This is a genomic window from Desulfurella sp. (assembly GCF_049977265.1).
Taxonomy (GTDB): Bacteria; Campylobacterota_A; Desulfurellia; order Desulfurellales; family Desulfurellaceae; genus Desulfurella.
On sequence record NZ_JBMFGQ010000006.1, the window covers coordinates 1 to 56125 of the forward strand.

General features: G+C 31.4%; 65 protein-coding genes, 2 tRNA genes and 1 pseudogene. 29 read left to right on the forward strand and 39 right to left on the reverse strand.

From position 1 onward, the window contains the following. Together ACP5FO_RS02155 and ACP5FO_RS02160 are read left to right on the forward strand one after the other, a co-directional pair. A partial coding sequence (locus ACP5FO_RS02155) for a CBS domain-containing protein (RefSeq protein ID WP_428156953.1) occupies positions 1–399 on the forward strand: 399 nt, incomplete at its 5' end. Continuing rightward, a complete protein-coding gene (locus ACP5FO_RS02160) occupies positions 396–1370 on the forward strand; it encodes a 4Fe-4S binding protein (RefSeq protein ID WP_428110802.1) in 975 nt (324 codons plus the stop codon). The genes ACP5FO_RS02155 and ACP5FO_RS02160, both read left to right, overlap by 4 nt. Here the strand turns inward: ACP5FO_RS02160 and ACP5FO_RS02165 are convergent. Then, positions 1362–3395, reverse strand: coding sequence for a hypothetical protein (locus tag ACP5FO_RS02165; RefSeq protein WP_428156954.1), 2034 nt, complete (start codon positions 3393–3395; stop codon positions 1362–1364). The two genes, ACP5FO_RS02160 and ACP5FO_RS02165, sit on opposite strands and share 9 nt — an antisense overlap. A 58-nt stretch (positions 3396–3453) precedes the next feature. Between ACP5FO_RS02165 and ACP5FO_RS02170 the strand changes: the two genes are divergently transcribed. The 15 genes from ACP5FO_RS02170 to dxs are packed head-to-tail and all read left to right on the forward strand — an operon-like array spanning position 3454 to position 16583. Next, the gene (locus ACP5FO_RS02170; RefSeq protein WP_428110804.1) at positions 3454–4509 is read left to right on the forward strand and encodes a geranylgeranyl reductase family protein; all 1056 of its coding nucleotides are present in this window, start codon (positions 3454–3456) and stop codon (positions 4507–4509) included. Between the two features lie 60 nt (positions 4510–4569). After that, positions 4570–5004, forward strand: a complete 435-nt coding sequence (locus ACP5FO_RS02175) for a hypothetical protein (RefSeq protein ID WP_428156955.1) — start codon at positions 4570–4572, stop codon at positions 5002–5004. A gap of 3 nt (positions 5005–5007) precedes the next feature. Beyond that, the gene (locus tag ACP5FO_RS02180) at positions 5008–5556 is read left to right on the forward strand and encodes a hypothetical protein (protein ID WP_428156956.1); all 549 of its coding nucleotides are present in this window, start codon (positions 5008–5010) and stop codon (positions 5554–5556) included. Then, positions 5546–6100, forward strand: coding sequence for an ATP synthase F1 subunit delta (gene atpH / locus ACP5FO_RS02185; RefSeq protein WP_428156957.1), 555 nt, complete (start codon positions 5546–5548; stop codon positions 6098–6100). Before ACP5FO_RS02180 ends, atpH begins: the two co-directional genes overlap by 11 nt. Beyond that, complete coding sequence (gene atpA, locus ACP5FO_RS02190) at positions 6097–7605, forward strand: F0F1 ATP synthase subunit alpha (RefSeq protein WP_428156958.1); 1509 nt, start codon at positions 6097–6099, stop codon at positions 7603–7605. The genes atpH and atpA overlap by 4 nt, the downstream gene beginning before the upstream one ends. 9 nt (positions 7606–7614) lie before the next feature. Next, positions 7615–8484: an ATP synthase F1 subunit gamma gene (atpG, locus tag ACP5FO_RS02195; protein ID WP_428156959.1), complete on the forward strand. Its 870-nt coding sequence runs from the start codon at positions 7615–7617 to the stop codon at positions 8482–8484. 19 nt (positions 8485–8503) lie between these two features. Then, positions 8504–9910 (forward strand): F0F1 ATP synthase subunit beta, encoded by a 1407-nt coding sequence (atpD, locus tag ACP5FO_RS02200; protein ID WP_428156960.1) that lies wholly within the window; start codon positions 8504–8506, stop codon positions 9908–9910. A gap of 2 nt (positions 9911–9912) precedes the next feature. After that, positions 9913–10323 (forward strand): ATP synthase F1 subunit epsilon, encoded by a 411-nt coding sequence (gene atpC / locus ACP5FO_RS02205; RefSeq protein ID WP_428156961.1) that lies wholly within the window; start codon positions 9913–9915, stop codon positions 10321–10323. Next, entirely contained in the window at positions 10323–10892 is a 570-nt protein-coding gene (locus ACP5FO_RS02210) for a MotA/TolQ/ExbB proton channel family protein (RefSeq protein WP_428109645.1), read from the forward strand. Before atpC ends, ACP5FO_RS02210 begins: the two co-directional genes overlap by 1 nt. After that, complete coding sequence (locus ACP5FO_RS02215) at positions 10889–11287, forward strand: ExbD/TolR family protein (protein ID WP_428156962.1); 399 nt, start codon at positions 10889–10891, stop codon at positions 11285–11287. Before ACP5FO_RS02210 ends, ACP5FO_RS02215 begins: the two co-directional genes overlap by 4 nt. After that, positions 11288–12139 carry a TonB family protein gene (locus ACP5FO_RS02220; protein ID WP_428109659.1) on the forward strand — a complete coding sequence of 284 codons (852 nt, stop codon included), beginning with the start codon at positions 11288–11290 and terminating at the stop codon, positions 12137–12139. It begins immediately after the preceding gene. A gap of 15 nt (positions 12140–12154) precedes the next feature. Continuing rightward, positions 12155–13393, forward strand: coding sequence for a hypothetical protein (locus ACP5FO_RS02225; RefSeq protein WP_428109666.1), 1239 nt, complete (start codon positions 12155–12157; stop codon positions 13391–13393). A gap of 13 nt (positions 13394–13406) precedes the next feature. Beyond that, a complete protein-coding gene (locus ACP5FO_RS02230; protein WP_428109674.1) occupies positions 13407–13955 on the forward strand; it encodes an OmpA family protein in 549 nt (182 codons plus the stop codon). A gap of 16 nt (positions 13956–13971) precedes the next feature. Beyond that, positions 13972–14715, forward strand: a complete 744-nt coding sequence (gene ybgF, locus ACP5FO_RS02235) for a tol-pal system protein YbgF (RefSeq protein WP_428156963.1) — start codon at positions 13972–13974, stop codon at positions 14713–14715. After that, positions 14712–16583 carry a 1-deoxy-D-xylulose-5-phosphate synthase gene (dxs, locus tag ACP5FO_RS02240; protein ID WP_428109686.1) on the forward strand — a complete coding sequence of 624 codons (1872 nt, stop codon included), beginning with the start codon at positions 14712–14714 and terminating at the stop codon, positions 16581–16583. The genes ybgF and dxs overlap by 4 nt, the downstream gene beginning before the upstream one ends. Here dxs and ACP5FO_RS02245 read toward each other — a convergent pair. The 17 genes from ACP5FO_RS02245 to ACP5FO_RS02325 all read right to left on the reverse strand — a co-directional run bounded on the left by ACP5FO_RS02245 (position 16552) and on the right by ACP5FO_RS02325 (position 31097). After that, positions 16552–17235: a methyltransferase gene (locus ACP5FO_RS02245; protein ID WP_428109693.1), complete on the reverse strand. Its 684-nt coding sequence runs from the start codon at positions 17233–17235 to the stop codon at positions 16552–16554. The genes dxs and ACP5FO_RS02245 overlap by 32 nt on opposite strands. Then, on the reverse strand, positions 17205–18188 hold the full coding sequence (gene galE, locus ACP5FO_RS02250; protein WP_428109696.1) for a UDP-glucose 4-epimerase GalE: 984 nt from the start codon (positions 18186–18188) through the stop codon (positions 17205–17207). Before galE ends, ACP5FO_RS02245 begins: the two co-directional genes overlap by 31 nt. Positions 18189–18260: 72 nt before the next feature. Then, positions 18261–19172 carry a UDP-3-O-acyl-N-acetylglucosamine deacetylase gene (gene lpxC, locus ACP5FO_RS02255; protein WP_428109701.1) on the reverse strand — a complete coding sequence of 304 codons (912 nt, stop codon included), beginning with the start codon at positions 19170–19172 and terminating at the stop codon, positions 18261–18263. Next, positions 19150–20304, reverse strand: a complete 1155-nt coding sequence (gene carA / locus ACP5FO_RS02260) for a glutamine-hydrolyzing carbamoyl-phosphate synthase small subunit (protein WP_428109705.1) — start codon at positions 20302–20304, stop codon at positions 19150–19152. The genes lpxC and carA overlap by 23 nt, the downstream gene beginning before the upstream one ends. After that, a complete protein-coding gene (locus ACP5FO_RS02265; protein WP_428109708.1) occupies positions 20301–20576 on the reverse strand; it encodes a DUF507 family protein in 276 nt (91 codons plus the stop codon). The genes carA and ACP5FO_RS02265 overlap by 4 nt, the downstream gene beginning before the upstream one ends. Continuing rightward, positions 20573–20854, reverse strand: coding sequence for a DUF507 family protein (locus tag ACP5FO_RS02270; RefSeq protein WP_428109711.1), 282 nt, complete (start codon positions 20852–20854; stop codon positions 20573–20575). The genes ACP5FO_RS02265 and ACP5FO_RS02270 overlap by 4 nt, the downstream gene beginning before the upstream one ends. A gap of 83 nt (positions 20855–20937) precedes the next feature. Then, positions 20938–22065, reverse strand: coding sequence for a cell division protein FtsZ (gene ftsZ / locus ACP5FO_RS02275; RefSeq protein ID WP_428109715.1), 1128 nt, complete (start codon positions 22063–22065; stop codon positions 20938–20940). Beyond that, positions 22065–23303, reverse strand: a complete 1239-nt coding sequence (gene ftsA, locus ACP5FO_RS02280) for a cell division protein FtsA (RefSeq protein WP_428109718.1) — start codon at positions 23301–23303, stop codon at positions 22065–22067. The genes ftsZ and ftsA overlap by 1 nt, the downstream gene beginning before the upstream one ends. Further along, positions 23293–24093, reverse strand: a complete 801-nt coding sequence (locus ACP5FO_RS02285) for a cell division protein FtsQ/DivIB (RefSeq protein WP_428109726.1) — start codon at positions 24091–24093, stop codon at positions 23293–23295. Before ACP5FO_RS02285 ends, ftsA begins: the two co-directional genes overlap by 11 nt. Then, positions 24080–24976, reverse strand: a complete 897-nt coding sequence (locus tag ACP5FO_RS02290; RefSeq protein WP_428109732.1) for a D-alanine--D-alanine ligase family protein — start codon at positions 24974–24976, stop codon at positions 24080–24082. The genes ACP5FO_RS02285 and ACP5FO_RS02290 overlap by 14 nt, the downstream gene beginning before the upstream one ends. Then, a complete protein-coding gene (gene murB / locus ACP5FO_RS02295; RefSeq protein WP_428109740.1) occupies positions 24973–25782 on the reverse strand; it encodes a UDP-N-acetylmuramate dehydrogenase in 810 nt (269 codons plus the stop codon). Before murB ends, ACP5FO_RS02290 begins: the two co-directional genes overlap by 4 nt. Beyond that, positions 25769–27157, reverse strand: a complete 1389-nt coding sequence (murC, locus tag ACP5FO_RS02300) for a UDP-N-acetylmuramate--L-alanine ligase (RefSeq protein WP_428109783.1) — start codon at positions 27155–27157, stop codon at positions 25769–25771. Before murC ends, murB begins: the two co-directional genes overlap by 14 nt. Beyond that, entirely contained in the window at positions 27136–27774 is a 639-nt protein-coding gene (locus ACP5FO_RS02305) for a hypothetical protein (RefSeq protein ID WP_428109747.1), read from the reverse strand. The genes murC and ACP5FO_RS02305 overlap by 22 nt, the downstream gene beginning before the upstream one ends. Then, entirely contained in the window at positions 27764–28582 is an 819-nt protein-coding gene (gene lgt, locus ACP5FO_RS02310) for a prolipoprotein diacylglyceryl transferase (protein WP_428109754.1), read from the reverse strand. The genes ACP5FO_RS02305 and lgt overlap by 11 nt, the downstream gene beginning before the upstream one ends. After that, on the reverse strand, positions 28579–29280 hold the full coding sequence (locus tag ACP5FO_RS02315) for an SPOR domain-containing protein (RefSeq protein WP_428109760.1): 702 nt from the start codon (positions 29278–29280) through the stop codon (positions 28579–28581). Before ACP5FO_RS02315 ends, lgt begins: the two co-directional genes overlap by 4 nt. Positions 29281–29289: 9 nt before the next feature. Further along, positions 29290–30921: an arginine--tRNA ligase gene (argS, locus tag ACP5FO_RS02320; RefSeq protein WP_428109765.1), complete on the reverse strand. Its 1632-nt coding sequence runs from the start codon at positions 30919–30921 to the stop codon at positions 29290–29292. Beyond that, positions 30918–31097, reverse strand: coding sequence for a twin-arginine translocase TatA/TatE family subunit (locus tag ACP5FO_RS02325; RefSeq protein WP_428109771.1), 180 nt, complete (start codon positions 31095–31097; stop codon positions 30918–30920). Before ACP5FO_RS02325 ends, argS begins: the two co-directional genes overlap by 4 nt. A gap of 117 nt (positions 31098–31214) precedes the next feature. Here ACP5FO_RS02325 and ACP5FO_RS02330 point away from each other — a divergent pair. Both ACP5FO_RS02330 and ACP5FO_RS02335 read left to right on the forward strand, forming a co-directional pair. Further along, positions 31215–31292: transfer RNA gene (locus tag ACP5FO_RS02330), tRNA-Pro, on the forward strand. 6 nt (positions 31293–31298) lie between these two features. Then, positions 31299–31375, forward strand: a tRNA-Arg gene (locus tag ACP5FO_RS02335). Positions 31376–31439: 64 nt separating this feature from the next. Here ACP5FO_RS02335 and ACP5FO_RS02340 read toward each other — a convergent pair. The 15 genes from ACP5FO_RS02340 to wecB all read right to left on the reverse strand — a co-directional run bounded on the left by ACP5FO_RS02340 (position 31440) and on the right by wecB (position 45818). Further along, on the reverse strand, positions 31440–32195 hold the full coding sequence (locus ACP5FO_RS02340; RefSeq protein WP_428109775.1) for an NRDE family protein: 756 nt from the start codon (positions 32193–32195) through the stop codon (positions 31440–31442). Positions 32196–32207: 12 nt separating this feature from the next. Continuing rightward, complete coding sequence (locus ACP5FO_RS02345) at positions 32208–33407, reverse strand: class I SAM-dependent methyltransferase (protein ID WP_428156964.1); 1200 nt, start codon at positions 33405–33407, stop codon at positions 32208–32210. 231 nt (positions 33408–33638) lie between these two features. Next, positions 33639–34505, reverse strand: a complete 867-nt coding sequence (locus ACP5FO_RS02350; RefSeq protein WP_428109789.1) for a thiamine pyrophosphate-dependent enzyme — start codon at positions 34503–34505, stop codon at positions 33639–33641. Then, complete coding sequence (locus tag ACP5FO_RS02355; RefSeq protein WP_428156965.1) at positions 34502–36187, reverse strand: 2-oxoacid:acceptor oxidoreductase subunit alpha; 1686 nt, start codon at positions 36185–36187, stop codon at positions 34502–34504. The genes ACP5FO_RS02350 and ACP5FO_RS02355 overlap by 4 nt, the downstream gene beginning before the upstream one ends. A 2-nt stretch (positions 36188–36189) precedes the next feature. After that, positions 36190–36684 (reverse strand): ferritin family protein, encoded by a 495-nt coding sequence (locus tag ACP5FO_RS02360; RefSeq protein ID WP_428109795.1) that lies wholly within the window; start codon positions 36682–36684, stop codon positions 36190–36192. Continuing rightward, positions 36671–37141, reverse strand: coding sequence for a redoxin domain-containing protein (locus ACP5FO_RS02365; protein ID WP_428109798.1), 471 nt, complete (start codon positions 37139–37141; stop codon positions 36671–36673). The genes ACP5FO_RS02360 and ACP5FO_RS02365 overlap by 14 nt, the downstream gene beginning before the upstream one ends. Positions 37142–37161: 20 nt before the next feature. Next, the gene (locus tag ACP5FO_RS02370; RefSeq protein ID WP_428109802.1) at positions 37162–37641 is read right to left on the reverse strand and encodes a COG4315 family predicted lipoprotein; all 480 of its coding nucleotides are present in this window, start codon (positions 37639–37641) and stop codon (positions 37162–37164) included. An 18-nt stretch (positions 37642–37659) separates the two neighbouring features. After that, entirely contained in the window at positions 37660–37893 is a 234-nt protein-coding gene (locus ACP5FO_RS02375) for a ferritin family protein (protein WP_025391733.1), read from the reverse strand. Positions 37894–37916: 23 nt separating this feature from the next. Beyond that, on the reverse strand, positions 37917–38594 hold the full coding sequence (locus tag ACP5FO_RS02380) for a cytochrome b5 domain-containing protein (protein ID WP_428109808.1): 678 nt from the start codon (positions 38592–38594) through the stop codon (positions 37917–37919). Continuing rightward, entirely contained in the window at positions 38594–41350 is a 2757-nt protein-coding gene (gene acnA / locus ACP5FO_RS02385; RefSeq protein WP_428109812.1) for an aconitate hydratase AcnA, read from the reverse strand. The genes ACP5FO_RS02380 and acnA overlap by 1 nt, the downstream gene beginning before the upstream one ends. Positions 41351–41366: 16 nt before the next feature. Then, positions 41367–41930, reverse strand: coding sequence for a nitroreductase family protein (locus ACP5FO_RS02390; RefSeq protein ID WP_428109820.1), 564 nt, complete (start codon positions 41928–41930; stop codon positions 41367–41369). Further along, positions 41927–42247 (reverse strand): hypothetical protein, encoded by a 321-nt coding sequence (locus ACP5FO_RS02395; protein WP_428109825.1) that lies wholly within the window; start codon positions 42245–42247, stop codon positions 41927–41929. The genes ACP5FO_RS02390 and ACP5FO_RS02395 overlap by 4 nt, the downstream gene beginning before the upstream one ends. Before the next feature lie 137 nt (positions 42248–42384). After that, positions 42385–43557 carry a glycosyltransferase family 4 protein gene (locus ACP5FO_RS02400; RefSeq protein WP_428109830.1) on the reverse strand — a complete coding sequence of 391 codons (1173 nt, stop codon included), beginning with the start codon at positions 43555–43557 and terminating at the stop codon, positions 42385–42387. Next, entirely contained in the window at positions 43515–44642 is a 1128-nt protein-coding gene (locus ACP5FO_RS02405; protein ID WP_428109838.1) for a CDP-glycerol glycerophosphotransferase family protein, read from the reverse strand. Before ACP5FO_RS02405 ends, ACP5FO_RS02400 begins: the two co-directional genes overlap by 43 nt. A 75-nt stretch (positions 44643–44717) precedes the next feature. Then, a complete protein-coding gene (gene wecB, locus ACP5FO_RS02410; RefSeq protein WP_428109842.1) occupies positions 44718–45818 on the reverse strand; it encodes a non-hydrolyzing UDP-N-acetylglucosamine 2-epimerase in 1101 nt (366 codons plus the stop codon). An 85-nt stretch (positions 45819–45903) separates the two neighbouring features. On the opposite strand from wecB, the gene ACP5FO_RS02415 reads away from it, so the two are divergent. Next, positions 45904–46554 carry a 7-carboxy-7-deazaguanine synthase QueE gene (locus ACP5FO_RS02415; RefSeq protein WP_428156966.1) on the forward strand — a complete coding sequence of 217 codons (651 nt, stop codon included), beginning with the start codon at positions 45904–45906 and terminating at the stop codon, positions 46552–46554. Continuing rightward, positions 46555–47271: a 7-cyano-7-deazaguanine synthase QueC gene (gene queC, locus ACP5FO_RS02420; RefSeq protein ID WP_428109849.1), complete on the forward strand. Its 717-nt coding sequence runs from the start codon at positions 46555–46557 to the stop codon at positions 47269–47271. On the opposite strand, the gene lysS is transcribed toward queC, so the two are convergent. The 5 genes from lysS to ubiE form a co-directional block, all read right to left on the reverse strand. Beyond that, entirely contained in the window at positions 47237–48709 is a 1473-nt protein-coding gene (lysS, locus tag ACP5FO_RS02425) for a lysine--tRNA ligase (RefSeq protein ID WP_428109858.1), read from the reverse strand. The two genes, queC and lysS, sit on opposite strands and share 35 nt — an antisense overlap. After that, positions 48702–49782, reverse strand: a protein-coding gene (gene prfB / locus ACP5FO_RS02430) for a peptide chain release factor 2 (RefSeq protein WP_428109865.1) whose coding sequence is annotated in 2 segments (ribosomal slippage) — positions 48702–49730 and positions 49732–49782 — 1080 coding nt in all. Because the reading frame shifts where the segments join, the coding sequence is not laid out codon by codon here. The genes lysS and prfB overlap by 8 nt, the downstream gene beginning before the upstream one ends. Then, positions 49748–50125: a type II toxin-antitoxin system PemK/MazF family toxin gene (locus tag ACP5FO_RS02435; RefSeq protein ID WP_428109869.1), complete on the reverse strand. Its 378-nt coding sequence runs from the start codon at positions 50123–50125 to the stop codon at positions 49748–49750. Before ACP5FO_RS02435 ends, prfB begins: the two co-directional genes overlap by 35 nt. Beyond that, positions 50103–50309, reverse strand: coding sequence for a hypothetical protein (locus tag ACP5FO_RS02440; protein ID WP_428109874.1), 207 nt, complete (start codon positions 50307–50309; stop codon positions 50103–50105). Before ACP5FO_RS02440 ends, ACP5FO_RS02435 begins: the two co-directional genes overlap by 23 nt. 3 nt (positions 50310–50312) lie before the next feature. Continuing rightward, complete coding sequence (ubiE, locus tag ACP5FO_RS02445) at positions 50313–50984, reverse strand: bifunctional demethylmenaquinone methyltransferase/2-methoxy-6-polyprenyl-1,4-benzoquinol methylase UbiE (RefSeq protein WP_428109877.1); 672 nt, start codon at positions 50982–50984, stop codon at positions 50313–50315. Between the two features lie 111 nt (positions 50985–51095). Between ubiE and ACP5FO_RS02450 the strand changes: the two genes are divergently transcribed. The 8 genes from ACP5FO_RS02450 to ACP5FO_RS02485 are packed head-to-tail and all read left to right on the forward strand — an operon-like array spanning position 51096 to position 55934. Next, on the forward strand, positions 51096–52244 hold the full coding sequence (locus ACP5FO_RS02450; RefSeq protein ID WP_428109885.1) for a M24 family metallopeptidase: 1149 nt from the start codon (positions 51096–51098) through the stop codon (positions 52242–52244). Continuing rightward, positions 52241–52582, forward strand: a complete 342-nt coding sequence (locus ACP5FO_RS02455) for a DnaJ domain-containing protein (RefSeq protein WP_428109891.1) — start codon at positions 52241–52243, stop codon at positions 52580–52582. Before ACP5FO_RS02450 ends, ACP5FO_RS02455 begins: the two co-directional genes overlap by 4 nt. 13 nt (positions 52583–52595) lie before the next feature. After that, positions 52596–52904, forward strand: a complete 309-nt coding sequence (locus ACP5FO_RS02460; RefSeq protein WP_428109894.1) for an MTH1187 family thiamine-binding protein — start codon at positions 52596–52598, stop codon at positions 52902–52904. Continuing rightward, positions 52905–53240 carry a NifB/NifX family molybdenum-iron cluster-binding protein gene (locus ACP5FO_RS02465; RefSeq protein ID WP_428109898.1) on the forward strand — a complete coding sequence of 112 codons (336 nt, stop codon included), beginning with the start codon at positions 52905–52907 and terminating at the stop codon, positions 53238–53240. A gap of 12 nt (positions 53241–53252) precedes the next feature. Next, complete coding sequence (gene hpf / locus ACP5FO_RS02470) at positions 53253–53750, forward strand: ribosome hibernation-promoting factor, HPF/YfiA family (RefSeq protein ID WP_428109901.1); 498 nt, start codon at positions 53253–53255, stop codon at positions 53748–53750. Between the two features lies 1 nt (position 53751). Then, positions 53752–54210, forward strand: a complete 459-nt coding sequence (locus ACP5FO_RS02475) for a PTS sugar transporter subunit IIA (protein ID WP_428109904.1) — start codon at positions 53752–53754, stop codon at positions 54208–54210. Next, positions 54197–55066: an RNase adapter RapZ gene (gene rapZ, locus ACP5FO_RS02480; RefSeq protein WP_428109909.1), complete on the forward strand. Its 870-nt coding sequence runs from the start codon at positions 54197–54199 to the stop codon at positions 55064–55066. Before ACP5FO_RS02475 ends, rapZ begins: the two co-directional genes overlap by 14 nt. A gap of 4 nt (positions 55067–55070) precedes the next feature. Further along, positions 55071–55934 (forward strand): aspartate carbamoyltransferase catalytic subunit, encoded by an 864-nt coding sequence (locus ACP5FO_RS02485; RefSeq protein WP_428109912.1) that lies wholly within the window; start codon positions 55071–55073, stop codon positions 55932–55934. Here the strand turns inward: ACP5FO_RS02485 and ACP5FO_RS02490 are convergent. After that, a pseudogene (locus ACP5FO_RS02490) lies at positions 55931–56125 on the reverse strand (HD-GYP domain-containing protein); the annotation flags it as partial. The gene ACP5FO_RS02485 and the pseudogene ACP5FO_RS02490 overlap by 4 nt on opposite strands.

The following is a 56125-nucleotide window of genomic DNA, read 5'->3' on the forward strand; positions in this document are numbered from 1 at the left end:
AATATTCCTTTTTTAGAAAGATTAAAAATATCAGATATTGGAATATACAAAAAGATTTTTGTAAAACCAACAGATAGTATAGAAACAGCCAAAAATTTAATGATTAAAAATTTCTTTTTTTCTTTACCTGTTGTGGAAAATGATAAATTTTTAGGTACAGTGTATTTGTATGATATTATAAGTGAAAATAATGAATCTATAGATAAATTTGTAAAAATTGGAACAGCATCGGCTACAATTTCTACGACACTTGAAGATGCATGGAAACTTATGAGTGCAAATAAAACCACATGGCTACCTGTTGTTGAAGATTCTATGTTTCTTGGCATTGTTAGTTTTGCTGATATATCTGATATTTACAGCAAAAAGCTTAAGGAATTAAATTTGGATAACAAATGAACGATTTTGTTTTTACTGGTAAAATAAGCATTAATGCGTTGTGCTCTCACAATACTTACTCAAAAAGTACATGTAATGAATGCATAAAAGCATGTCCATTTGAAGCATTAGCCATTGATTTTGATAATAATATTGTGATTGGTGACTGTATTGGATGTGGCGTGTGTTATAGTGCCTGCGAAAACGATGCTATAGAATTAAACCGAAATTTGGATATCGATATTATAAAGAATGTTACAGAGCCTTCATTTGGCTGTATTTTTGCTAAAGGTGATAACAAAATATCATGTATTTCAAGGTTAGGTGAAAATTTGATTGTGTATTTTGTATTGAAATTTGGATATATTAATATTTTTAAAGGAAATTGCGAAAAGTGCAAATTTAAAATGTCACTTGAGGTTTTTGAAAAAAATTTAAAAAAAACACAGGAAATTTTAAAAGCACTTGATATAAGTTTTGATGCAGTAAAAATTGAGCAGTCCAGTCTGGATAAACCTTTTGAGCCAAATTTTGGTATTTCCAGAAGAGATGTTTTTAAAATTAAAGAAAGAGTACCTAAAAGAGACTTTTTGATTGAGCTTATTAAAGAAAATATAAAACAAAGTGCAGAATATATTGGCACAATAAGGCTTTCAATAAATGAGATTTGTGATTTTTGTTCAATTTGTGAGTCAGTTTGTCCAAAAGGTGCAATTATTATAGAAAAACGCGAAACTGCTGCTATTTACTTTAACCCATCGCTGTGCAGTGCTTGTAAAAATTGCATTGATGCATGTCCAAAAAATGCTATTACTGCAAAAAAAGCTTTTGTAGAAGATTTAATACCAAAAGCATTAAAGCTTTTTGAAAAACCTAAAAAAATTTGTTCTTGTGGCAATGTTTACTATACTGATGAAGAAATTTGCCCAGAGTGCGAGATAAAAAATAAAAAAAGACAGGAATTGCTAAGCTACATAAAGGATTTATTTTGATAATTGTTTGGGTTCTTTGTTTACTTTATATAAAACCATCGTAGGAAAATTATCAAAGACTAACTCAAAATACTCTGGATCATAGTTTCTTAAAATATACATTTGGTTAAACATTGAGTAAAATGGTTGTCTTTGCAGAATGTAAACATTTATTTTTGAGTTTTTAAGATAAACTACATCAATATACAAACTGCCACTATCAAGACTTTTAATAGTTAGTTTTTTGTCTTTATAAATGGCAAGCGTATTTATATTAAGTTTTAAAGATGGGGTTTTTAAGTACATTTTTTTTATATTTATTTCATTTAGTCCACAGAAAACTGTATCTTCTGATTTTTTTTTGCAATCTCCAAGTTGACCAATAGGCTCAAAAATACCTTTTTTCTTTTTAAAGTCCCATGTGCCAAAATAGTTTATCCAACCAAATTTGCCAATTTCATCACCAGTAAATGCAAAGTATGTAGGCCTTTTAAGTGGCGCGTTAAACTTTCCTTCAAATATTTTGTCTCTAATTTCCTGAGGTGTGTTTTTTTCTTTTAGTAATTTTTCTATGCCTGTATTGCCAATATTTGATATAGCACTTATTGTATTGTACGCAATTTCTGGGTTTGAATCAGAATAACTTGTAGCTATAAAGTAAGTTTTTGGGTATATCTGTGATTGCCCATCGTGAAAAGTGGCTCTATTTGCAAGAAATTCTATAGCAGTACCGTAATCCCACCATGTCCAGATTACAGACGACTTTGGCGTAATTTTATTCAAATTAACGAAATCTGCATAAAGCTGTGGAGTAATTTTAGGTTCTGCAATTACTATGTTTGGTGCAAGAGGAATTATTGTCAATACAATAGCCATAATACTTGCAACAACATTTTTTACATTATTGATTTTTTTTATATTCAATTTTACTAACATATCAAACAAATAACCAAACCCTAATCCTAAAAAAGGCGCAAGATACATAGCAAATCTTTCAGCACCTTTAAAAGACATCAAACCTATAAAAAATAATGGTAAAAAAACCATGAATTTTCTAAAATTCATTATTAAAAACAGTGCCAAACCAACAAGTGATGCCAAAAAAACTATAAAATTTCCACTTGTTAGCTGTGATAGATAATGTAAATTAACGCGTGCGGCTTCTGCGATAGATACAAATACATTTGGAAAAACGCCCATTGTAGGTTTAAAGAAATCAATCAAATAAACATTAATTAAAAAAATAGCATTGTGTATACCCATATATAGTATGATTGGGTTTGTGCTTATTAGAAAAAGAATAATTTCTTTCCAGCGTTTTTTATAAACATTTGGGTCAAATATATGAAAAAACTTATCAGTTTTTTGAGTAAAACCGAACGAGAGTATATACACAATGGCAAACGCTAATATTATACCTTCGTGCATATACCACCAGTAATAAAGTTGCGCAAAAATACCAGCTATAATTGCATAAAGGTAGCTTTTTTTAGGTTGCCTAAACTGGCTTAAATACAAAAAATATCCAATTGCCAGTGGAAAAAATAAATTCATACAATCTGGCCTTAGTCTTGCAATTAATGTTCGTGCTATATAAATTAAAGACAAAACACCTGTAATAGAAGAGCTGAAAGCTGCCAAAGGATAGCCCAAATCCATTAGATAAAAAACAAGCGGTATAACAAAAAGTACTGCAAGTATAGGTACCATATAAACAGACAAATTTTGAATTGAAACATGTAGTAATTTTGAAAGTTCAGCACTTAAAAAGCTTATCATAAAAATTACAGGCGGAAATGTAGCTATTTTATCTGGATAGAATCTTAGAGGATCTTGCTTTAACGGTTTATATAAGCCTTCATTAAAAGCTTTTGCATAGTAAGAATAGTAGAATGCATCGTATTCAGTATATAATGCATTCCCTTTGTAGTAGTATTTGGAAGGGTTCTGGTTCCAAACATACAAACTATAGAACCTGTATGCAAGACCAAGTGAAATGGCTATACATATTATTAAAAGCGAAATTAAAACTTTTTTTCTACTCAACTTAAACTTCCTAAAAAAACTTATTGCATTTTATATGATAATTGTATAAAAATCAATTATGTTTTATGATTGCGTGGTAGTTGGGGCAGGACCAGCTGGGTCGACTGCTGCTAAAATTTTATCCAGTTTTGGCTACAGGGTTCTGATAATTGATTCAAAGATTTTCCCGCGAGAAAAATTATGTGGTGGATGCGTATCGGCAAAAATAATTGATTATATACCCCAGATAAATAGTTTGGCAAAAGCCAGTACAAATAAAGCCATCTTAAGCTACAAAAAAACCGCTTGTTTGGAAATAGAATCGAAAGAGCCCTTTGCGTACTTTGTTGAAAGAAAGACTTTTGATAAATATTTGCTTGATAGTGCACTTGAAAAAGGTTGCTTTTTTAGAAACGAAAGATTATTATCTTTGAACTATAATGATTCTAGCATTGAAATTTATACTGACACTAATAAATATAAAGCAAAATACTTAATTGGGGCAGATGGAGCAAATTCAATAGTTAGAAAAATTTTACACATAAAGCCAAAATTTTTAGTAAAAACCCTACAGGTAGAAACAATTTATCACAATGATTCTAATGTCAATATTGACATAGGTTTTAAAGGATTAAATTATTACTGGAATTTTCCTCAAAATGGTGTTTGGGGTATTGCTTCAATAAAAAAAAATATTAATAAACTTTTTTTTAAGTACTATGGAAACGACATGCTTATCAATCCAAAAGGCTATTTTATTCCAATAGCTTTTTCCAAAAAAAATTTAGGTAAAAAAAATATACTGCTTGTTGGCGATGCTGCATGTTTGGCAGACCCTTTTAGTCTAGAAGGTATATACAATGCAATTTTTAGTGCACATCTGGCTGCTGCTTCTATTTTAAGTTATCCTAAAAACCCTTATCAGGCTTATAGCGCTTTAGCTGATAAAATTTTAGAAGAAAATAAATATAGCTACTTTATATCAAAAATTGTTTTAAATTTTCCATATTTCTCTTTTTTTCAATTGTCAAAGGGTAATGAAAATGCTTTAGCTGATTATTTGACTGGTAAAAAAAGCTCCAGAGAATTATTCTGGTTACTTTTAAAAAGCTTTTATAAAAAAACGATTAAATAACAATTGACTTTTTTTTTTAAATTTGGTAACCTATCGCAGATTTTCGGTAGGGAGGTGCGCGTGATAAGCGTTAATTTGGTTTGGCAGTTTATACTGGCTCAAATGTTTGGTTTTATCATTTTGTTGTTCATCTTAAACGCTCTTTTGTATAAGCCTGTGCTTGAAATTATACGAAAAAGACAGGATTTTGTCTCAAATCTTTTATCTGAGGCCCAAAAACTAAAAGAAAAAGAAAAGTTAAAACTTGAACAATACAATCAAGAAAAATTAAATGCCGAAGAAGAAGGCAAAAAGATTTTCAACGCTATGTTTAATGAAGCAAAAAAGATAAAAGAAGAAAAGCTTGCTCAAATTAATGAGCTTTTTAGAAAAGAGCAATCTGAGTTTTCCAACCAGGTGGAACAAGATATCCAAAAAGAAGCTTTGAATATTGAAATGATCACTAACCAAATATCAGGCCTTTTATTAAAAAATATTGTAAAGAGTGAGGGCTGATTTATGAAGTTTATTTATTCTTTGTTGATTTTAATTTTTGCCCCCACTTTAGCCTTTGCAAGTAGCTCTGAAGCTAGCGCACACATGCTTTGGCGTGTGGTGGACTTTGTAATTTTTGCTTCTCTAATAGTTTATTTTGTAAAAAAACCCATTGTAAATTATTTTAAAAATCGAAAAAAGCAGGTCTTTCAAGAGGTAGAAGATGCCAAGGCGGCAAATCAAGAAGCCAGGAATACGCTAGATGAAGTTCAAAAAAAACTATCTGCGCTCTCAAGCGAAATAGACAATATTATAAAGATTTACAGACAAATGGGTGAGAAGGAAAAAGAAGATTATGCTAACGCAGCAAAAGATTTAGAAGAAATCTTTAAAAAACGCCTTGAGCAAGAAAAAGCTATGATTCTAAATAAGGCCTACAAAAACTTTATTAACCAGATTATATCCAGAGCAATTTTAAAAGCAAAAGAACAGTTTTCATCTTTGAACGAGTCAGATTTAAGAAGCATCAACCAAAGGTACTTTGAGTCTTTAGGGGTTAAGTATGATAAATAAAGTTATTTCCTTGAGATACGCAAGGGCATTAGAAAAGGTTTGCAAAGATGAGTCTATAAGTATGGATTTAGCTTATGAGACCCTAAGTAATGTTTGTTTGATTCTAAAAGAAAACGAAAAATTATTCGAGCTTTTAAAGGTTTCCATCTACCCTTTAGAAAACAAACTAGACATACTAAGGAATATTTGTGATGGGGTGATTTATAACTTGCTTTCGTTTATGGCATTAAATGGCCGCATAGAATTTGTTTTTGATGTTCTTGATAGTTTTAGTGAAATTATGATGCAAAATCAAAACAAAGCCAAAGCCAGAGTAATTAGTGCACTTGAGCTTATAGAAAGCGAAAAGAGTACGTTATCTAATATCTTTTCCAGAATTGCGCTCAAGACATTAGAGTTTGAGTATATTATCGATAAAAACCTAATAGGCGGCATTGTAGTAGAAATTGAAGGCAAAGTCTATGATGGAAGCATAAAAACCTATCTTACAAATATAAGCAATAGACTAAATAATTTGAATATTTCTCAAGGAGGAAATGGATGAATATCAAACCTAGTGAAATTAGTGAAATAATCGCTAAAGAAATAGAACAAGCCAAAGATTTTGTTGAAGTTAGCGAAGTTGGTAAAGTATTAAGCGTTGGTGACGGTATCGCGCGTATATATGGTTTAAAAAATGTCATGGCCAACGAGCTTATAGAGTTCCAGAATGGCGTCGTTGGAATGGCACTAAATTTAGAAGAAGATAATGTAGGTGCTGTTATATTAGGTGAAGATACGGGAATCAAAGAAGGTGACTCGGTTAAGCGAACAGGTAAGATTACACAGGTACCAGTTGGCGAGGCGCTTGTAGGTAGGGTGGTAGATGCCTTAGGAAACCCTATAGACGGTATGGGGCCAATTAATACACAAAGCTATAGACGTATAGAAATTAAAGCCCCAGGTATCGTAAAAAGACAGCCTGTTAAAGAACCATTGCAAACAGGCATCAAAGCAATAGATACAATGATACCAATCGGTAGAGGTCAAAGGGAGCTTATAATAGGCGACAGGCAGGTAGGAAAAACCCAGATAGCCCTTGATACCATCGTTAACCAAAAAGGTGAAAATGTTCATTGCATATACGTAGCTATTGGACAGAAGCGCTCTACTATAGCTAGAATCAAAAAGCAATTAGAAGATTTAGGCGCTATGGAGTACACCACAATTGTGGCGGCAACTGCATCAGACCCAGCTCCACTTCAGTACCTGGCCCCATATGCGGGTGTTACAATGGGTGAGTATTTCAGGGATAATGGCCAACATGCATTGCTAATCTATGATGACTTAAGCAAGCATGCTCAGGCTTACAGGCAAATGTCTTTACTTCTTAGAAGACCACCGGGCAGGGAAGCATACCCAGGCGATGTATTTTACCTTCACTCAAGGCTGCTTGAGAGAGCTGCAAAATTATCAGATGAATTGGGCGGAGGCTCACTAACGGCGCTTCCAATAATTGAAACGCAGGCAGGCGATATTTCAGCTTACATTCCAACAAATGTTATATCTATTACAGACGGTCAGATATTCCTTGAAGCAGATTTATTTTACGCAGGTATTAGACCTGCTGTTAACGTAGGATTGTCTGTATCAAGGGTAGGTGGCTCAGCCCAGGTTAAAGCTATGAAACAGGTGGCTGGCATGCTTAGGTTATCTCTTGCACAATACAGAGAATTGGCTGCGTTTGCTCAATTTGGTAGCGACCTTGATAAAGTTACGCTCCAACAGCTTAACAGGGGATCAAAACTTGCCGAGGTACTAAAGCAGCCACCATTCGCCCCGCTGCCTGTGTATAAGCAGATCCTTATTGTGTATGCAGGAAATAATGGTTATCTGGATGATATGCCAAACAAAGCTTTAAAAAAATATGAAGAAGAAGTGTACAAATTTATGGAAACCAAATACCCAAACATATTTCAGGAAATAAAAGAAAAAAAAGTTATTGGCGACGAATTGAAGTCCAAAATAGATAAAGCCTTAGAAGAATTTAAAGCTATATTTAAGGCTTGAGGTTAGATTATGCCAAGTTCAAGGGATATAAAAAGAAAAATAAGCAGCATAGGTAAAACACAGCAAATAACCAAAGCTATGAAAATGGTGGCGGCCGCAAAACTCAGGAAAGTTCAGCAAACCGCTTTGCAGTTTAGGCCATACATGGAAAAATTCGAAGAAGTCATAAAATACCTCTCAGAATACACACCGCCGCAGGATAATAAATTTCTTTTCTTAAGAGATGTAAAAACTGCAGAAATTGTTGTGGTGGCATCAGATAAGGGTCTATGTGGTGGTTTTAACCACAACATTACAAAAGAAACCGAAGCTTTAGTAAAAAGTTTATCGAGCAAAAATATATCAGTGTCTATAACAGTAATAGGCAAAAAGATACACGATTACTTTCATTTTAAAGGCATTGAAATAAAACACTTCTATACTGGTATATTAAAAAATGAGGCAAAATTCAACGATGCAAAAAAAATAATGAGCATAGCCATTGAAGATTTTATAGATGAAAAGACAGATGAAGTCTATATTATATACAACAAATTTGTGAATATGCTTATTCAAAAACCAACAGTCAAAAAAGTTTTACCCATTAGCTTTGAAGAGGAAGACGGTTCAAAGCAAAAGTATGAGAAATTTACATTTGAGCCCTCAAAAGAAGCTGTTTTAGAAAAATTATTGTTAAAATACGTCCATATGTCGCTTTACGATAGTTTCCTGGAGTCACTGGCTGGTGAGTATGCAGCTAGAATGCTTGCTATGGAAGCAGCTACCAAGAATGCACAGGATATGATAAAAAAACTAACGCTTTTCTACAATAAAGCGCGCCAAGCGGCTATTACAAAAGAATTGATAGAAATTACAACAAGCATTGAGGCAATGAAATAAAAAAAAAGGAGTTAAAGGTATGAATAAAGGCAAAATTATTCAGGTTTTAGGTGCAGTAGTGGATGTTGAATTCAAAGAAGGGCAGGTACCTTCAATCTATAATGCATTAGTTGTAAAAAAAGAATACATCGAAAATGCTGCCTCTGATCTTATATTAGAAGTTGCTCAAGACTTAGGTGAAAACAGAGTTAGAACAATAGCTATGGATTCTACAGATGGTCTTGTTAGAGGAACAGAGGTTATTGATACAGAAAACTATATAGCAGCTCCGGTGGGCAAAGAAGTGCTTGGTAGAATCATTAATGTTGTTGGTGAGCCAGTAGATGAGCTTGGAGCCGTAGATGCAAAAGAGAAATGGCCTATCCATAGGGATTCACCACCGCTTGAAGAGCAGGCTACAACCAGCGAGATGTTTGAAACGGGTATCAAAGTCATAGATTTGTTATGCCCATACGCAAAAGGCGGCAAGACTGGTTTGTTCGGCGGAGCTGGCGTTGGCAAAACAGTTCTTATTATGGAGCTTATTAACAATGTTGCTATGCAGCATGGCGGTTATTCGGTGTTTTGCGGTGTTGGTGAGAGAACAAGGGAAGGAAACGATCTGTGGAATGAAATGAAAGAATCAGGTGTTTTAAAAAATGCCGCATTAGTTTATGGCCAGATGAACGAACCACCTGGCGCAAGAGCGCGTGTAGGTTTAACGGGACTTACAATAGCAGAGTATTTTAGAGATATAAGCAAACTTGATATACTTCTTTTTATAGACAACATATTCAGGTTTACACAAGCAGGTAGTGAAGTTTCTGCACTTTTGGGCAGAATACCTTCTGCCGTTGGTTATCAGCCGACACTTGGTACAGATATGGGCGAGCTTCAAGAACGCATTACTTCTACGAAAAATGGATCTATTACTTCTGTGCAAGCCGTATATGTGCCAGCAGATGACTTGACAGACCCAGCTCCTGCTACAACATTTTCTCACCTTGACGCTACAACAGTTCTTTCAAGGCGTCTTACCGAGCTTGGCATATATCCTGCAGTTGACCCGTTGGATTCTACATCCAGGATTCTTGACCCGTATGTTCTTGGTGAAGAGCATTATGCAGTAGCAAGAAACGTTCAGGAAATACTTCAAAGATACAAAGAATTACAGGATATTATAGCCATTCTTGGTATGGAAGAGTTATCAGAAGAGGATAAGCTTATAGTTACAAGGGCTAGAAAAATTCAAAGATTTTTATCTCAACCTTTCTTTGTTGCCGAACAATTTACTGGCATGAAAGGCAAGTATGTCAAGATACAAGATACAATAAGGAGTTTTAAAGGTATTATAGACGGTTTGTACGATGAACTTCCAGAACAAGCGTTCTATCTTGTGGGCACTATTGAAGATGCTATGGAAAAAGCAAAAACTTTAAAGGGGTAATTATGGATAAAATACACTGCACAATAGTAACACCCGAAAAAATCATAGCAAACAAAGAAATAGATCAAGTTATAGCCCCAGGCGCAAGCGGTGAGTTTGGCATTTTGCCAAACCATATGCCTTTTATTAGCATGCTAGACATTGGTACCATCAGACTTATATACGAAAACGTGCAGGACAAGTATGTGATAGGAGGTGGTTATTTAGAGTTTGACGATAACACAGCAAATATTCTTTGTGATGAAGTATTTACAAAAGACAATATCACCAAAGAAGAAGCTTTAAAAACAATAACAGAGTTAGAATCAAAACTAAAAGAAGAAAAACCTAACACAAAAGAGTATGACGAAATTTATAAGGATTTAACTAAGTACAAAGATATATTAGATGTATTATTTGAAGGAGAAAAATAATGTCTTCAAGCATTGGCTTTGAGCATATCGGTGCTATTGCGATTATTGTTTTGGGTGTATTGCTATTGATGTCAATAATATCTTGGACTATAATGATCTACAAATGGATTCAGCTTTCATCATTAAAAACTAGAAACAATGTTTTTTTAGAAAGATTTATTGATGGTGAAAGCGAGAGCACATTAAACAGCTTTGCCCGCATAAATGAGTCTTTAAATGCTAAAGTATTTATGTTAAGCAAGCAGTCTTTGTCTGTTTCAAAAGCCTACCTGACAAAAGAGGTTGCTCATTTAGAAAGAGGCTTTAGTATTTTAGCATCTGTAGGTTCAACCGCACCTTTTATTGGATTGTTTGGTACAATTTGGGGAATCATAAATGCTTTTAGAAGCATTGGTTTATCGGATTCTACCAGTATAAGTGTTGTTGCACCAGGCATATCTGAAGCACTAATAACAACTGCAGCAGGAATATTTGTAGCAGTAATCGCTGTAATTGGGTATAACTTGCTTTATTCTTTATATACGTCTATTATCAGAGAAGCTGAAAATTTTCTTGAGGCAATAAAATGAAGTTTAATGGTTCTAAGGGTATTTTTTCTGATATTAATATAACACCATTAGTTGATGTAATGTTAGTATTGCTTGTAATTTTTATGGTTACAACGCCAATGTTGGTCAAAGGTATAAAAGTTAATTTGCCAAAGACACATTCAGGCACCACCAACATTACAAAAAAAGACTTGATTGTCAGCATAGACGAACAAGGCAGAATATTCCTTAATAAACAGCAGGTAAGCTTGAATGACTTAAGAAAAGCATTCGAGGAAAATCATGGCAATGAAGTTGTGATAGAAGCAGATAGAGCTATTGAATATGGCACAGTAGTGCACATTATTGATATAGCTAAACAAAGCGGTATAGAAAAAGTAGGTCTTGCAACTACGAATAAATCAAATAAAACATAAATGAAATTAGTAAGTTTTCTAATGTCATTGATCATACATTTAGTAATTATAGGATTATTATTTTTACTATTTAGAAATATTCAAACGCACACAATGCCAACTTATACTGTTAGCCTATTAACGCCAGGGCAAGGTATGGCTGGCCATCAAAATACCATTGAGCCATTGACTACTCATCCTAAGGAAATACCTTCACCTCAAACAACTCTCCCGCCAAGAATTAATCATGAAGTTAAAAAAGTACAACAAGAAGTACCTCAAAAAAAGGAAATTGCAAAGCCAGAACCAAAAAAAATAGAACAAAAACCGTCTATAGAACCAAAAAAAATTGAAAAAACTATTGAGAAAACAAAAACTAGTAGTCAAGAAGAAGTTCAAAAAAATATCAAAAACAAAATTCAACAACTCAAAGCAAAGTCATTACAAGAAAAGATTACACAATTGAAAGAAGCTATGCTTGAAAATAAAATTAGAGAAATAGCTCAACAATTAAAAGAAAATTCACAAACTCAATCTGGCATAGGCAACATTAGGGCTCAAGGTAGCGGAGTTGGCAATCAAGATAAGCTATTTTCTGATTATTTATCGGTTGTCCAGGGTATAATACATTCTAATTGGTTTGTAGATCAAAACTTATTACCTAATAACAAGCTTGTAACGCGTGTTAAAATTACTATTTCTTCAAATGGAAAAATTATTGGTACAAGTATTGTAAAATCAAGTGGGAATCTTTATTTTGATAGAACTGTAATTAACGCAATAAACAGCTCAACACTTCCACCAGTTCCACAGCGTTATTTAAATACTCATAACACTCTTGACTTAATTTTAAATTTCTTTATAAGAGAATAAAGGAGGATTTGTAAAATGAAAAAAATTATACTTATAATTTCAATTTTAATGTTCGGGTTTGGTATTTCATATGCACAAAATTATGAGCTTAATATTACAAACCCAAATTTTCAAAAAATTATAATAAATGTATACAATTTAGAATCTTCTAATCCTGCTTTAGCTTTAGAGGTAAAAAAAGTAATAATACGTGATTTGAATATGAGTGGATTTTATCAAGCAAATGATATTAATTCAACGCTAAATAATCCAGCAGATGTTAGTGGATGTAATTATGCAATTTATGGTAACGTGGAAGGAAATTCTGATAATGTAAGCTTATTAGCTAAAGTTTATAATGTCACCAACCAAAAATTAGTGATTAATGCTAAAATAACTTCTAATAACTACGCATGGGCTTCACATAAATTAGTGGATAATTTTATGTTATACGATACAGGCATATATGGACCGTTTGAGAGCAAAATTATATTTTCAGCTGGCAACAATAAAGTAAAAAATTTGTACATCGCAGATTTTGATGGTGAGAATATTCATCAAATTACGCACTACAATACTAATTTGTTGCTTCCAATGTGGGTGAATAATAATGAAATAAGTTTTACTGGTTACATTAATAAACATCCTGGTGTATATTTATTAAATTTATCAAATGGACATTTAAAAAATCTGTATTCCGCTTCAGATTTTAGTGAAAATGCAACTTATTACAAGGATGGGTTATTTGCAGTATCAATTAATAAAAATTCTAATATTAATATTTATTTGGTGAATAAGTCTGGACAAATAGATAAACAATTGACAAATAATAACGGCATTACAATATCACCTTATTTTGCTCCAGATTTATCAAAAATGATTTATGTTTCAAATTCTGAAGGTTCACCTCAAATATACTCTTTAGATTTAGGCTTGGGTGTTTCAACAAGACTAACCTATAATTGTGCAAATTCACAAACACCTGCTGTATCACCTGATGGCACGAAAATTGCTTACATTTGTGCAGGTTCAAATTTTGCTTTAAATATTATCGGTGTAAATGGTGGCAATAATGAAAATATAATTAGCTCTTATTATCTTGATTCACCTAGTTGGTCATATGATAACAGATATGTGGCAGTGTACGGTAGTATTGATTCTAAAGAAGGAATATATATAATTAATACAATAAATGGTAATTTTTCACTTGCAATTGGGGCTAATAAGTTGTATCCTAGCTTTGGTGGTTTAGATATCAGTAAAAAATTAAATTAAGGAGGTATTTGTTATGAAAAAGACTTATCTTTCACTTGCAGCAATTGTTAGTGCATCGTTTTTAGCTTACAGTTGTAGTTGTACAACACCAAAAAAACCTGTTGCTGAAGCTCCAGCACCAGTAAAACAAGAGGTTCAGCAACAAGCACCAGCACCAGCGCCAGTGGCTCAACCACAGGTTAATGAAGAAGAAATGCTAAAGGAAATTTTCCAACGCATTCACTTTAACTTTAACAGAGCTAATCTAACTCATGTTGACAAATGGGGTATAAACCAAGATGTACCAAAAGTGCTAGATGGTATAGCTAGCTATATGGCTAAAGAACCAAATATTAAAATCAAGATTGAAGGAAACTGCGACGAGCGTGGGACTGAGGCTTATAACCTGGCTTTAGGCCAAAGAAGGGCAGATTCGGCTAAAAATTATCTGGTTATGCATGGTATATCAGCAGATAGAATTGAGACACTAAGCAATGGTAAATTAAAACCTGTAGATCCAGCAAATAATGAATATGCTTGGGCAAAAAATAGAAACGACCAGTTTATAATTTTATCAAAATAATATTTAGGGTTAGACTATGAAAAAAGTCTTGGTAGCTTTGGTTATTGGATTAAGTTTATCAGGTAGTGCTTTTGCTCAAGAAAATCCATATAGTTCTCAATTGGATCAAATATCAAAAAATTCGCAGGATATTAAAACGCTTCAGTCAAATCAAGCAAGTTTATATCTTAAGATTGAAGATTTGCTTGTTAAGTATGGTGAACTGAAAGGTAGAATAGATGATTTAGCCAGAAAAATAGAAAGTATTCAAACAAATAGTGGTGCTTCGCCTGAGATTAAAGAACAACTGAATAAACTTCAAGCAGAGGTAAACGCATTAAAACAGCAGACTTCTCCTCAAGCTTCACAATCTTCGCAAGAAAGTGTTGCTAAATCAGCTGTGGTTTCACCAGAAGAATCAGATTTTAAAAAAGCAAAAGCTTTATTTGATGCTAAGGAATATAATCAAGCTATCAAGGCTTTTACGGCTTTCCAAGCAACTTATAAAAATTCTAAGTTAAATGATCAGGCTTTATATTATATTGCTGATAGCTACTACAATCTAAAGATTTATGATAAAGCTATAATAAATTTTGATCAGATTGTTAACACATATCCAAAGAGTCAGCTCGTTAAGAAAGCTATGCTAAAAGAAGGTTTGTCGTTTATCAATCTTGGAGATAAAATTGATGGTCGTTTTTTGTTAGAAAAAGTTATAAAATTGTATCCAAACTCACCTGAAGCAAAACAGGCAAAAGTATATTTAGATAAAACTAAATGATAGAAACAATTAATTCTCCGAATGATTTAAAAAAAGTAAAGCTAAAAGATTTAACTGTTATTGCCGATCAAATAAGAAATATAATAATAGATGTTACATCAAAAAATGGTGGACATTTAGCATCTTCTTTGGGTGCAATTGAGCTTACGCTTGCCTTACACTATGTATTTAATACACCAAAGGATAAAATCGTTTGGGATGTTGGACATCAAGCATATGCTCATAAAATTATTACAGGCAGAAGAGAACAATTTAGAACTTTAAGGACTTATGGTGGACTAAGCGGTTTTCCAAAGATTACGGAAAGCGAGTACGATACTTTTAACGTAGGTCATGCAAGTACTGCAATATCAGCTGCTTTGGGTATGACTACCGCCAAAGATCTTCTAAATACTAAAGAAAAAGTTATAGCTGTTATTGGTGATGGAGCACTAACTAGTGGAATCACTTTTGAAGCATTAAATAATTCAGGTGAACTTGATAAAGATTTAATAGTTGTTTTAAATGATAATAAAATGTCTATCTCTAAATCTTTGGGTGCTATATCAACATATCTAACAAAGAGATTAACTGGTCCTACGTATAATACTTTACGAAGAGAGATAGAAAGGGCCATTAAAGGTTTTCCTGTTTTAAATGAGCCTGCTTTAAAACTTGCAAAAAAGATAGAGGAATCTTTTAAATTTTTTTCACCTGGTTTACTTTTTGAAGAGTTTGGTTTTAAATATTTTGGTCCTGTTGACGGTGAAAACATTGAGGATCTTGTAACCATATTTGAAAATGTTAAGAATCTAAGAGGCCCTGTATTTGTTCATGTACTTACAAAAAAAGGCAAAGGTTATAAATTTGCAGAAGAAAATCCTTCTAAATTCCATGGTATTGGTCCTTTTGATGTTTCAACTGGCCAAACTTTAGAAAAAGCCAAAAGTCCAAGTTATTCTTCAGTTTTTGGTAATAGTATAATTGATATTATGAAGGATAAACCAAAAGTAGTTGCCATTAGTGCAGCTATGCTTATAGGTACTGGCCTTGAAAAAGCCAAGAATTTATTTCCAGAGAGAGTATTTGATGTGGGTATTGCTGAGCAACACGCTGTGACTTTTGCGGGCGGTCTTGCAATATCGGGTATAAAACCTATTGTTGCTATTTATTCAACTTTCCTTCAGCGAGCATATGATCAGATTATTCATGATATTGCACTCCAAAAATTAAACGTAGTTTTTGCGATAGACAGGGCTGGTGTAGTGGGTGACGATGGCGAAACGCATCAAGGTATTTTTGATATTTCTTATTTAAATTTAGTGCCTAATATGATTATTACTGCGCCAAAAGACGCAAGAGAACTTGACGCATTATTAAGATTTTCAGTTGATAATGATTTTGGTCCATTTTCTATAAGGTATCCGAGGGGTGAATCTGTTGATTTTGGCGAACAATTTATTGATACAATAGAGTTTGGTAAATGGCAAGTTTTGAATGATACTGAATCTTGCGATATTTGCATTATTTCGTATGGTAATTGTGTAAAATACTCTATGCAATCTATACCAATATTGCAGGAAAAAGAAATAAACCCATTTATCGTAAATGCAAGGTTTATTAAACCATTTGATGATAAAATGTTTAATGAGATATTAAATCGATTTAAGAATATTATAATCATGGAAGAAAACACATATATTGGTTCATTAGGTCAAAATCTAATAACTTATGCTTATACACACTATGAAAATCATAAATCAAAAATAGAGCATATTGCACTACCTGATGCTTTTTTAGAGCAGGGCGAGTCAGAATTTCTTAGAAAAAAGTACAGTTTGTCTTGTGATAATCTTATCAATAAAGTTTATACTCTTCTAGGAAGATAGGCTTTTCTATTGTAATATAAGTTTTAGAATTATATTTTGCTTCAACAATACATACTTTTGAAATTTTATTTTTATTACCGTAAACTAGTTGGATTGTTTTTACACCAAATTTATTTGTGTCTAAAATATTCAAAAGTTCAAAAAGCCTGGTAGTATGAAAGGAGAGACGTAAAGTGGCATTATGTTTTATTTTACGTCTTATATTTTTAATTATTTCTAATAATGGTATACTTTCAAATTTTTGAGTTTCATATTTTTTTGATAAGCGAAAACTTGATTTTGTGTAATATGGAGGATTGCTAACAACTAAATCTAAAAAATTGTTTGGTAAATTTTCAATACTATGAGTTACAAAAATATTATTGACATTGTTAATTCTTATATTTTCGTTAAGAATATCAATATATTCCAGGTTGTTTTCCACTGCATATATTTTTTCTATTGAAGTTTTTTTTGCTAACAAGATGGAAATAATACCACAGCCACTTCCAATGTCAGCTGCAACTTTACAATGCTTTTGTATATCAAGATTAGCCAAAAAGAATGGTTCAAAGCTAAATCTATAGCCAACTTTTGGCTGATAGACTTTTATAGTTTTGAAGTCACAAAGTTCAAGCTCCATCATTGCAGCTTGCTTAACTTTTTTTCCCATTCCCAAGCAGTCTGTATAATGTAGTTCAAACTATCATATTTAGGAACCCACTTTAGTAATTCTTTAATTTTTGTATTATCCGCAACAAGAAATGGCGGGTCGCCTTCTCTTCTTTGAACTGTAACTACTTTAAAGTCTATATTTGTGATTTCTTTAGCCTTCATTATAACTTCTTGAACAGAATATCCAGTACCATAACCAATATTGAATATTTCATTCTTTATGTTGTAATTAAGCGCTCTAAGTGCAGATAGATGAGCTTGAGCTAAATCATCAACATGAATATAATCTCTTATGCATGTACCATCTGGTGTGGGGTAATTAGCACCATAGATTTCTAATTTATCAAATTCTCCCTTAGCTGTTTTCAAAGCTCTTGTTATAAGATGAGTTGCGTACTTGTAGGCTTGACCTATTAACGAGTTGCTATCGGCTCCTGCAGCATTAAAATACCTAAGCGATATATATTCTATTTGATTTGCATGTGCCATATCTGATAGAATTTTTTCTATCATTAATTTTGTCTGTCCATACGGGTTAATTGGTAAAGTTATATTAATTTCTTTAACAGGTTGGTTGCTTTGTGGTATACCATAAACTGCAGCACTAGAAGAAAAAACAATTTTATTAACATTGTTTTCTATCATAGCATTGAGCAAATTTATAGTGTTTTTTAGATTATTCGAATAATATAACAATGGATTTAAAACAGATTCTCCAACTTGTATAGATGCGGCAAAATGTATAACAGCATCTGGTTTAAACAGTGAAATAGCTTTTTTTATAGTACCATAATCAGACAAATCGCCAATAAATAATTGACTCCCAAGCAACGCCCACTCATGCCCAGTTGATAAATTATCAAACGTGAGTGTTTCTATACCTTCTTCTCTTAGGGCTTTGAGTGTATGTGAGCCAATATATCCAGCTCCGCCAGTAACCAAAACTTTCATTCTACACCTTATTATTTTTGTTTAGTTGACATAATGTAAATTATGCGAAGTTAAATCGCATTTCAACCAATTTTAAATAGAACCAACTGAGGGACTCAAATAACCTAAATTTTCAAGAATTTCCATCTCATGCTTTGGTGAGCCTATTAGCGCAAAAGATTTTTTATCTTGAAGCAAATTTGATACAAGTCTATAGTTTAAATTATGGCCTGATTTATATGCAATATAGTGAGCTTTTAAATCATAATTTAAAATTGACAAATCACCAATTGCGTCAAGTATTTTATGTCTTACAAATTCATTTTCATATCTTAATGGGTCTTCATTTATAATACCGTAATCATCTACCACAACGGCATTATCTAAGCTACCTCCCAACGCCAGATTGTTTTGCTGCATATATTCAATATCCCTTAAAAAACAAAAAGTTCTTGCTTTACTAATTTCTTTTATAAAACTTTGTTCGTTTACCTCGATCTCGTATTTTTGTTTATTGATAAAAGTACCGTCAAAAGAGATAGCATAGCTAATTTTGAATTTTCTGCAAGGTAAAAGTGCAACAAATTTGCCATTATCTTTGATTTTTATAGGTTTTGTTACAAGAAGAACTTTTTTGTAATGTTTTTGCTCAACAAACGATGCATTTCTTAATAGATACACCCAAGACGCACTTGAGCCATCAAGTATAGGCACTTCTTCGTTGTCTATTCTAATAATACAATTATCTATGTTCATTGCGTATAGGCTGGCAAGTAAATGCTCAACAGTTTTGACATACACGCCGTCTATGCCTAATGTAGTTGATAAAGTTGTGTCTACAACATTACTCTGATTGGCTTGAATAAACAGATTTATATCTGTTCTGTGAAAAACAATACCTGTATTTTCTTGAGCTGGTTCTATTATAATATCAACTTTCTTTCCAGTATGGACACCTATACCAGAAACTTTCACAATTTCTTTAATTGTTCTTTGTTTTCTCAATTCCGCCTCCCGTGACTATTTTATAAAATTCATCAAATAAATACTGCGAATCGTGTGGGCCAGCACTCGCTTCTGGATGATATTGAACGGCAAATATTGGTAAACTTTTATGTTTTATACCTTCTATGCTATTATCGTTTAAGTTTTTGTGTGTTATTTCAAAACCACTCTTTAGTAAACTATCTTCTTTTGCTGCATAATTATGGTTTTGAACAGTTATTTCTATTTTTCCTGTTAGTAAATTCTTGACTGGATGATTTGCCCCATGGTGTCCAAACTTTAGCTTGTAAATTTCTGCATCAAAAATTCTAGAAATTATTTGCAATCCAAAACATATACCAAACGTTGGATACTCTAAAATTGCTTTTTTAACTTCCATCAGGTGTTCATTATTGAGACCCCTTGGGTCACCTGGCCCATTTGATAGAAAAATAGCATCAGGTGATAATTTTTTTACATCTTCATATTTAATATAGGCATTTACTACAATTACTTCAAAGCCTGCACTATATAAGTGTCTTAAAATATTTCTTTTCGTGCCAAAATCATAAACTATAACTTTAGGTTTTTTTAATGTATCTTTTACCTTAGGTCTATTTTCAAAATCAAAGCAATACAATGGTTCATCCCATTTATATGAAGTTGAACATGTAACATACTGCACCAAATCTTTTCCAACTATTGTGCCTAAATTTTTAGATTTGATTATAAGTTCATTTTTTGTGTTTTTTTCCGTTGTTATCATGCCCATCATACTACCATGTTCACGTAAAATTTTAGTTAAATATCTTGTATCTATATCTGAAATACCTACAATTGAATGTTTTTTTAAATATTCGTCAAGCGTCAATTCGCTCCTGAAATTTGAGGCTATAGCGGATAATTCTTTTATTATAAAACCTTCTGACATTGGTGCTTTACTTTCAATATCAGTATTGTTTACTCCATAATTTCCTATTTGTGGATATGTCATAAGAACAATTTGACCTTTATAAGAAGGATCTGTAAGTATTTCCTGGTATCCACTCATGCTGGTATTGAATACAATTTCACCTATTGATGTGCCTTGTAACCCAAATGAGTTACCTTCAAACACAGTACCATTTTCTAAAACCAAATAAGCTTTTGTCATTTTAATAACCTTTTGTTTAGTTCCTGCTCATATATCTGGTTAAATGTTATATCCCACTCTATACTTCCAGCCATAAGCTTTTTTTTCTTTTTAATTTCCTCTAAAGCTGCTTCATAAGCTTGGCTATTTATTTTAAAATAATCATCAATAACACTTTCAATCTCAGATAATAGAATATCCCTTGAAACTAAAAAGTCAACCAATTGATTAATTTCTAAATTTTTGATGATATTTCTTGAAATATTTCGTATTCTGTCTCTTGAGTATCTCATAAAACAAAACCTTCTTTTTCTGCTATTTTTCTTTTCATCATTTGGAAAAATTTTGTTTTGTCGATATTTTCTTGCTTGATTTGTTCTGCATAGTTTTCAATATATATCAATGTTTTTTGATCTAATTCCTTTTCTTTTAGCACATCTTGTTCAAAAATTTTTCTAACAAAATCGACGATTACCATTTTATCCTTTTTTAATTGAACCAAACCTTTTTTAATCATTATGTTAACTATTTTATCTGCAACAAAAGTAATTTCTTTCTCATTTAATGCCATGTTAGTACTCCCTTTTATTTTATACCTACTTTTTTTAGTAGCGCTGTTATGTTGCTAAAATATTTTATTATTATAAGTACCAATTATGAGTCTTCCTTGTTTCTTATGTAAGTAGGTATGTCAAATTTATCTTCAATTGGCATCTCTGATATTTTTCTTATCTCGTTAAAATAATCTTTATCTATGGTTTTATATCTAATATTGACTTTCTTTGTTAGATTAGGTTTACCCTTTTCCTCGAAGCCCGTTGCAATAATGGTTACACGCACTTTTTCTTCTATAGACTCGTTAACAATAAAACCATATTTAAAAATAGCTTGTTCATTCATAGCATTTTGTATAATATTAGCCGCTTCTTCCAATTCCTGCAAACCAAAGTTGCTACTTGCAGTAATATTCATCAATATGCCTTTTGCACCGTCAATGCTTGTGTTTTCTAGTAAAGGATTCGATATAGCCATCTCAGTAGCAATTTTTATACGATTATCACCACTAGACTCACCTATTCCCATTAGTGCAATGCCTTTTTCGCTCATTATTGTTTGAGCATCGGCAAAATCAATATTGATAATAAATGACGAATTATCGGAAGGCTTTTGAACTAGTTCAACTATACTTTGTACAGCTTGCCTTAAAATATCATCAACCTTTTTAAAGGCATCGATCAATGTTAGATTTTTATAGAAATCAAATAATTTTTGGTTTGGAACAATGATTATGCTATCAACAATTTGTTTTAGCGACTCTAAACCATCTTTGGCTACTTTTTCTTTATTTTTGCCTTCATAGGTAAAAGGTTTTGTCACAACGCCAATAGTTAATGCTCCTAAATCTTTTGCTACTTTTGCAACTATTGGACTTGCACCAGTGCCTGTACCACCACCCATTCCAGCTGTAATAAAAACCATATCAGCCCCTTGCAAAGTTTTCTTTATGTCTTCTATGCTTTCTTCTGCTGCTTGTTTGCCTTTTTGAGGATCACTTCCAGCACCTAAGCCTTTTGTTAAGTTAATGCCAATTTGCAATTTATTTGGAGCTAAAGACATGTCCAGGGCTTGTTTATCTGTATTAACAGATATAAATTCCACGTGTTTTATACCATATTTTACCATGTTGTTTACGGCGTTAGAACCACCACCACCTACACCTACCACTTTTATAACAGCTCCATCATGTAAGGATTCATTATTTTTTTGTTTTATGTCACTCATTAAAACATCTCCTTAATCCATTTCTTCATTTTTGAAATAATTGAAGAAAAAGACGCATCACCACTGTTTGGTGTTGCTAAGACATCGCCTTTTTCTTGACGATTTTCTATTGCGTACATAGTCAAGCCTATAGCAGTTGAATACATTGGATTGTCTAATGCATCCCTTATTCCCCCAATATTTATAGGACTACCAACCCTAACAGGCATTTTGAAAATATTATCTGCTAAATCAGTTATATTTTCCAGCATTGCACTGCCGCCAGTTAAAACTATACCAGCGCCAAGCAATCCTAAAATATTTAATTTTTCTAATTCTTCTTTAACAAAAGAAAATATTTCTTCCATTCGTGGTTCAATAACTTGAGCTAAATCGCTTTTGTGTATTTGTTTAATTTTTGATGAAAAATTCCTTTGAAGTTCAATAACTTCATCTTCGTATTCACCTTCAAAAATAGCTGTACCATAATTGATTTTTAAATTTTCAGCTTCTTTGTAAGGTAATCTAAATGCTACAGAAATATCGTTGGTGACATGATCTCCACCGATAGAAAAAACAAAAGTATGTTTTAAGGAATTATTTAAGAAAACGGCGATATCTGTTGTACCACCACCGATATCAACCAAGCACACACCAATATCTTTTTCATCTTGACTTAAAACCGCTAAAGAAGATGCTATTGGCTGCAAAACGATGTCTATAACATTTAAACTACTTTTCTGACAGCATTTAATAATATTTTGAATATTTGACACTACACCTGTTACCACATGCACTTTAGCTTCAAGCCTAGTGCAAGACATGCCAAGAGGTTCTTTTATTCCAGTTTGTTCGTCAACAATAAATTCTTGAGGTATAACATGTATAATTTCCCTATCCGGAGGTATAATAATAGCTTTAGCGCCATCAATTACTCTTTTTATATCAGCCTCTACAACTTCATTGCTTTTTACAGCTATGACGCCTGTAGAATTGTAAGATCGAATATGGCTACCCGAAATACCTGCATACACATTTGTAATTTTAACACCACTCATTTGTTCAGCTTTAAAAATGGATTTTTTAATGGAGTCTACAGCCTGATCTATGTTTATAACTATACCTTTTCTGAGTCCGGAAGATGGGTTTGTGCCTATTCCTATTATTTTTAATTCAGATGCTTCATATTTACCCACAACTGTGCATACTTTTGTTGTGCCTATATCCAAACCTACTATAATTCTACCGCTATCTTCCACTGTTTATCTCCTTTGTTTTCCATTTTATTATAATTCTATCAGGATAACATATAGAAACACTTTCAATTTTTTTAACATCAGGTAACAACTTTTGCCAAATAGTTTCAAGTCTTGCTGCAGATTTATCATAATCGCAATCAAACATATTTGCTTTTACCATAATACCATTTTCAAAATAAACCTCAAATTTATTATCTTCCATACTAATATAACTAATTTTTTCTAATTTGTCTAACTTTTTATAAAGTTTAATAAGTCCTAAAACTGCGCTTTTGTTGTTAATTTGAGTTGTTAAATTTGACATTTTAATATGCAATATTTTATTGGTATTAATTTGTTGAGAATTTACATTATCTGTCATATATTGGCCGTTGCTTGAGAACATCAATTTTCTATTATTAGCTTCAAGTATGCAAAGAGGCTTTTTTTCTTTTATATCAATATAAAGTGTATCTGGCTTTATAGTTGCTACATTGGCTTGAGCAATGTATGGATTTTTCATTAACTCATTATAAACATCAATTTTTAGTTGATTATTAAGCTTAGTGTCTTTGTTTATTTTTAAGCTTTTTATCAAATATTTTGAATCTATGATACTATTTCCTTTAATATAAATGTATTTTATTTTTGATTCTTGGGCATTTTTTAAAAAATATAAGCCTTTGAATGCAGCGTAGATAAAAACCACAACTAAAACCGCAGATATTATTATTAAAATAATCTTTCTTTTAATTAATGAGTAGTTCTTTTTAGGTTTTTTGTAAGATTTAAAATTTTTAAAATCCTTCATAGGCAGATTTTAGTATTTTTTCTACTAATAATTCAAAACTAATATTTATACTCTTGGCTGCACTAGGCAACAAACTTGTTTGAGTCATGCCAGGAACTGTGTTGACTTCCAACACATAAGGTATACTTTTTTCTAAAATCATGTCAATCCTAATAGCACCTTTGCAATAAAGTGCTTTATAAATTATTTTCCCTATTTTGTTTATTTCGTTTATTATTGATTTATCAATTCTAGCCGGTATGATATACTGTGTTGCACCAGATGTATATTTGTTTGAATAATCATAGAAACCTTTTTTGGGTGCAATTTCTATAAGTGGCAAGCATTCATAATTTAACATACTTAGTGTAACTTCTGTACCTGTAATTTTTTCTTCAATAATTAATTCTTTAAATTGTTTTATAAGTTCACTAAATTTTGCTTCAAGTTGTATATTATCGTAAGCAAATTCAACACCAATTGAAGAGCCTTCATTGTTTGGTTTAATGCATACTGGGAAGCTGTTTATATTCTCTATATCTTTTATGTCTTTTGCTAAAACTGCTGGTTTTGTTGGTATGTGATACTCTTTTAAAATGGCTTTTGTGAAGAATTTGTTCATGCACGCTTTACTTGAGAGTGAATTTGATCCGGTATATTTAATATTGTACATCTCAAGTGCAGCTTGAAGAGTTCCATCTTCTCCAAATCCACCGTGTAGTGCAATAAAAACTATATCTGGCTTTTTCTTTGTAATTGTTTCAATGCAGTCTTTTTTTCCCTCACAAACAAATTTTTCTGCATTATATTTGAGATTTAATAAGGCCTGGTAAATTGCAGTACCAGTTTTAATTGATATTTCTCTTTCTGGTGAATCGCCACCGCAAACAACTAAAACACTCATAGTATTATAACCTCCTCCTGCAGCTCAATATTAAACTTTTTATAAACACTATTTTTAATTATGTCAATTAATTTTAGTGCATCGCTTGCAGTAGCTTTATTAAGATTTATTATGTAGTTTGCATGGCTTTTGCTGATCATTGCATCATTTACAGTTTTACCTTTCAATCCACACTCTTCAATCAGTTTTCCAGCTATTTGATTTTGTGGATTTTTAAAAACGCTGCCAAAAGTACGTATAATAGGTGCTTTTGAAATTCTAATTTTAATATTTTCTCTGATTTTTTTCTCAATATAGTTTAAATTATCTTTTTTAAGGCGCAATTCTACTTCAAGAATAATTTTACCTTTAAAATTAGAACTTCTATAACCAAAATTTGCCTCATCTTTATCAATCTTATGTATGCCTTTATCTGAACTAAAACATATAGCAAGTTCAAATATATCTTTAATACTTTTTTCAAAAGCTCCAGCGTTCATCCTAACGCAACCACCAATAGATGCTGGTATACCTCCTAAAAACTCAAGACCAGAAAGGTTTTCTTTTATTAATATTTTATTTATAAAATTAACACCTGTTGACCCTCCAATCTTTACTAAATTGTCATGTATTTTTACATAAGAAAAATTTTTAGATAATTTATACAGTTTGCTTTTTGAATTGATTAAAATGTTGCTACCATAACCAATTAGAGCGTCTGTTTCTATATCGTCTAAATCATATACGTTTTCTATATAATTTAATAAACAAACACCATCTTGTCTAAAAGATGTAATATTGCATGTGTTGATTTCAACTTTTTGCATTAGAATTTAGTTGGTATGAAAGCTTTGTTATATCGCCAGCACCCATTGTAATTACTAAGTCGCCTGGTTTGGTTTCATTAATCAAAATTGACTTTATATCATTGATGTTATCTATATATACACAATTGTTAGAAAATCTATTTATATTTTCAGATAAAATTTTTGAATTTACGCCCTTTATAGGTTGTTCACTGGCTGGGTAAATATCAAGCAGAAAAACAATATCAGCGAGCTTAAAGCATTTTGAAAACTCATTCATCAAGGATTGTACTCTAGTATAGCGATGTGGTTGAAAAATTGCAATAACACGTGATTTAGTAGTTTGTTTTGCTGCCTGGAGAGTGGCTTCTATTTCTCTTGGGTGATGTGCATAATCGTCATATACTTCTACATCCTCTTTTAAAAACGACCTAAAACTAAATCTTCTATCAACTCCACTAAAAGATTCAAGCGTTTTTTGCAGATGTGTTTTTTCTATACGTAAAATATGTGCCAAAGCTATTATGGCCAATGAGTTTGATATATTATGAGTACCTGGTATGTTGAGTTTTAATTGAAAGCTTTCTTGTGGCGCATGAACAATAAATTGACTAGATTTGCCATTGTATTGAATATTTTCAACCCAAAAATGAGCATTTGTGTTTTGCAAAGAATATGTAAAACAACGCTGTGAATTAATTTGTTTATTAATCTCGGATAAATTTTTATCATCTATGTTTAATATTGTGTAATTGCTTTTTTTAACAAATTCTTTGAATGCTTCTATTTCATTTTCGAAATTTTTATAGTAACTTAAATGGTCATTGTCTACATTTGTTACAATGGCTATTTTTGGGTCTAAAAGCAAAAATCCACCGTCGCTTTCATCTGCTTCAGCAATAAAGTAATTGCTATTTCCACACATTACATTTTGTTTTATTTTTTGAATTTTGCCACCGATAATAGCGGTTGGGTTAAAAGATGCTTCACACAAAAGTTCTGTGGCAAGAGATGTAGTTGTTGTTTTTCCATGAGAACCTGCAATTGCTATACCAAATTTTTCATTAAAAAGCAAAGCCAGTAATTCGTACCTTTTTAAAACCCTTATACCATATTTCTTTGCTTGAGTAACTTCTGGATTGTCTTCTTTTATAGCAGATGATATTACAACAAGCGCTATATCGTTTGTTATATTTTGCGGAAGATGTCCTATATTGATTTTGATACCTAATTCTTTTAATGCCACTATATTTTTATTTTCGCTTTGGTCTGAACCTTTTATTTTATAACCTTTTGTATGTAGGTATTGTGCAATGGAACTCATTCCAATGCCGCCAATGCCAATAAAATAGATGGTTTTTTGCTTAAATTCATTTAAATCAAAACCCTGATAAATATTTTTGCCCCCCTTTCAGTTAATTTTTCTTTATTTATTGCTGTATCGTAAAAAATGTTGAATTTAGTTTTTTCAAAATTTGGTATTAAATTTTCATTTTCGAAAATAAACATAGTAGCAAAATCATATTTTTTAAGTCTATCTATGTCATTTTGTGTTCGTATCTCGTATACTGGCTCAATACCCATTGCAAGACTTAATAACGAAATTTTTTCTAGTGTTTGGTCATCAATAAAACCTGGCTCTATAATAATTCCATCCGCTTGGTAAATCCTGATTAAATAAATCTGGTATTCTTCTAAAAAATAATCTCTTGCTATTATTGGTAAATTAAAGTTTTCTTTGGCAAAAGAAATGTTTTCCAATGAGCCATGTAAAAATACATTATCAGAATTGATAATAAGAGCACTTGTAGTTTTAGCTATATTGTAAGTTTTATCTTGGTTGAAGTTTTTTATTTCTACTATTTCACATAGATCTTTTGAAAATACTCCTTTTAAATCCATTGGTTCTTTATATAGCATATTAAGGCCCATTTCCAGTATATGAGATGGCAGTTCTTTTTTCTTACTTTCTATAAATTTGAGTTTCAGCGATTTTATTTCTTCAGGTTGCATTTTTCCATTTTTTTCTAAGTATAATAAAAAAAATTGTAGATACTATTATCATGGCTAAACACAACCATTGTCCCATAGTAAGACCCAGAATAAAACCTATTTGAGGGTCTGGTTCTCTTGTAAATTCAACAAAAAATCTGAATATTCCATACAACAATACAAATAGCCAGAATAAAAAGCCTTCTTTTTTGATGAGTTTATCACGCGAAAAATATAAGATTAGAAATAATATCAGACCTTCAAATAAAGCTTCGTAAAGCTGGGAAGGCTGTCTTGGAATGTAGCCACCTCTTGGAAAAGCAATTGCCCATGGCAGGTTTGATGGTCTACCCCATAATTCATCATTGATGAAATTTGCAATTCTTCCAAAAAAAATACCAATTGGTGCAATAACAGCAACTTCATCTGCAAGTTTATAAAACCTGACATTATATTTTTTTGTAATATATAAGCCTACCAAAACAAGGCCTATTAAAGCACCATGGAAGCTCATACCACCTTGCCATACATAAAATATCCTAAGTGGGTGATTCATATAGTAAGCAAAGTTATAAATAAGCACATAGCCTAGTCTGCCACCAACGATTACTCCTATTATGGAATAGAATATCAAATCATCTGCTATCGATTTGTTTTTAAAATAATCAGAAATTTTTATTCTGTGTTTGATGTAAAAATATCCGATTAAAAAACCTAGTGCATAAGCTATGCCATACCATCTTGCATCAAAAGGTCCGATTGTTTTACCAAAGATATGAAATGGTCCAATTGATAAAGCTATAGGGTTAATATCTGGATAAGGTATCATTGTTTCCTCTCATATATTATTGGCAGATTTGTTATGCCTTCTGTTTTTAATTTTTCTGCAATCTTGTTTGCCTGTGAAAGACTATGAGCTGCTATGATTACTCTTGTATATGGATTATTATTTATTGTTATTTGTTCGCTTGAAGCATTATAGCCTTTTTGGATTAGTGAAATTACCAAATTTAGCGCTTTAGACCTATCAGGAAATGATGCAACTTGAACAATGTAGTTATCTTGAGTTTTTATTTCTTTAATGTTTACAGCCGTGTTTTTACTTTCTTTTGTTTGTGTTTTAGTTTGAGAAGAATTTGGTGGTTCTTTTGGCTTTGGGTTTTCTTTAATGCTTGTTGTTTTGGTAGCATTAGTTTGATTTGTTAGACTACTAACTATAGCTTTTATTTCAGATTTTGTAGAATTTGTATTGTTTACTTGAATAGCAATTTTTGATTGATTTACAGGAGGTGCTTTGACAGTTTGTTCATTTTTGACAGAGGTGCTATTTGATTGGAGTATTTGTATATTATTTGCGAGTTCTTTATTTATGTTTATATTTCTGAAATATGCAGATGACACAAAACCTACGCCATAACCAAACCCAAAAGCTATTACAATGGATATTATAAGTGTCCATATACCAAAATTTTTTTTCTTTTGAGAGTTTTGATGATTTTGTTCAAATTTAAATTTTTCTTGTTCCATAATCGGACCTCACATCTTATTTTTTGCCTGTATTCCAATTAAGAAGAAACCCAAAGCAATAACAAAAGCAACAATTTTTATCAAGTTCAACCGAGCACAGCTCAAATCTTTATTTTCATTAATAACTTTGTGCTTATTGTAAAACTGATGAAACCTTTCTGCAATTAATAGCAATGATTTGGTAATCAAGTACGGCTCTAAAGTTTTTGCACTATCATGCAAGTATTCTTTAAATTGAAACAATGCTTTTATTAAATTTAACTCTTCTGTTTCGATCAAAAGTCCAAATAAATTTTTTTCAATAATATTACTGCAATCGCTTTTTTCTAATATACTCATGATTCGTGCATGTGCATACTGTATGTAATAGACAGGATTATCCATAGAATTTTTCTTTAAAATCGATATATCTATATCTAGATGAGAATTTATACTTTTTGATACGAAAATAAATCGTGCGGCATCTATGCCAATTTCGTTTATGAGTTCTTTTAACTCAATATATGTAGCTTTTCTTGTTGACATAGAAACTTTATTGTTTTCTTGAATTAAGTTTACAAATTGAACAAGTAATACAATTAAATTTTTATTATCAATATTAAGAGCTTCTAAAGCTGCTTTAAGTCTTGCTACATAACCATGGTGATCTGAACCCCAAATATCTATTACCTTATCAAATCTTCTTGAGAGAAATTTATTTTTGTGATAAGCAATGTCGCTTGATAAGTAAGTGTATTTACCGTCTTTTTTTATAAGCACCCTATCTTTATCATCTCCAAATTGTGCGCTTTTAAACCATAAAGCGCCATCTTTTTCGTAGGTATAGTCTTTTTGAGTTAAAAGTGATATTGTTTGCCCTACTTCGTTGTTCTTAAATAAACTACTTTCACTAAAAAATACATCAAATGTTACTCTAAAATTGTCCATATCATTTAGTATGTCGTTCATAATTGTGTCTTTAGCTTTATCTAAACAAATATCCAGAGCACTTTCTTTATTTAACAGTCTATCTTGGTAGTTTTCAATAAGACTTTGTGCAATGTCTTTTATATAATCGCCTTGATATCCATCCTCCGGGAATTCAATTTGTTTACCTAATAATTCTTGATATCTCAAAAAGGTTGATAAACCAAGCATATGCATTTGGTATCCAGCGTCATTTATATAGTATTCTCTCGTTACATTATAACCTAGAAATGTTAAAATTCTAGCCAAGCAATCGCCAATTGCAGCGCCTCTGCCATGTCCTATATGAAGCGGACCGGTAGGATTTGCGCTTACAAACTCAATTTGTATTTTTTGATTAGAGGGTTGATCTAGCTTAAAGTAATTTTCTTTTTTTTCGCTTATTAATAAAATTTGCTCTACTAGAAATTCTCTTTTGATAAAAAAATTTATAAAACCTGGTTTTTCGATTTTTATTTCAAATTTTTGAAAAAAATCTGTTTTTTCGCAATATAATTTGAAATCGTTTGCAATATTTAGAGGATTTTGCTTGATTTTCTTTGCAAGCACCATAGCTAAATTTGTTGAATAATCTCCAAAAATCTCCTCTGGAGGATAATCTATATCGTAATTAACGTTGCTATATTTTTTATCTTCGATAAAATTATCAATTATTGATTTAATTAAAGATCTCATTTTGTACTTTCTTTATCTTCCAATTTTTCTTTTTCCTCATCTTTTGCATCTTTTAAAGAACTTTTAAAATTTTTTATACCTTTCCCTAAGCCTGATCCAATTTCTGGCAACTTTCTTGCGCCAAAAATCAACGCTACGAGTAATACTATAATTATAATGTGCGTTTCGCTAAGCATCCTTAACCTCCTTTTATTGTATATATCATAACTTTAACAAACTTGCAAACCGATTTTTTATATACAAAAAGTGTTGCAATTTTAAAATAAATGTGGTAGAAGATTCAAAGCTGTTTGCGGGGTGTAGCGCAGTTTGGTTAGCGCACCTGCCTTGGGAGCAGGGGGTCGGTGGTTCAAATCCACTCACCCCGACCATTTAGAGCGCCCGTAGCTCAGCTGGATAGAGCAACGGCCTTCTAAGCCGTGGGCCAGAGGTTCGAATCCTCTCGGGCGCACCAGAAATTTTCAATTTTTCAAAGTTTTGTTATTTTAATTAAAAGTAGTTTAAAAAATTGTCTTTATTTAGATAATTTCAAAAGTAAACGTTTCTTTTGTTTTTTGCATATGATTTTCTTCTGTAAGGACAACTTTGTTATTATTGTCTATGATTAAGACATACGAGTATTGGGTTCCATAATTTTGAGTTTTGACAAAAATCGAAGAAAGCTCTATTTCAAGCGATTTATCAATATCTGTATCCGGCAAATTATACCTAAATTTTGTGGTATCATGTAGCATTTCTAATAATGAATCAATTAGTGTATTCTGATTTTTAGTTGATGATATGATATTTTGAAAATTTATTTTTGCTTTTTGCGTTTTGGGCCAATTTGCATCTATAAAACTATTACTCAACGTGTGAATTCCATGTTTTATTTTGAGTAGTTTTTTATTAATATTGGAAAAATAATAAAGCTCATCAGTTGTACCAAATACAAAATTAAAAGGGTTAAATTTTTCCAGTTGTAAATTTTTTATAAAAATATTTTTATCTATATTTTTGGTTAGATAATCCCATACAATTAGGCCTCTGGATGGTGCATCTGTTTTTAATAAAGAAGGATTTCTATAATTTGTTAAAAATGCTAATTTACCTTTTTTTGTAATACCAAAAAAACTTCCAAATGCTTCAAGGTCTCTTGGTGCAAGTAATGTATCATGGTCAAATTTGTACCAATAAAAAGGTAAACTTTTTCTTTTGTAGTATTCATCACGATTGGCTGCTAAAATTAATTTGTATTGTTGCAAATGGTTTATTGAAAAGACAACTAAACACATATTTATTATAACTTAAAATCCATTATAAATTTCTCCCCTATAAAGCGGTATATCTATTTGGCCTTTTGAGAAGACTATCTGGTATAGTTGTGTATCTCCCCATGTAAATGATGCTTGCGCTCCATTTAGGTAGAGCCTCCACATTCTAACAAACTTATCATCAAATAGTTGTTGTACTTTATCAATGTTTTTTTCAAATCGTTCAATCCAGTGATGTATTGTTTTTGCATAATGAGGTCTTAAGTTTTCTATATCAATAATGTAGAATTTTACTTTTCTGATTCTTTTTACAAGTTCTTCTAGGGATGGCAGATAACCACCCGGGAAAATATACTTCAGTGTCCATGGATCTGTTAGAAGCGGTTCATTGTGCCCTATTGTATGTAAAAGACCTATTGAGTATGGCTCTAGAAGAGTATCTATTTTTTTAAAGAATGTATCTGCATAGTTTTTTCCAATATGCTCGTATGCGCCTATGGAGACAAATTTGTTGAACTGGCCTTTTAAGTTTCTATAGTCTTCGTATATTACTTCAATATTTTTTTCCAAGCCTTCTTCTTTGATTTTGTCTTTTGCAAACTCATACTGGTTTTTGGATATAGTGCAGCCCAAACCCTTTATATAATTCCTTTTTGCTGCATATATCAAAAAACCACCGAAGCCACAGCCTACATCTAAAACAGTATCATTATTTTTCAGATGAATTTTTCTACATATAAGCTCATACTTGTTGTTTTGAGCATTTTCAAGTGTATCATCTGGGTTTTTAAAGTAAGCGCATGAGTAAGTATAGCTTTTATCCAAAAACAAACCAAAGAATTCATTGCCCAAATCATAATGGTGTGATATGTTTTTCTTTGCACCTTTTTTGGAGTTTATATTTGAAAGCTTGTTTGCAAGTATTTCTAGTTTTGTTTTTACAGGTGCTTTTATGCCTCTTTCTCTGATAAAATGTTCAAGGTATAAAATATCTTGCAGGTTTCCTTCTATCTCTAGATTTCCATTTGTGTAATTTTCCCCAAAACCAAGACTCAAATCACTCATTAGCTCTTTTAAAACCAAAGGGCTATTTATCTTTATTGTTATCTTGCCTGGTGTTGTTCCAAACTGTTTTGTAGAGCCATCCCAGTAAATAATCTTTGAAGGAATGCTATTGCTTACTTTCTCTAGTATGCTTTCTATTAATTTTTGAAAATCAGCTATTGTATCCATATAAATCCTCCTTTTACTAAAATAAGCCAGCTAAAGAGTTTTTCTACAATAAACTTTAATAGTTTTAATGTATGTTTTCGTTATTCTGAAGGCCACTTTAGTGGCCGAAGAATCCCGTCATCCTGAAGGCGCGCAAGCGACGAAGGATCTCATAAACATTAAAAAAATAAGTAGATTTTTCGCTAGCACTTCATAATGACAAAATATGATAAATTAATTTATTGATTTATGCTAAAAATTTTCATCTATAGAATGTTTAATTTTATCGATTTGTGTACTCCTTTTAAACAATGGTGTATTGTCTTGTTTGTAACACATTAGATTTTCTTCAAATGTTTTTTTATCGTTTATGTAAAAAACACCAAGTGGCATAGGATCGTTTTCAAGTGCTTTTTGAAGTGCGAGTATTTTGTTTTTGGGATCGTGATTTTGCATTATGTATGTGTGTTCACTATACCATTGATAGGTATTGACTTTATTAAAACTGACACATGGTTGAAACAGTTCAACAACAGCAAAACCTTTATGATTGATTGCCTGGGCAATAATATCTGCTGTGTAATCTTTGTTTCCAACATAAGCTCTTGCTACAAATGAGGCATTTAAAACTATTGCAAGCGCAATTGCATTTAATGGCTCTTCAAATACGCCAAATGGCTGAGTAGTTGTATGCTGACCCATCATTGTTGTAGGCGAGCCCTGCCCTTTTGTTAAACCATAAATTTGGTTATTATGTATGATAACTGTAATATCTGAGTTTCTCCTTATACCATGCAAAAAATGGTTTCCCCCTTCTGAATACATATCGCCATCGCCACCTTCAGCAATTACGACAAGATTTGGGTTTGAAGCTTTAAGTGCCGAGGCAATAGGTATTGCTCTTCCGTGTAGCGAATGAAAACCGTGCGTATTTATATAATGAACTATTTTTGCAGCCTGCCCTATGCCGCTAACTATAGCTATATCTGTTGGCTTTAAATTCAATTTTTTGAAAGCTGAAGCCAGTGCATCTCTTAGTGGAAAATTGCCACAGCCTGGACACCATGATACATCATAAGAATCAGGTCTTTTTGGTTCAAATTCACCAAGCGTGCTCATTTAACCTCCAATGCCATTTCAAGTTTTTCTTTTAATTCTTCAACAAAAAATTGTCTTCCTGTGTACTTATTTATGAGCTTATCTACTTTTATGCCATATTCTTTCCAGATCAGGTTTGCAAATTGACCTGAAAAGTTTTGCTCAACAAAGATTAATTTCTGTGCTTTTTTAAGGTAATTTAAGCCATCATCATTTAAAGGGTACAACTGAGAATAGCATAATAGTCCTGTATCATCTCTTTTTAATAATTCTAAGGCCTCTTTTGTATTTTCATACAATGAGCCATAACAAACAACTAAATTTTTAAATATTTGTGGTCCTATATACAACGGTTTTAATGATTCACTTTTTATACCATCTATTTTTCTCATTCTTTTTTCAAGCATGAGTTTAGACAACGTTTCATCTTCTGTAATATCTCCATACTCATCATGCTCGTTGCCATTTGCTACAATAATTCCATCGCCAAAACCTGGGATGCCTCTTTTTGATATACCGTTTTGAGTTAATTCGTACCTTTTGTAATCTTGAGGTGTTTGAATGATATAGTTTTTGGGTTCCAAAAATTCTAATTGTGTTGAATCAATATTATACATCATGCTCATAAAATATTGGTCAGTCAAAATATAGCTTACACATTGGTATTTATCAGCTATATCAAAAGCTTTTTGTGTTACAAAAAACGCATCTTCTAAATTTCTTGGTGAAAATATAGCCCTTGGAAAATCACCATGGGAGGAGTACAAAACTAAGTTGAGATCACTTTGAGATGTTCTTGTAGGAAGACCGGTTGCAGGCGATGGTCTTTGAGCTAAATGAACCACAAGTGGTGTTTCAGTCATACCAGCAAGACTTACGCCTTCTTCCATAAGAGCATAACCTCCGCCAGATGTTGTAACAAAAGCTCTAACTCCGCCAAACCATGCACCAATTGCAGCGTTAACAGCTGATATTTCATCTTCAAATTGTTCTACTAAGATATCAAATTTATCCATTTGATGGGCTAAAAATATTGCAACATCTGTAGATGGTGACATTGGATAAAAAGATAAAAACCTTGCATTTGAAGATAATGCTCCAAGTGATACAGCCTGTGAACCACTTAGTAAAGCATATTTTTTGGGTGTTAGGTAATCAATTTGTGGTTTGATTTTGCTATATGAGCTATCTTTAAATAGATTATAGCCAGCATTGTATGCCTCAATGTTTTTTTGTGCAACATCAGGATCTTTAAAATGATTTTTAATTGCATTATGTGCAATGTTAGTATTAATCTTAAAAATTGATGATATAAACCCAAACGCAACAGTGTTTGCAAATATTGCGCTGCCAAGATTTTTAGCTATTTTTAAAAAATCAACTGTAAAAAATTGAGACTTATACTCATCTGTTATAAAATCTTCTTCTGAAAAAATTATTGTATCTTTTGATATTCTATTTTTTGAATGATCAAGTGCATTTTTTGTAAATAAGAATAAAAAATCGGCAAACTGCTTGTAACCTTTATTTTCTTTTGATGAGACCCTTATGGTGGTAGAGTTTACGCCACCTCTTACCCTCGACATATATTCTTTATCGGAAAACACAAAAAAATTTGCTTCTTTAAAGGCTTTTGAGACTAATGCTTCAACCGTTTCAACGCCTTGACCTGCTGCGGCTGTAAGGACAATAGTATAATCCATATTTACTCCTTTCTTAACTGTTCTTCGATATGGCTAAACTCGGCTGATTCAACCCATTCCTGACCTTTCCTTATAAATTCCATTAAGTTTTCAAGGATAATTCTGTGTTTATCTTCTTCTTTTGAAATTAGCTGGAGTATGTTTTTTTCGTTTTCATTATCGGATTCAAGAGATTTTTGATTGTACAAATCTCTTGAATCTATTTCTATTTTTATTGCTTTGCTGTAGACATCTAATAAATTTTGTTCATCTGAAAAATCACTATTTTGATTTTTTAGTTTTTTAAATAAATTTGGCACATTGTCAAATGTTGAGGTAGGCAGGTATTCGTATACACCTTCTTTAAATTTTTCTATAATTTTATAATGTCTTGTCTCATCAGCTGCAAGCATTAAAAATAAAGACCTAATCTCCTCTTTTTTTGCTTTTAAAGCTTGTTCATTGTAATAGTTTTTGCCATCTTCTTCTAAAGCTAAAGCATAATCAATTGCGTCCATAATTTTCCTCCAAAAACTTGATAATCTCGTTTATATCCGGTAATTCTTTGATTGGGTAAACTTTAGTAAAAATTACATTAAAATTTTCGTCAAGCAGTATGTTTACTCTACCTGAAAAGCCGTATTTTTCAATAAAAACATCGAGCTTTTTTGAAACTTCCCCGTGTGGCCAAAAATCGCACAAAAGCGGTGTTTTTTCTATATTTAGACTTTTGCCCCAAGCTTTTTTAGATGGTACTGTATCTATGCTAAGACCCAGACATACAGTATTTAATTGTTTGAAAATATCAAAATTTTCTTCTAAACTTTGCATTTGTTTTGCACACACATCTGTCCATGCAAGTGGGTGAAACGATAGTAATACTTTTTTGCCCTTATAAGAGTTTAAACTGATATCTTTAGAGTTCTGATCTTTTAATGTAAAATCCTCAACTTTAGAACCAATTGCTAAAGCCATAAAACCTCCTTTATTTTTAATTATTCCTGACTCATTGGTATTTTAACCTTTATAATATGCCATATACCAACTGGTGTTTTTAAATTATTGCCAAAGGTATCACCGGGTTTTTTATCGCCTTCAAAGTAGTAAAGTGGTTTATTGTCGTATGAAATTTGTAATTTACCATCAGGTCTTTTAAATACTTTAAAATCTTTGGATTTTAACATTCTTGGTATAGAAAGTTCTTTTTCATAAAAGATAGGCCATTTAGACAAACAAACTTCATTTTTACATTTTATGTTGTTGTCAGTTTCATTTTCTAAATAATATAGAGTCATACCGGTTGGACCTGCTAAATATGTGCCAATTTCTGGTTTTTTGGCTACATTTACAGTAAAAGTTGTTACAATTGAACAATCTCCTTCAACTTTTAGTCCAGAAAAATTAGCCGCAAATGCATTATTTAGACCTAAAAATGTAAAAAAACCAATACCTGCAATAAAATACTTGAGTTTCATAAAAAATACCTCCTTAAATTATTTTGAATTTTTTATTTTTATTATGTTTTCTTCTATATCTTTTAGTATCTTTCTTAAAGAAGCTTCGTGTCCTTTTTCCTGTTCAGCAAGAGATAAAAAAAGCTGGATAGATTCTTGAGTTTTAAATTTTTTTGATGCATTCAAGTAAAAATCTCTTGCACTGATTTCTTTCGGGATTGCTATTAGAATAATTTGTTTCATTTCTTCTAACTCTTCAAGCGTGTAATCCATAAAATATCCTCCTTCTATTAAGTTTAAGCCCAAGTAATCTTTCCGCCTTCATACGCTATAAAAAGTACGATAGGTAAATTTGCAAAAATAAGGACATTATATATGATAAATGCAAGGCTATTTGTGCTTGAAATGTCTGGATTTGTAACCCTGATAACTATGCCTGTAATACCTATTAAAACTAATATAATAGAAAATGTTATCTTATTTTTAAAAATTTTTGTTGTTTGCTTATCATAGTTTATCCACCAGCTTAAGAAACCAGCTGATATTGCAGGTATAGCCATAATAGTAGCAACAAAGAAAGCATAAATAGCACTTAATTCAAAGCTTGAAAGTGAAGTTAAAAGAAAAAGTAACTGCATAAGCGCAGCAAAGAAGAATAAACCCAAAGGATAGTGGATTAGAACTGGGTGCGGATGAAATTTCTGATAAAATTTTATCAGTGTTTCTTTTGAACTTTGTGTTTTTGATTCATCAATTTCAAGCGTATCTACTACTTCAAATGATTTTAAAACTTCATCAGTATGTGGAGCTAAAGCCAAAAAATCTGTTAAATCTTCTCCAGCCCTATGACGAGCCATATGAACCCCATCTTTCCATCTTTTAGAATTTGTTACATCATAAACCTTACCTTTGTAGGCAACGTAAGCTTTTTCTCCATTTTGACCATTATGTTTTGAGAGTTCTTCCAATTTCATTAGTTCCCCCTTGCCTGAATTGTTTGTTTAAGTAATTTTCTTAAAACAAAACTTAAAATACCGTCATTTTTGTAATATTCAATTTCTTTTTGCGTATCTAATCTGGCAATAACATCAAATTCAATCTTTTGTTTATCAGATTTTATTGCTGTAATATGTAATAATTTATTTGGATTAAGATCTTCGAGTCCTTTTATAAAAAAAATTTCGCTCCCATCAAGGTTTAATGTTGCATAATCTTGATTTTCATTAAATTGCAAAGGTAATATGCCCATATCGATAAGGTTACTTCGGTGAATTCTCTCAAAAGATTTTGCAAGAATTGCTTTAACTCCAAGTAATTTTGGACCCTTTGCAGCCCAATCGCGAGATGATCCGCTTCCATATTCTTTTCCAGCAATAACAATTAGAGGAATTCCTTCTTGTTGATATTTTACCGATGCATCGTATATGAACTCAATGTTTTTTTGATCAAACTTAAGTGTGTAAGCCCCTTCTTTTGGTTTAACCAAAAGATTTTTTAACCTTACATTTCCAAATGTGCCTCTTGTTAATACCTCGTGATTACCCCTCCTTGATCCATATGTATTAAAATCTTTTTCTTCTACACCGTTATGAATTAAATAGTTACCTGCAGGGTAATCTTTTGGTATTTTTCCAGCTGGAGAGATATGATCTGTAGTAATAGAATCTCCAAATAACGCAAGTACTCGTGCGTTATTTATTTCTGAAATCGGGTTAATATCGATTTTAAAATTATCAAAATAAGGGGCTTTTTTTATATAAGTAGAATTATTTTGCCATTTATATAAATCAGTAGCTTCAACTTTTAAATTATCCCAGATTTTATCATTAAAAATCGTGGCATACTTATCTTCAAATAGATCTTTTTTGAGATATTTACTAATATAGTCATTAATTTCATAACTGGAAGGCCACAAATCTTTTAAAAAAACATTATTGCCATTTACATCTTTTCCTAAAGGTTCAGTTGTCATATCAATATCAATGTTTCCAGATAAAGCAAAAGCAACAACAAGCATAGGTGAAGCAAGGTAATTTACTTTTACGCTATTATTTATGCGCGCTTCAAAATTTCTGTTGCCTGATAATACGCTTGCCACTATTAAATTTTCTTTTTTAACAACTTCTTCTATTACAGGGTGAAGTGGACCAGAATTTCCAATGCAAGTTGTACATCCATGACCTACAACATGAAACCTCAAAGCTTCTAAATATGGCAAAAGATTTGCTTTCTTTAGATATTCATCAACTACCCAGGATCCAGGAGCCAATGATGTTTTTATGTATGGTTTAACACTTAATCCTAACTCTACAGCTTTTTTAGCCAAAAGACCCGCTCCAATCATTACATATGGGTTTGATGTATTGGTACAAGAAGTAATGGCTGCTATTGCTATACTACCATCTGAGAGTAAAAACTCTTCGTTTTCAAATTCAATTTTAACAAACTTTTTTTTGTTATATACCTTTACTTCACCTAATTTCATATTTTTTAGTAGTTCGTCTATTGAAGTTTCGTTTTTTAAAGTATTTTCTTTACTTTGCATATTTTTATTTAACAATTCATCAAAATTACGCTTTAGATCCTTTAAAATTATTTTATCTTGTGGTCTAGATGGGCCTGCGAGGGAAGGTTCAACGCTAGATAAATCAAAATCAATGATTTTAGAATATTCTGGTTCATATGAACTATCATAAAATACACCTTGATGTTTTGCATAAGCTTCAATCAAATCAATTAAATGTGACCTGTTTGTTAGCTCCAGGTATTCTAAAGTTTGATTATCTATTGGAAAAAAACCTACCGTAGAGCCATACTCTGGCGACATATTGGATATTGTAGCCCTATCTGGAACACTCAAATGGTTTAAAGCAGGACCAAAATACTCAACAAAGCTGTCTACCACATTATTCTTTCTGAGCTCGTTTGTTATGCTTAAAGCTAAATCTGTTGGTGTTGAGCCTTCTTTTAGTTTTCCTTTTAATCTAACTCCAATAACATTTGGTATTTTCATGTAGTATGGTTCACCTAAAATTACAGCTTCTGCTTCTATACCTCCAACGCCAAAGCCAAATATACTTAAACCATTTATCATTGTAGTATGTGAATCTGTACCAATTAATGTATCAAAAAAAGCCATTTTTTCATTGTTTATTTTTTTTGTTTTTACAACTTCACCTAAATATTCAAGATTAACCTGGTGCACGATACCAGCATTTGGTGGGAACGCTCTAAAATTTTTTAATGAAAGACTTGCCCATTTAATCAATTCGTAGCGCTCCATGTTTCTTTTGTACTCTTTTGCAAGATTATAATCCATCGCTTTAATTGTTCCATATTGATCTACCTGAATTGAGTGGTCGATAATTAAATCAACTGGTACTGATAAATCAACTCTCTTTGGATCACCGCCAAGAAAAGCATAAGCATCTTTAAGTGTTGCAATATCTACAATAGCCGGTACACCAGTAAAATCTTGCATGACAACTCTTTCTGGGAAAAAAGTTATTGCTTTTGATTTATCTGTTTTATCAAAGTTAATTAGGTTTAAAATGTCGTATTTGTTTATATATACATCATCTTTATGTCTAAGCATATTTTCAAGTAAAATTTTAATGCAAAATGGCATTCGTTCTATTTGTTGGTATGTTTTAGCTATAACTTTTAGACTATGTATAAGGTAATTCTCATTTTTTATTTTTAAAATCGTTTTTGCATCTAAATCAACCATTTTCCCCCCAGTTTATTTAATCTTTTAAGCAATAAGTATTTAAGCAGGCAAATTCTTCAAAAGCTTTTCTTGGCGGTCTTTGAAGTTCATCCTGTTTTTGTTTTTCACTTAAAAGTGGGTCTATTTCTTTATTATGTTTGCCAAATATTATTAAAGCAATAATTTGCAAATCTTGTGGACTATTAATTACATTTCTTACTTTTAACGGATCAAAACCTGCAATTGTGTGCGCAACATAACCAAGCTCTTGAGCTTTAAGCATTAAAAAAGCAACGCTCATTCCAGTATCAAATAAAAAATACTTTCTATCGCCCAGGATACAATCATCAGTTTCTTTTGATAATACTGCTATTATCATTGAAGCATTATATGCCCACTCATTGCCTTTAGATAAAGACTGCTTTAAATTGCTCAAATAGGGTTCATCGTAAACAAAGACAAATCTTTGTGGTTGTTTGTTAAAACACGATGGAGCCAAAGAAGCAGCACCAGCCAAATCTTTTATAAGTTCCTGTGTTATCTCTACCTTTAGTAAAGACCTAAATGAACGCCTTTTTTCTATTGCCTCAGCTACATTCATTTTGAACCCCCTTCTTCTCTTAATTTTTTAATTTTAGATTTACTGTAATTAGACTTTGTAGCATTGTTTTCGAAATTTATAATTTTATCAATTGCTAACAAAAAAAGGCCAAATCTATACTCGCCTACCTTGTTTTTGTCGTAGTTTTGCATAAAAAAAGCATTTTCATCTTCTTCTTCGAAAATCTTCATTTGATGAAATATTTCTATTTGAGCTTTTAATGGCAAATTGCAGAAATAATCCAATTTCTCTTTAAATTGATTGTTTGGTATTTTAGTTATTTGTTCTATAAATCCGATATCAAAATTTAGTTTCATTTTTAAATTTGTAAAAATAACAACCCAGCATACTTTTTTTAACAAATACAACAATTCTGTTTTTTACTTTCAGAAATTCTAAAAGTAAAATAACTCTCTTTTAAATATTGTCAATGATTGTTTATAATTTTATTTAGCTATTTAATTACTTTAACTAAATTTGAGTAGATTTCAAAATATTCTTGTGTTATTTTTTGCCATGAATAATTTTTTCTTATAAATTCATCGGCTTTAAAGTGATTTCTTTCGTCTATCAAGGATTGTTTTATAGCTTTATAAATTGATTGCAAATCGTTGCTATTGCAAAAATATGCATAATTTTTAAAATACTCAAGTGTACTATCGCAAGTGCCTATAACTAGATTTGCACCAAACAAACCAGCTTCTAAGCTTGCAAGTCCAGGCGTTTCAAGCCAGCTTACAAGTGCGTGCGTATGGGCGCACTTGTAAGCGCCGCAGATTTCTTTTTGTTCAAGTGTTGTATTTATGTGTATTACTTTGTCCGGTTTTATGTATTCAAGACATTTTTTGTAGTATTCTTTGTGTGTTGGATAAACTTTTCCAATTAAAACTATTTTGATATTCCAATCATCAGCTGTAGCTTTAAGGAGATTTAGTATGTTTTTTCTTTCATCAATACGAGCCACGCACAAAACAAAATTATCAAAATTGATTTTGTATTTTTTCTTAAACTCTGATGCACTCATTGAATCAGATAAAAGATTTTCATCAACGCCATTTTTTATGACTTTAATTTTGGATTCATCTGCAACGAAGTTTTTGAGATAGTTTTTTTCCGCAATTGAATTTGGCAATATAAAATCACATGCATTTAGTGTTTTTTTAAATAATTTATCAAAGTTGTGTATGTTTTCTTTTAAAAATGTTTTATAAGATAGACCCTTTGTTACTCTTTTAATATCTTTTGCCAGGTTGAAAATGTTTTTTGGCAGTATTTTTTTTATTAGTTTGTAGTAGATTGACCTGCCCCTTTTTTCAAGCTCTGAAAAGTCCGCGTATATGGGTGATATTACAATTTTCTTATTGTGTTTTTTGGCTAGTTTTACAAAAAAAGCAGTTTCGCTTAAGCGCTGTATATTAAATATATGGACAATATCGAATTTGTCTATGATTTTTTCTATAATATTTGGATCCGTTTGTATTGAGCTTTCAATTTTATCTTTTAAGTTGTTTATTATAGCAAGCATTTGTATCGTATCGCCACCTAAATTTTCTAAATAATCTTTTCTGTTTATAAACAAAACTTTTAATTTTTTGTTATTTTTTCCATTAATTTTATTATTCTGCAACTTGCGCACCCACTGCGATTGTATTTTATGCCAAATTCTCTTATTTTAGACGTATCTAAGCCAAAGACAGTTTTAAGTGTTTCATTTATTTGCTCTAAGTTGTAACATTTAAGAAATGGTAAACTTTCGGTTTCAATATAAAAACCGTTTCTTTGAAATTTATATGCAGCCAAATCATATAAAAATAATATTATAGGCCTGCCTAGTATAGCATAATCAAAAAAAATCGAAGAATAATCACTAACTAGCAAGTCGCTTGCAATTAAGAGTTCTTGGATGTCTATATTTATTTGCTTAAAGTATAAGTAATCTTTATCTAAAGGATGCAATTTGATAACTAATTCAATATTGTTTTGCATAAAAATTTCTTTTAAGTTTTTAATTAAATCAAATCTTGGTACATGATAATCTCTAAATGTAGGCGCATAAAGTGCTATTTTTTCGGATTTTGTATTTAGTATAGATTTTACTTTTTCTTTTATTTTTTTTGCATATTTTGTGTCAGCGTTTGCATTTTGTAATACATCATTTCGGGGTAAGCCCGTGGGTAGCAATTTATCTTCAGCTATATTAAAGGAGCTTTTAAATGAAGGTATTGTTAGCCTTGAGGATACGCATAAATAATCTATGTTTTTATATTCATTTATGCCAAATTTTTCTTTAAAGTGCAATCGTTTTGCGTCTACTTTTGAATCATAACCCATTTTCTTAAGCGGAGTGCCGTGCCACAAGTTAATTACGTTAGTTTTTTTATTTTTTATAAAAAAAACATCCTGGTAATTGTGTGTTGTTATAAATAAACGACTTTTAATTGCAGTTATAAAGATTTTGTAATTTAATTTTAGTACCGGCATATTTTTGCTTTTGAGCAACGCATAGGTTTTTTGCTCGTGTGCTACCCAATAAGCTTTAAATCTTGTCTCCTCAATAGTCTTCAGATACAAGTATTTAGCATTATCTGAAAATTTGCCATTTAGTGACGAAAATAAGATTAGTTTATTATCTATTTTTATAAATGGCGAGAAAATAAAATATATAAATTTTAAAATTACTATATTAATATATTTTCTAATTTTTTTTATCATAGACAAATCCAATTTTGTGCATCTGAATGATTTGATTTTTAAAAATCAAATAAAAGCTAAATATATTTAACATTTTTATTTTAATTTTTTCAAAAGATTCATTATTTTTAAAGAAGCTTTTCCATCGCCATAGGGGTTTGTGTGCTTAGACATAGATTTGTAAGATTCTAAATTTGTAAGTAATAGTTTTGCATTACTATATATGTTTTGAGTATCTGTACCGACAAGTTTTGCTATATTAGCCATAATGCCTTCTTGCCTTTCTGTGGTGTTTCTGATAACCAAAACCGGGATGCCAAATGCTGGAGCTTCTTCTTGAACGCCACCAGAATCGGTTATAACAAGGTAGGATTTGCTTAATATATAAACAAATTCAGGGTAAGTCAGTGGTTTTGTAAGTTTGATGTTTTTAAAACCAGTTAACATTTCAAATGCTAAATTTTTAACATTGGGGTTTAAATGGACAGGGTAGACTATTTCAACATCATCAAACTCCTGTGCTATTTGTTTTATAGCTTCAAATATTGATCTCATGGGTTTGCCAAAGCTTTCTCTTCTGTGAGATGTAAATAAAATAATGCGTTTTGTAAAATCAATGTCTTTGAAAACATCAAAATGAGTGTTTTCTATTTCAAGTTTTTCTAGAATTAAATACAATGCATCAATAACGCTATTTCCAGTTAAATAAACATTTTTTTTTATCCCTTCATTTTGCAAATTATCATAAGCAAGTTTTGTTGGCGCAAAATGATATGTGGCTATTGCAGAAATTAGTTTTCTGTTTGCTTCTTCCGGGTATGGATTAAAAAGATCAAAGCTACGAAGTCCTGCTTCAACATGTGCTATTTTAATTTTAAGGTAAAATGCAGATAATGCAGCAGCAAAAGCAGTTGTTGTGTCGCCCTGTATAATAACTATATCTGGTTTTTCTTTTTCATATATGCTTTTTATTTTTATTAATATATTGCTTGTTATATCAAAAAGTGATTGAGAATTTTTCATTATATGCAGGTTGTAATCTATGTTTATATTAAAAAAATCTGTAACCTGGTATAACATTTCTTTATGTTGTTCGCTAACACATACAACTGTATCAAAATATTTTTTTGATTCTAAAATAATTGGCGCTAATTTGATAGCTTCAGGTCTTGTGCCAAAAACAAACATTGTTTTCATAAAGCTTACTTTTAGCATATATTGTCAAAAAAAACAAGGAATTGAAGAATTGCTAGTGGAAAAAAAATATGTTAATATGATTTTGGTGAATGCTAAAGTTTGTGAAATTTTTTACTCTCTACAGTTAGAAGGCTCAATGCTGGGCTACCCGGCCGTTTTTGTAAGGTTTAGTGGGTGTAATTTAAATTGCGAATTTTGCGACACTAAGTATGCTTTTTTTGAATATGATACTTTAACTCAAAGCGAAATTGAAAATAAAATTTCTCTGTACAATTGCAAAAGAATAATTTTTACTGGTGGAGAACCTCTCTTAAATGCTTATTTTATAGAATCTTTTATTAATAAACTTAAAAGTAAATATGAGTTTTTTTTAGAGACAAACGGTACAATATGGGTGGATTTTGCAAGCAAGTTTAAACACATTGTAGTTAGCCCAAAATTTGACAATTTAAATTTTGATGTATTAAAAAAATATAGCTTGCAAAACAATGTAGAGTTTAAAGTTTTAGTTGAAAACCCTGATTCTCTAAAACAAATTGAAGATTTTCTTAAAAGTTTAAATATAAATTCTGCCACGCTGCAACCTATTTATTTTCCAGATGAACCTCTAAATCAATTTTTAGAGCGCACAAGAAATATTATTGAAGCTTTTAAACAAAGTAAACTTACAAATAAAGATGTAAGGCTTATTATACAAAATCATAAAATAATCTACGAAAAACAAAGGGGTGTTTAAATGAAAAAATGCTTGTTAATATTTTCTGGAGGCCTTGATTCAACAACATGTCTTTTTTGGGCACTGGATAATTATGACGAAGTACATACAATAACTTTTGATTATCACCAAAGGCATGTAATAGAAAAAAAAATGGCTTTAAATACAATCAAATTAGCCAAAAACATAAAACAAAAAGATATAGATTATTTTGAGTTTAATATAGATTTATCCAGAATTGGTGCAAGCGCCCTTACGGATTTTTCAATTGATGTGCCTAAAAATAGAAATATAGATAATCAGATACCAATAACATATGTACCTTTTAGAAATGGTATATTTTTGGCAATTTCTGTTGCCTATGCAGAAAAGCTGGACATAAGCAACATCATTGGGGGATGGAATGTTTTAGATTACTCAGGATACCCAGATTGCAGACCAAATTTTTTGGAAAGCTTTAGACAAGCAGCTACACTTGGCACAAAAATTGGCCAAACAAAACCTTTCAATATCATAGCACCATTAATTGGATTAAAAAAATCTGAAATTATAAAACTTGGAAAAAAACATAATGCCGATTATTCTTATGCTTATTCATGCTACGAAGGCAACGAAATACCTTGCGGTCAGTGTGATTCATGTGTACTTCGCGCAAAAGGTTTTGAAGAAGCAGGTTTTGTGGATGACTATATGGTTAGGCTTGCTACTTCATCAAAGGAAACAAAATCACATCCCTGATGGATGTATTGTTTGTTAAAAGCATTACAAGCCTATCAATACCAATGCCTTCTCCTGCCGTAGGTGCAAGTCCATATTCCAGTGCAACTATATAATCTTCATCATACATAGAGGCTTCTTCATCGCCTTTGTTTCTTTCTTCCAATTGCTTTATAAATCGCTCTTTTTGGTCAAATGGGTCGTTAAGCTCTGAAAATCCATTTGCAATTTCCATATTTGCAATAAATAACTCAAACCTATCTGTGAAAAGAGGGTCTTGTTTGTTCTTTTTTGCAAGAGGGCTTATCTCAACCGGGTAATGCGTGACAAATGTAGGGTTTATCAGTTTTGGTTCAACCAAAGCATCGAATAGTTCGGCTAAAATTTTTGCGTGGGGAGTATTTTCATCAACCTTTTTTTCTAATTGCAAAGCAAGTTTTAAACACTGATCTTTATCTGAGATTATATCATCTGTGAGTTCACCTATTTCCTTTAGGGCATCTATAAACTTTATGCGCTTAAATGGTCTTGAAAAATCTATATCAAACTCACCATAAGTTATTTTTTTGCCTAAATTTAAATTATTTAATAGATAATCGAACAGTTCTTCTGTAAAATCAAGCAAAAAATTATACTCTTTATATGCACAGTAAAATTCCATCATTGTAAATTCTGGATTATGCTTTAAGTCCATACCTTCGTTTCTAAAGTTTCTGTTTATCTCGAAAACCCTCTCAAGCCCTCCTACAACCAAGCGTTTTAAGTAAAGCTCTGGTGCAATTCTTAGGTACATATCAATATCAAGTGCATTTAAATGCGTAACAAAAGGTTTTGCCGCAGCTCCACCAACGAGTTTATGCAACATTGGTGTTTCCACTTCAAGAAATTTATTATTTATCATGAATTCTCTAATTAAAGCAATAATTTTTGAACGTTTAAAAAACGTTTCTCTAACGTCTTCATTTACAATTAAGTCTACATAACGTTGTCTGTATCTAAGTTCTTTATCTTGTAAACCGTGAAATTTTTCAGGCAATGGCCTTATTGATTTGGTTAACAAATGTAACTTAGTCGCATTAATAGTAATTTCTTGTGTTTTTGTTTTAAAAACATTGCCTTCGATGCCAACTATATCGCCGATGTCGAGTTTTTTGTAAACAGTATAATTTTCTTCTAATAGGTTTTTTTGGCAATATACTTGTAGCGTGCCGCTAATATCTTTTAGTTTCAAAAAGCCAGCTTTACCAAAATCCCTAATGGAAATCACTCTTCCTGCAATTTTATAGTATGTTTGAATTTCTTTTAATTGTTCACTATCATAATCTTTGTACTTGTTTGAGATATCGTCCAAAAAATATTCTGGTGAAAATCCGTTAAAATAAGGATCAACTCCTATTGCCTGTAATTCTTGCAACTTTTCAATTCTTCTTTTTATTAATTTATTCTCGTCATCAATCATTTTCTACCCCTTTAAGAAATTTTAGATTTTCGTATAAAAAATCATTAATTTCGCCATTTAACACATTTTCAGCAGCTATGTTTGTTTTTTCAAGGTTTGTTCTATGGTCTTTTACCATTTTATAGGGATGTAGCACATAAGATCTAATTTGACTACCCCATTCTACTTTCTTTTTTTCTCCACTTATATCTTTTATTTGAGCTGCTTTTTTTTCTTCTTCAAGCTTATATAATTTGGATTTCAAAATCTTCAATGCAGTGTTTTTGTTCTTTAATTGACTTCGCTCTGTCTGACATGTTACTACTATACCTGTAGGTGTATGCGTTATGCGTATTGCAGAATCTGTTTTGTTTACATACTGCCCACCTGCTCCACTTGCACGGTATGTATCAATTTTTAAATCATCTGAATTGATTTCTATATTAATGTCATCTTCAATATCAGGTATAACGCTAACGGAGGCAAAAGAGGTATGACGTCTTTTGTTTGAGTCAAAAGGTGAAATCCTAACCAAGCGATGTATGCCATTTTCGCCTTTTAAATAACCATATGGGTGATCTCCAGATACAATAAATGTAATGCTTTTATAACCTGCCTGGTCACCCTCTTGCATGTCTGCTATTTCAATTTTGTAATTGTTGCTTTGCGCCCACATGGTATACATTCTAAAAAGCATTGCAGTCCAATCGCAACTTTCAGTTCCGCCTGCACCTGAATGAATTGTAACAATTGCATCATCTTCATCATGGGGACCAGACAAAAGAGATTTAATTTCAAACTCTTCAAATTTATTACCGAGCTCTAAAATTTCCTGGTTAAATAGGTTTTCATCCTCTGCTTGCATATTCATCTCTTCTAACAAACTTAATTCATTGTCTAAGGATTTTATTTGTTCAACAATGTTTTGATAAAGTCTTTTTTTCCTTTCAAGTTGCTGCAGTAAAGAGTAATCACTCCATATTGATTTATCCTGAAGTTTTTCTTCAATTTCCTTGATGGTTTGTATTTTTTTATCTAAGTCAAAGATACTCCATTATTTTATCTAGTTTTTTCCTTAGCTCTTTGAGTGTCATGTTCTTTCTCCTTGTTATTAATTAAGAAAAGTTTTCTCAGTATTTTGTGTGCTTTTTTAACTTCATTTGTAGACAATTCTCCAATTTTTTTATACATGTCTTTTCTATTTAGTGTAGCAATTTTATTAAACCTTACATAGCTAGGCAGCAATAAACCCTTTTCTCTATAATCTTCAATTTCAAGTTCCATTTCTTCATTATGCTTATGAGTTGTAATTCTTGCTACCACAATATCTTCATCTCCAGTGTCAATCAATACTAAAGCAGGTCTTCTTATAGTTTTATCTAAATTTGTAAATGGAAATGATACTACAACAACATCACCAAACGCATACTTCGTCATATATACTATCCTCAAGTAAGTCATCGAAAAAATAATTGTATGCCAAAAGCATCCACAATTTATCTTCTTCTGCTAAAAAAACGTTACAAACAATATCGAACACGCAATAGTTAATAACTTCTGCCTGCTGAAAAAAGTCAATAGTGCTCTGTTGTACTTCTATATCTAAAAGATATTTCTCCATAGATTATCCCTCCTTGTGCGCAATATGCAAACAAGCAACACCAAAACTTAACATACGAATATTCACACGTTTAAAACCAACTTGCAACATTGCATCAGACAAAAATACTGGATTTGGGAAATATCTAATTGTTTTAGAAAGATACTCATAAGCTGTCTTGTTTGAAAAAACTCCGGCAATCTGAGGTAAACAATAGTCTTTATAAACGATATAAGCTGCATTAATAATTGGGTTTTTGGGTTTTGAAAACTCTAAAACCAATAATTTGCCAGATGGTTTTAGAACTCTTTTGAATTCATACAAAGCTTGTATTCTATTCTTAATATTCCTAATGCCAAAAGAAATTATTACGTTATCAAAAAAATTATCATTAAATGGCAAGTTTAAAGCATCGGCACAAATGAGATTTATATTATTAATACCTTTTGTTTTTTTAAGTGCAATATTTAGCATTCCTATACTAATATCAGCTCCAATTACATTCTTTGTTGGATCAGCTTTATGAATAGCTAGTGCTACATCTGCGGTCCCTGTTGCTATATCTAATACATTATTGCCATCAATGTAGGATATAGCTGTTTTTCTCCACGCTTTATCAATATTAAAGCTCAATATGTGATTTAATAAATCGTATGTTTTGGATATATAAGAAAACATTTCACCGATTTCAGCCATACGTTTACTTTTTATCATTAATAGATTTTTTAGTCAAATATTTTAAATCAATAGTTGAATTTTTTATTTTTTGCGTGTATTATTACATAAACTCTTTAAGTAGGAGGGCGATTGAGAACAGAAATTTTCTCAAAAACTTTGAAAGAAAAAAGCATAGACATAGCCATCTTAATGCAGTCAACTGACATTTTTTATTATAGTGGTACATTTGCTAATGGCGTGCTAATTATAACAAAAGATAATGAAAAGTTTTTGTTTGTAAGGCGTGGACTTGATAGAGCGTTAAAAGAGACAAATATAAGCGTTTCTTATATGCATAGTTTTTCAGATATAAAAAAATTTATACAGCAAAATGGTTTTAAAAGTGAAACGGTTGGTCTTGAATTCGATGTTTTGCCTGTTAGTTTTTACCAGAAATTTAAGGAAATTTTTGATAGAAGTCAGTTAATAGATATTTCAAATGATATTAGATGGCAAAGAAGAATAAAAGATTCAATTGAGCTGGAAAACATAACGCAAGCTGCCAAAAGCCTTGATTGTCTAATGAGCGATGCAAAAATATACCTGGAAGAAAATAAAAGAGAAATTGATATTAGCGCCAAACTTGAATACTTTGCACGCCTTAGAGGACATCAGGGCAGAAACCGCATGAGAATGTTCAATGGCGAGATATTTATGGGGCATGTTATATGCGGATTTAATGCTGTGGGCTTTTCTGGCTACGTAAAACCACTAACAGGCAAAGGCATGTATCCTACATACCCAGAAGGTGCAAGCACAGATAGAATTGAAAAAGACAAACCAATTATTGTTGATTTTGTTTTTAATTATAATGGGTATCTGGCAGATCAAACACGCACTTTCGTAATTGGTGACTTAAATAGCGATCTTTTAAAAGGCTACCAGTTTTGTTTTGATTTAATAAATTGGTTTGAAGATTATGCAAAACCTGGCATAAAAACTGTAGACATATATATAAAATCTCTTGAAAAAGCGAAAAATGCTGGTTATGAGAATATCTTTATGGGAATTGGAAAAGATAGGGTAAGTTTTTTGGGTCATGGTCTGGGTCTGGAGCTTGATGAATATCCGTTTATTGCAAAAGGAATGGACTATCCCTTGGAAGAAAATATGGTATTTGCATTTGAGCCGAAACTTATCTTTAAAGAAGGCGCAGTGGGTTTGGAAAATACATATGTTGTAAGAAAAGATTGTGTCGAGAGTTTAACCAAATTTCCAAAACAACTAGTAAAGTTATGATATACGATTTTGAATTTAGAAAAAATATTAAAAAGAAGATAATATATGAAACAATAGCTAAAGAAATTTTAGATGTATGGGATACTAAATCGTTTTATGATATAAAGAAAAAATATTTGCAGTTAGCAAAAAAGTTTCACCCAGATGTAAACCACACTGAATCTGCCAAAAAGAAATTTCAAGATATTTCTTTGTCTTATAAAATATTGACGCAATGGGATGACTCTATTTTGAATGAAAAATTTTCAACCGTGAGTGATTTTGATATTAAAATCATTAAAATTAAAGCAAACATCAAAAATGAAAAACAATTTAATCAATTTAAAGGCATATATTAAAAGGAGGAAGATTATGGCTGTTTGTGGAATTACAGTAATACCAATCGGCACCTCTTCGCCAAGCGCAAGTAACTATATTGCCAAAGTTGTTTCAATAATAAAAGAAAGCGGGTTTAAAAGCATGCCAACGCCTATAGGCACAGCAATAGAAGGTGATTTAGAAGAAATTCTAAAACTCATACCAAAAGTAAGAGATGCTATTTATTCAGAAGGTTTAAACAGAGTAGTTATGAATATCTATATAGATGAGCGAAATGATAAAGAATTAACCCTTAAAGGTAAGATGGAATCATTAGAAAATAAATTAGAAAGGAGAAAGTAAATGAAAGTTATGTTACCATTGATTGATGAAAATTTGAGTGAGCATTTCGGCAGAGCTCAGAGGTTTGTAATTTATGAAATAGAAAATGGTGTTGTAAAAGACAAAAAGTTTTACGAATCAGTAGAACATCAAGAAGGTTCTTTTCCTGCATGGGCAAAATCTCAAAATGTTAATTTGGTAATACTTTGTGGTGTTGGGCCAAAAGCTATAGAGTTTTTCAATAGCTATGGTATTGATGTTATATCTGGTGTGGCCTCTCAAGAACACTCAAAAATAATGCAGGATTATCTAAATGGTACTTTAATTTATTCAAATAAATCTGTGTGCGAACATTAATTTGGAGGCTATATGGAATTTGTTTTTGCTTCAAAAAATATTGAACTTACGGATGCTATAAAAAATTATGTGCAAAAGAAAATAGGTAAGCTAGAAAAAATTTGCGATATAATGAAAGCTGAAGTAATGATCAGCGTAGAAAAATACAGACACATAGCTGATGTAAAATTAATAACAAAAAGAGACACTATTAAAGCTACAGAAACTTCGCGAGATCTTTATGCAAGTATTGATTTACTTTATGATAATCTAGAGAGACAGATTAAAAAATTTAAAGAAAAAAAATCTGAAAAGAGAAAGATTAACAACGCAAGTGAAGTTGTAAGTGAATTTGAAGGATCAAATATTATAAGAAAACAAATTGATGAAAAACCTATTAGCATAGAAGAGGCGCTCAGTATAGTTCAAAAATCAAATGATGGTGTGTTAGTTTTCTACAACTCAGAAACAGAGGATGTCAATGTTCTATATAAAAACAGCGACGGAAGCTATACTCTTATAGATACATAAAATGGACTTTAAAGACCTTATAAAACAAATAGATGACGTTGTAGTTGACGTTTCTGTAAAAGATAAATTTGATTTATTTAATAAAATAAGTCAATTTGTGGGTGCAAAAATTAATGTTAGTTATGATATTATTTATGATCTACTAAGAGAAAGGGAGTTGTTGGGCTCTACTGCAATAGGCAATGGGTTTGCCCTACCCCATTTAAAACTTAAGGGTATAAAGCCATATATATGTGTTTTTGTTTTAAAAACGCCTATTGATTTTGATTCAGTAGATAATGTAGCAGTTAGTGTGGTATTTGCTGTATTGTCGCCTTCTGATAAACCATCATTGCAGTTAAAAACGCTAACATCGCTTGCTAGAATGCTAAAGAAGCTATACGCAGATTTTTTTTTGGATAAAAGTCCAGATGAAATAAAAAATTATTTAAAAATTTTTGAAGAAGATGAAAAGAATTAACAAGTTTGTGTTTATTAGTGGCTTGTCTGGCTCTGGCAAAAGTAGTGCATTAAAAGTCTTTGAAGAATTAAGATTTTTCTGCATGGATAACTTTCCTTTGCAGTTGATAAAAAAATTTATCGATATTGTTGAAGAAGGTGCTTTTGCTGTTAAAGATATAGCTGTAGTTTGCGATATAAGAGAAATTGACTTTCAAAAGTTTTTTTTTGAGTCAGTAGAGTGGCTCAAAAGTAAAAATATTAATGTTATAATACTGTATCTTCATTCAAATAAAGAAAAACTAATCACGAGATACCAGGAAACAAGAAGACAGCACCCTTTGAGTATAATCAAACAATTGTCTTTAACTCAGGCCATAGAAGAAGAAAAATCCATTATGGAATGCGTTGCTAAAATTTCGGATTTTGTTATAGACACAACAGATCTCAATGTAAATAACCTCAAAAATTTAATTTTGGCAAAGTTTGGGGATACTCAGGCTTTAAAACCTATCGTACAACTTGAATCATTTGGTTTTAAGTATGGTTTGCCGGCAGAAAGTGATTATGTTTTTGATGCAAGATTTTTACCAAACCCGTATTTTATTGAATCACTTAAAAACACAACGGGCTTAGATGAAGTCACTTATAATTTTGTATTAAGTCAACCTAACGCTAAAGAATTTATTGATAAAATCAAGGATTTTTTGCAATTTGTATTGCCTTTGTTTAAAGATATGTCAAAAAGCTATATTACTATTTCTATTGGCTGTACTGGCGGCAAACACCGCTCAGTTGCTATTGTTAAACACTTAGAAGGGTTTGTAAAAAGCATGGATTATATTGTAAACACAATCCATAGAGATATAGGAAGGTAAATTTATGCATTGTTTGGGTTTAAAATCTTTTAATAAAAATCAAGTTGAAAGCATTTTAGAAAAGGCCGTTTATTTTAAAAACACTAAAAATTACACCAAAAGCCTGCAAGATGCAATTGTTGTCAATATGTTTTTTGAAAACAGCACAAGAACAAAAACTTCGTTTGAGATTGCCGCGTTAAAGCTTGGCGCAAGGGTTGTAAATTTTGATTATACAAAGTCAAGCTTGCAAAAAGGTGAAAACTGGATTGATACAATTACAAACTTAAACGCTATGCATCCAGATTTTTTTGTAATCAGACACTCTTATTCAGGTTTTGCTTACTATATTAGCCAATTTACTCAAGCAAATGTTATAAATGCAGGCGATGGCACGAACGAACACCCTTCTCAAGCTCTTCTTGATTTGATGACAATGTATGAGCACAAAAAAGATATAGAAAATCTTAAAGTTTGCATAATTGGCGATATAGTTAATTCACGTGTAGCAAGAAGCCACATGTATTTAGCAAAAATGCTTGATTGGGATTTAAGTTTTTATGGACCCAACACATTTTTACCTCAAAATATAGATATAAAAATAGAAAAGGATTTAAAACAAGCAATTTCAAACAAAGATTTTGTTATACTTTTGCGCATACAGCTTGAAAGAAAAAGTGGTGTAAATATACCTTCACTTGGCGAATATAATAAATTTTTTGGCATAAAAGAGCCCATTGGTGCTTATATTATGCATCCAGGCCCTGTAAATAGGGATGTCGAGTTAGATTCAACTGTTTATATAGATAGAAACGTGCTTATTACAAAACAGGTTGAAAATGGTGTATTTGTAAGGATGGCAATATTTGACTTTTGCATATCTAATTAAAATCGCCAAAATCTTATTGTCATAGGTATAGCATCAACGATAAATTTGCTAATTTTGCTTTTGTTTGATAAGTCGTACAATATTTCCAATGCTTGATTGTGGTTAAATGACTTTTGTCTATATGGTCTAATTTGTCTTAGGGCAGAGTATATATCTGCAACAGCCATTATTTGATCAAATACTGACAATTG

What these genes read in the sequence shown, in the direction of transcription:
- ACP5FO_RS02360 (WP_428109795.1), bottom strand. Translation starts at nt 36,684, where the DNA reads ATGGACGCAATTGATTATGCTTTAGCTTTAGAAGAAGATGGCAAAAAC.
- atpH (WP_428156957.1), top strand. Translation starts at nt 5,546, where the DNA reads ATGATAAATAAAGTTATTTCCTTGAGATACGCAAGGGCATTAGAAAAG.
- ACP5FO_RS02485 (WP_428109912.1), top strand. Translation starts at nt 55,071, where the DNA reads ATGCATTGTTTGGGTTTAAAATCTTTTAATAAAAATCAAGTTGAAAGC.
- ACP5FO_RS02465 (WP_428109898.1), top strand. Translation starts at nt 52,905, where the DNA reads ATGAAAGTTATGTTACCATTGATTGATGAAAATTTGAGTGAGCATTTC.
- ACP5FO_RS02395 (WP_428109825.1), bottom strand. Translation starts at nt 42,247, where the DNA reads ATGAAACTAAATTTTGATATCGGATTTATAGAACAAATAACTAAAATA.
- ACP5FO_RS02270 (WP_428109711.1), bottom strand. Translation starts at nt 20,854, where the DNA reads ATGGCATTAAATGAGAAAGAAATTACTTTTGTTGCAGATAAAATAGTT.
- ACP5FO_RS02460 (WP_428109894.1), top strand. Translation starts at nt 52,596, where the DNA reads ATGGCTGTTTGTGGAATTACAGTAATACCAATCGGCACCTCTTCGCCA.
- ACP5FO_RS02215 (WP_428156962.1), top strand. Translation starts at nt 10,889, where the DNA reads ATGAAGTTTAATGGTTCTAAGGGTATTTTTTCTGATATTAATATAACA.
- ftsZ (WP_428109715.1), bottom strand. Translation starts at nt 22,065, where the DNA reads ATGAGTGACATAAAACAAAAAAATAATGAATCCTTACATGATGGAGCT.
- ACP5FO_RS02355 (WP_428156965.1), bottom strand. Translation starts at nt 36,187, where the DNA reads ATGGATTATACTATTGTCCTTACAGCCGCAGCAGGTCAAGGCGTTGAA.
- lysS (WP_428109858.1), bottom strand. Translation starts at nt 48,709, where the DNA reads ATGATTGATGACGAGAATAAATTAATAAAAAGAAGAATTGAAAAGTTG.
- ACP5FO_RS02375 (WP_025391733.1), bottom strand. Translation starts at nt 37,893, where the DNA reads ATGGATTACACGCTTGAAGAGTTAGAAGAAATGAAACAAATTATTCTA.
- ACP5FO_RS02230 (WP_428109674.1), top strand. Translation starts at nt 13,407, where the DNA reads ATGAAAAAGACTTATCTTTCACTTGCAGCAATTGTTAGTGCATCGTTT.
- acnA (WP_428109812.1), bottom strand. Translation starts at nt 41,350, where the DNA reads ATGGTTGATTTAGATGCAAAAACGATTTTAAAAATAAAAAATGAGAAT.
- ACP5FO_RS02325 (WP_428109771.1), bottom strand. Translation starts at nt 31,097, where the DNA reads ATGCTTAGCGAAACGCACATTATAATTATAGTATTACTCGTAGCGTTG.
- ACP5FO_RS02380 (WP_428109808.1), bottom strand. Translation starts at nt 38,594, where the DNA reads ATGAAATTGGAAGAACTCTCAAAACATAATGGTCAAAATGGAGAAAAA.
- carA (WP_428109705.1), bottom strand. Translation starts at nt 20,304, where the DNA reads ATGACAAAAGCTTATTTGGTTTTAGAAAATGGTACTGTGTTTGAAGGT.
- ACP5FO_RS02210 (WP_428109645.1), top strand. Translation starts at nt 10,323, where the DNA reads ATGTCTTCAAGCATTGGCTTTGAGCATATCGGTGCTATTGCGATTATT.
- ACP5FO_RS02170 (WP_428110804.1), top strand. Translation starts at nt 3,454, where the DNA reads ATGTTTTATGATTGCGTGGTAGTTGGGGCAGGACCAGCTGGGTCGACT.
- ACP5FO_RS02440 (WP_428109874.1), bottom strand. Translation starts at nt 50,309, where the DNA reads ATGGAGAAATATCTTTTAGATATAGAAGTACAACAGAGCACTATTGAC.
- ACP5FO_RS02365 (WP_428109798.1), bottom strand. Translation starts at nt 37,141, where the DNA reads ATGGCTTTAGCAATTGGTTCTAAAGTTGAGGATTTTACATTAAAAGAT.
- queC (WP_428109849.1), top strand. Translation starts at nt 46,555, where the DNA reads ATGAAAAAATGCTTGTTAATATTTTCTGGAGGCCTTGATTCAACAACA.
- ACP5FO_RS02285 (WP_428109726.1), bottom strand. Translation starts at nt 24,093, where the DNA reads ATGAAGGATTTTAAAAATTTTAAATCTTACAAAAAACCTAAAAAGAAC.
- murB (WP_428109740.1), bottom strand. Translation starts at nt 25,782, where the DNA reads ATGCAAAAAGTTGAAATCAACACATGCAATATTACATCTTTTAGACAA.
- ACP5FO_RS02405 (WP_428109838.1), bottom strand. Translation starts at nt 44,642, where the DNA reads ATGATAAAAAAAATTAGAAAATATATTAATATAGTAATTTTAAAATTT.
- ACP5FO_RS02340 (WP_428109775.1), bottom strand. Translation starts at nt 32,195, where the DNA reads ATGTGTTTAGTTGTCTTTTCAATAAACCATTTGCAACAATACAAATTA.
- atpA (WP_428156958.1), top strand. Translation starts at nt 6,097, where the DNA reads ATGAATATCAAACCTAGTGAAATTAGTGAAATAATCGCTAAAGAAATA.
- atpD (WP_428156960.1), top strand. Translation starts at nt 8,504, where the DNA reads ATGAATAAAGGCAAAATTATTCAGGTTTTAGGTGCAGTAGTGGATGTT.
- ACP5FO_RS02290 (WP_428109732.1), bottom strand. Translation starts at nt 24,976, where the DNA reads ATGAGTGTTTTAGTTGTTTGCGGTGGCGATTCACCAGAAAGAGAAATA.
- ACP5FO_RS02390 (WP_428109820.1), bottom strand. Translation starts at nt 41,930, where the DNA reads ATGAATGTAGCTGAGGCAATAGAAAAAAGGCGTTCATTTAGGTCTTTA.
- atpG (WP_428156959.1), top strand. Translation starts at nt 7,615, where the DNA reads ATGCCAAGTTCAAGGGATATAAAAAGAAAAATAAGCAGCATAGGTAAA.
- dxs (WP_428109686.1), top strand. Translation starts at nt 14,712, where the DNA reads ATGATAGAAACAATTAATTCTCCGAATGATTTAAAAAAAGTAAAGCTA.
- galE (WP_428109696.1), bottom strand. Translation starts at nt 18,188, where the DNA reads ATGAAAGTTTTGGTTACTGGCGGAGCTGGATATATTGGCTCACATACA.
- ACP5FO_RS02225 (WP_428109666.1), top strand. Translation starts at nt 12,155, where the DNA reads ATGAAAAAAATTATACTTATAATTTCAATTTTAATGTTCGGGTTTGGT.
- ACP5FO_RS02265 (WP_428109708.1), bottom strand. Translation starts at nt 20,576, where the DNA reads ATGAGATACTCAAGAGACAGAATACGAAATATTTCAAGAAATATCATC.
- ACP5FO_RS02345 (WP_428156964.1), bottom strand. Translation starts at nt 33,407, where the DNA reads ATGGATACAATAGCTGATTTTCAAAAATTAATAGAAAGCATACTAGAG.
- lgt (WP_428109754.1), bottom strand. Translation starts at nt 28,582, where the DNA reads ATGATACCTTATCCAGATATTAACCCTATAGCTTTATCAATTGGACCA.
- ACP5FO_RS02315 (WP_428109760.1), bottom strand. Translation starts at nt 29,280, where the DNA reads ATGGAACAAGAAAAATTTAAATTTGAACAAAATCATCAAAACTCTCAA.
- rapZ (WP_428109909.1), top strand. Translation starts at nt 54,197, where the DNA reads ATGAAAAGAATTAACAAGTTTGTGTTTATTAGTGGCTTGTCTGGCTCT.
- ACP5FO_RS02180 (WP_428156956.1), top strand. Translation starts at nt 5,008, where the DNA reads ATGAAGTTTATTTATTCTTTGTTGATTTTAATTTTTGCCCCCACTTTA.
- ACP5FO_RS02245 (WP_428109693.1), bottom strand. Translation starts at nt 17,235, where the DNA reads ATGGGAAAAAAAGTTAAGCAAGCTGCAATGATGGAGCTTGAACTTTGT.
- ACP5FO_RS02435 (WP_428109869.1), bottom strand. Translation starts at nt 50,125, where the DNA reads ATGACGAAGTATGCGTTTGGTGATGTTGTTGTAGTATCATTTCCATTT.
- ACP5FO_RS02350 (WP_428109789.1), bottom strand. Translation starts at nt 34,505, where the DNA reads ATGAGCACGCTTGGTGAATTTGAACCAAAAAGACCTGATTCTTATGAT.
- ACP5FO_RS02370 (WP_428109802.1), bottom strand. Translation starts at nt 37,641, where the DNA reads ATGAAACTCAAGTATTTTATTGCAGGTATTGGTTTTTTTACATTTTTA.
- ACP5FO_RS02455 (WP_428109891.1), top strand. Translation starts at nt 52,241, where the DNA reads ATGATATACGATTTTGAATTTAGAAAAAATATTAAAAAGAAGATAATA.
- ACP5FO_RS02220 (WP_428109659.1), top strand. Translation starts at nt 11,288, where the DNA reads ATGAAATTAGTAAGTTTTCTAATGTCATTGATCATACATTTAGTAATT.
- ACP5FO_RS02305 (WP_428109747.1), bottom strand. Translation starts at nt 27,774, where the DNA reads ATGCAACCTGAAGAAATAAAATCGCTGAAACTCAAATTTATAGAAAGT.
- hpf (WP_428109901.1), top strand. Translation starts at nt 53,253, where the DNA reads ATGGAATTTGTTTTTGCTTCAAAAAATATTGAACTTACGGATGCTATA.
- argS (WP_428109765.1), bottom strand. Translation starts at nt 30,921, where the DNA reads ATGAGATCTTTAATTAAATCAATAATTGATAATTTTATCGAAGATAAA.
- atpC (WP_428156961.1), top strand. Translation starts at nt 9,913, where the DNA reads ATGGATAAAATACACTGCACAATAGTAACACCCGAAAAAATCATAGCA.
- ybgF (WP_428156963.1), top strand. Translation starts at nt 13,972, where the DNA reads ATGAAAAAAGTCTTGGTAGCTTTGGTTATTGGATTAAGTTTATCAGGT.
- ACP5FO_RS02475 (WP_428109904.1), top strand. Translation starts at nt 53,752, where the DNA reads ATGGACTTTAAAGACCTTATAAAACAAATAGATGACGTTGTAGTTGAC.
- ubiE (WP_428109877.1), bottom strand. Translation starts at nt 50,984, where the DNA reads ATGGCTGAAATCGGTGAAATGTTTTCTTATATATCCAAAACATACGAT.
- ACP5FO_RS02160 (WP_428110802.1), top strand. Translation starts at nt 396, where the DNA reads ATGAACGATTTTGTTTTTACTGGTAAAATAAGCATTAATGCGTTGTGC.
- wecB (WP_428109842.1), bottom strand. Translation starts at nt 45,818, where the DNA reads ATGAAAACAATGTTTGTTTTTGGCACAAGACCTGAAGCTATCAAATTA.